The sequence below is a fragment of the Pseudomonas koreensis genome (assembly GCF_025447595.1).
Classification (GTDB): domain Bacteria; phylum Pseudomonadota; class Gammaproteobacteria; order Pseudomonadales; family Pseudomonadaceae; genus Aquipseudomonas; species Aquipseudomonas koreensis_H.
Genome location: NZ_JAOEJU010000021.1, coordinates 54,860 through 108,054 on the forward strand (window position 1 = coordinate 54,860; position 53,195 = coordinate 108,054).

Below are 53,195 nucleotides of genomic sequence, written 5' to 3' on the forward strand. Positions count from 1 at the left end.
GAACTGGCCCGGTTGTTCGAGTCGGATCAACTGGAAGAACAATCGGGCAAGTCCTGAGGTTTGCAGAGTTCCAAATGTGGGAGCGAGCTTGCTCCGGGCGGCGATCCGACGATTGCGGAATGTCAGTCGAATTTTCTGTTCCTGATACTCCGCTATCGCGAGCAAGCTCGCTCCCACAGGGAACTGTGGTCAGGCCATCTCTAGTTCGAGTTTCGTCTCAACGGGCGCCACTGCAAACCGGTCCGCCAGAAACGGCGTGATGTCCAGCGGCAGTGGTTCATCGTTGACCAGTTTGTCCAGCAACACCCCGGTAATCGCCGACGTCAGCACGCCGGTGCGGAAATGCCCGCAGGCGTTGAGATACCCCTCCACCCCGGCCATCGGCCCGAGAATCGGCAACTCATCCGGCGAGCCCGGCCGCAGCCCGGCCCAGGTGCGTTTGAGGTTGATGTCCGCCAGTTCCGGCAGGCAGCGCACCGCGCCCTGCACCAGCCCGGCGATTTCCGGCCAGGTGGTGGTGACGTCGAAGCCCTTGTCCTCGGTGGTGCTGCCGATCAGGATTTCGCCGTTGTCCTTCTGCGCCATGTAGCAATCGCTGGTGGTCAGGCAACCGTTGAGGATTTTCGGCAGGCGCTCGGTGAGCAGGATCTGGCCTTTCACCGGTTTCACCGGAATCCGGATGCCAGTGGCCCACTCGCTCAAATCCGCCGCCCAGGCGCCAGCGGCGTTGATCAGGGTCTTGCAGTGAAACACCCCGGCTTCGGTCGTTTGCACGCCGGTCACCCGCGAGCCGTGATGCAGCACGCCGGTGATGTTGGTGTTGACGTACATGTCCACGCCATTTTGCCGGGCGCCTTCGGCGTAGGCGTCTGCGAGGCGAAACGGGCTGACCTGATGATCGCAGAGAAACTCCAGCGCCCCGCGCGCTTCATGGCTGACGCTCGGCTCGGACTCGCGCAATGCCGCCTGATCGAGCCAGCGCACCTGATCGGCCAGGTGCGGAATGCAGCCGACGATGTGCTCGGCGTACAGCCGGTCTTCATCGTCATAAATCACGAACTTGAGCCCGGTCTTTTCGAACTTGAAATCCATCCCGTGATTGTCGCGCAGCTCGCGGTGCAGCGCCGGGTACAGCGCGTTGGACTGCAAGGCAAAATCGAAGAACGATGGCGGCAGGATGTGCGGCGTGCTGGAGTCCACCGCCACCGCCGCGCCCTGGGTTTCGCGCTTGCGATTGGCCGACATCATGCGGAAGAAAATCACCCCGCAGCCCAGCCCCACCGACTCACCAATCGCCCACAAGCCACCGGCCGAGGCGCGGGTCGCGTTGCCCGGGCGCTTGGCGTCGATCAGCGCAACCTTGAGGCCTTTGCGCTTGGACAATTGATAGGCGATGGACGCGCCGATCACACCGCCGCCGGCGATGACCACGTCATAGAACTTACTCATGGGAAACGGCCTCCGTGCCGAGGGACTGGAACGCGGAAAAAGGAATCGGATCAATCGGGAAACGCGGCCGCAGCCAGCCGACATCCTTGCGCCCGGTAGCCTGTCGCAAACGGTCGCTGCAATAGCCGACGCACATCCGCCCCTGGCAGTCGCCCATGCTCACGCGGGTGCGCATTTTAAGGCTGGCGATGTCTTGCACGCCCTGCTCCAGCGCGCGATCGATGTCGGCGCGGGTCGCGTGTTCGCAGCGGCAGATCACCGTGTCGGCGGACGGCAATGCGGTCTGCCCGACACCGCGTTCGGTGTAGCGATCCACCGCCGCGCGGAAACGCACGATGGCTTTGAGTTTGCCCAGGTAGCGATCACGACGAACTCGCGCCAATTCCTCTTCGAGCACACCGCGTTGCAGCAGGATCGAGGTCGCCGCGATCTTGCCGGCCAGCATCGCCGCTTCGCCGCCACGAATCCCGCCCATGTCACCGGCCAGATGCACGTGCGGTTCGCTGCTTTGCTGCCAGACGTTGGCGTTGGCGCGCAGGTAGCCGTCGTCGCTGAAGCCGTGATCCAGGCCCATTTGCTGACTCAGTTGCGTGCGCGGAATGAAGCCGTAACCGACTGCCAGCGTCTTCGCCTCGAAGCGTTCAACGCGGCTCATGTCCGGCTCCCACGTCGCCGAGTACGGCGCCACGCTGACGCTTTTCAGTTCGCCTTCGCCGTGCGCCTCGACCACGCCCCAGCCGTAGTTCATCGGGATGCCGTGCAATTTCAGATTGGCGAGCATGCTCAAGCCATCGAGAAACAGCTGCGGCTTGTTCAGCAGCGCCAGACTTTCCTTGGCGATTTTGCCGAACGCGCAGGCCTCGTAGACCCCGGCCACGCTCACGCCCGACGCGTGCAGCTGGGTTGCCACCAGCGGCAACAGCGGCCCGGTGCCAGCAATCACCACCGGCCCCTGCGGTTTGACCACGCCGCTTTTGATCTGCAATTGCAGACCGCCGAGCATGATCACGCCGGGCAAGGTCCAGCCGGGAAACGGCACGCTGCGTTCGTGGCAACCGGCGGCCAGCAGGAGCTGCGGGTACTCGATTTCGTGCAGACGCTCGTCGCCGTCCAGCACCACCAGCGAGCGCGTGCCTTCGGCGCCGACCACGCGGTGGTTGAGGCGCACGTCGATCAGCCCGGACTGCTCCTGAAAATCACCGTGCAGTTTGCCCAGCGCCTCGGAATAGCGCGGCCCCAAGTAATCCAGCTGCACACCGTCGCGCAGCGGCCCGCGGTAGACCACGCCGCCAAGGCGCGAAGCTTCTTCAAGCAAGGTGCAACGCACCCCGTGCAGGGCCAGTTCGATGGCCGCGGCCATTCCCGCCGGGCCACCGCCGACGATCACCGGATGCAGGCTCATACCACCTCCTGCCCATGAATACGGTTGGCCTGGGTTTCGATCAGCATGCCCTCGCGCACCACGGTCTGGCAGGCGCGGCGTTTGTGCCGGCCGTTGATTTTCACCAGGCAGCACTGGCACACGCCCATGCCGCAATAGGCACCGCTGACCTGGTTGTGGTCGTTGCGCGCGACCTGGCGCACCCCGAGGGATTGAATGACGCTGAGCACGGTTTCGCCGATGGCGGCGGTGACCGGCTGGCCGTTGATGTGGACAGTCATATCCGCCTGCGCCAAAGGCTGGATATCGAAGGTTCTTTCTAGGCAGTGCATTGCAATGATCATCCGTGAAAAGTTCAGGTGAGGTTGAAACAGCTCCTTGCTGCACTACACCTCGCCGGCTCGTGGGGTTTATCGCTCTCTATCGGGCCGGCAGGTTGGTTCCGCTCGCGCAGCAAAGTGCGCGCAAGCAATGTAGTCGATCCAGCGGCAAGGGCCTGGAAATTTCACGGTAGGGGATATTGCGCCGACGAATATTGATCCAGGCCATGGAAATGACTGTACGGTTCTGCACCTTCGACGCTGCGCAAACAGCAAAAAGCCGCTTCAACCCGAAGGTGGAAGCGGCCAAGGCATGAGCCTCAAGGAATCAGTGCACGAACAGGGCGATCAGGATGATGATCGGGATTGGAACGCCGAGGAAAAACAGCAGTAGTGAGCGCATGGTGGTTCTCCTTGATTAACGGACTGGCGGCAGCGTGGTCGTGGTGTAGGTTTCGACTTCGACGTACTCGACCGCATCCCGGCGGCGACCGCCGAAGGTGGCCGAGAGACTGGCGAAGAACGCACCGGCCAGCAGCGCGATGAACATCCACAGCGAGGTCCAGGCAGCGACTTTGGCGGCGGTGTCGGCGGTTTGTTGCGCTTTCACTTTGGCGTCGGCGATTGCCTTTTGTGTACGGGCGTAGATTTCATCGACCCGACGTTCGGCGTCGGCCTGGGTCAGGTTGGTACGCTGGGCGACCAGTTGGGCGAGGTAGGTACGGTCTTCTGCGCTGAGCTGACCGTTGGCCAGGCTTTGGGCGAAGATTCGGGTCACGGTGCCACGGGCGGCGTCATCGCTGACGGCAGCAGGACGATCGTCGCGGAACAGGCTGTCGACGAAGTAGCCGTACTGATCACTGTCAGTGTTGGCCGCTGCGGTGCCGGCTGCTTGTGTCATGGCACTGGCCGCACCACCGGCAACACTCGCACCGGCCTGCACACCACCGCTGACAATGCTGCTGACCGAGCCGACCACCAGCGTCGCGGTGACCAGTGTCGCCACACACCAAGCGAGGAAGCCATGGGCTGTGTCGCGGAAGTACACCTCATCACCGTGCATGTTGGCCCATTTCACCCGCAGGCGACCGGCGATGTAGCCACCCAGTCCCGATGCGATGATTTGTGTGGCGGCCAGCCAGATGATCGTTGAAATGCCCAGGCTCTTGGCGCTGACGCCCTCCCCGGCCCACGGTGAAACAGCGGAGAAGCCCAGACCGAAACCGAGCAGGACCAGAATCAACGACAGCGCCGCAGCTGCTGCGGCCCCAGCGAAGATCGCGCCCCAGGACACCCCTGAGACGTTGCTCGACTCGCCTTCGAAGGCAGGATAAAACCCATCTGAGGATCTATTCATTGTTGTTCTGCTCCCGGCATGAAAAATGGTGTTACAACTCGTCATCAGAGGAATTGCAGTGACCGTGCCAGTCGCCAACATTAAATAAATCGTTTGGATTCAATCAGTTAAAAAGTCTGAACTTCCCAGATCCATGCAAATTGCAACAACAGGTCGATAACAGCGGGTTTTATGCATTGGCACAAAAGCCCGGTCATTTGCGTTTGTAGCTTTTCTTGCCACTCGGAGTCAGGCAATACACGCCGCCGCGCGGCCCGGTGCAGAACGAACCGGTGCCACAATCACAGCCGTCATTGCTTTGCAGAAATTGTTGCGGTCGCGCCTGTTCGCGGCTGCCGAACATGGCGGCACAGCTCTTCTTCGAGCCGCTGATGGAGCCGTCATTGCACAGGAACAGATCGCCGTCGCAGCGAGCGATGCCGCCCTTCTTCCCGGAACACGGGGTGTTGGCGGCCAGTGCCGAAGCGCTCAGCAGCGCCAGCAATATCCCGGCCATCGGCATCCAGCCACCACGAATCAATCGGCTCACGGCATCACTCCTTGAAAAACGTGGCCAGATGATATCAACGTTTCACAAAATAATTCGGCGACTGCGACCAATGACGGCTAAAACATGAAAGTTAATTTAAAGCGTCACCGCAAAATCTTGGCAAAATGCTGCCATTCCGTTTCAACCGATCAGCAGGCCCACCATGACTCGCATCCTGACCATCGAAGACGACGCCGTGACTGCCCGTGAAATCGTCGCCGAACTGAGCAGCCACGGCCTCGACGTGGATTGGGTCGACAACGGCCGCGAAGGCCTGAACCGCGCCGTCAGCGGCAATTACGACCTGATCACACTCGACCGCATGTTGCCGGAGCTTGATGGCCTGGCCATCGTCACCACCCTGCGCACCATGGGCGTGGCGACGCCGATCCTGATGATCAGCGCCCTCTCCGACGTCGACGAGCGCGTGCGCGGCTTGCGCGCCGGCGGCGATGACTACCTGACCAAACCGTTCGCCACCGACGAAATGGCCGCCCGGGTCGAAGTGTTGCTGCGTCGGCAGAACAGCAACGGCGCCCAGCCGACCACGTTGCAGGTGGCGGATCTGCAACTCGACCTGATCAGCCATGAAGCCCGTCGCGCCGAGCAGGTGCTGACGCTGTTGCCGACCGAATACAAGTTACTGGAATTTCTGATGCGCAACAGCGGCCAGATCCTGTCGCGGATGATGATTTTCGAAGAGGTCTGGGGCTATCACTTCGACCCCGGCACCAACCTGATCGACGTGCACATCGGCCGCCTGCGCAAGAAGATCGACCCGCCGGGCAATGTCCCGCTGATCCGCACGGTGCGAGGCTCGGGTTATGTCATTGCCGAACCCGTCTGACGGTTGGCGTTCTTCCAGCAGTCGACTGCTGGCGCTGTACAGTTCGTTGTTCGTGGCCTGGAGTGCGATCCTCATGGGGGTCATGTACTTCGAGGTGTCCGGCTATCTCGATAATCTGGCCAAGCACTCGCTGATGCAACGTCAGCATCTGTTTTCGCACTTTCGCGGCGATCAGCTGGAAGACGCGCTCGCCGCCAGCATGACCTTCGACATTCGCGGCATTGACGCCTACGGCCTGTTCGACGCCCAGCACCGTTACCTCGGCGGCGCGTTGCAGAAAATCCCCGAAGGCCTGCCGCTGGACGGCAAGATCCACATGCTCAGCGAATGCGCCGACTCCGACGACCCGACCTTGCCCAACGACAGCTGCGACGCGGTAGCCACCCCGACCCGCGACGGCCGCTGGCTGGTGTTGTTGCGCGACAACGGCTCGTTGTTCGCGGTGACCAAGATCATTCTGCATGCCTTGCTCTGGGGCGTTTCGCTGACGATTGTGCCGGGAATCATCGGCTGGCATTTGCTGCGTCGTCGGCCGCTGCGGCGGATCCGGGCGATCCAGGCCAGCGCCCAGTCGATTGTCGCCGGCGACCTGACTCACCGTTTGCCGCTGTCCAATCGCCGCGATGAGCTGGACATGCTCGCCGCCATCGTCAACGCCATGCTTGATCGCATCGAGCGCTTGATGAACGAAGTCAAAGGCGTGTGCGACAACATCGCCCATGACCTGCGCACACCGCTGACCCGTTTGCGCGCGCAGCTGTATCGCATGCAGCAACAGGCCGGCGAAGGCTCGCCGGAAGCGGCGCAACTGGATCTGGTGCTGGCCGAGGCCGATACGTTGATGGCGCGGTTTCGCGGGTTGCTGAGGATTTCCGAGCTGGAAGATCGTCAGCGGCGCTCGGGGTTTGTCGAGCTCGATCCGGTGTTGCTGCTGCAGGAACTGCACGAGTTTTATCTGCCGCTGGCCGAGGAAGATGAACTGCGCTTCGAGCTGAAACTGCCGGAAACCCTGCCACTGCTCAATGGTGACCGGGCGCTGTTGTTTGAAGCGCTGGCAAACCTGTTGAGCAATTCGATCAAGTTCACACCCGCCGGGGGGATAGTGATTTTGCGTGGCGTGAATGATGCGGGACACACCCGGATTGAAGTACACGATTCCGGTCCCGGCATTCCGGAGTCCGAACGGGAAGCGGTGTTCCAGCGTTTCTACCGCGCCGAGGGCGGGCAACCGCAGAATGGCTTTGGTCTGGGACTGTCGATCGTCGCGGCGATCGTCAACCTGCATGGGTTCAGTCTTGAGGTGGGGCGCAGCGATCTGGGCGGGGCGAAGCTGGTGCTGGATTGTCGGCAGAGCCTGATTTCACAGTCCTGACCTTCATGTGTTCCCCATGTGGGGGCCAGCCTGCTGGCGATGACGGTGTGTCAGTCAAAAAATAGTTGAATGATGGACCGTCATCGCTAGCAGGCTAGCTCCCACAAGGGGGACTTGCAGAGACTCAGGCGGGGTAGTTGGCGCGCAGCGCTTCGAGGCCGCCCTGATAGATGCCGCTGAACAACGCCACCACTTCCTCATCGCTCACACCCTTGGCCGTGAAGCGTCCCGACCACGTCACCTTCGCGCCCTGCCCCTGGGCTTCCACACGAATTGTCGCCAGATAATCGGTGGCCGGAAACGGTGCCTCCACGATCGAATAGCTGTAGGTTTTGCCCGCGTTATCGAACGTTTCCAGACGCTCGACCACCACTGCGCCGTCAGCGGTTTGCAACGTGCGCACGCGCCCGCCTTCGCTCAGCTCGCTGTTGGGAATGAACGGCAGCCAGTCCGGCAAGGTGTTGAAGCCGCCAATCAATTGCCAGACCTGATCGGCCGAAGCCGGGATGTCGATCGTTGCTGATGCTGTTGCCATAAATAAAAAGTCTCTCTCAATGAATTCAGATAGCCAGGCTGTCGACCACGCCGCCGTCGACCCGCAAGGCGGCACCGGTGGTGGCCGAGGACAGCGGTGAAGCGATGTAGGTGACCAGGTGCGCGACCTCTTCGACATCCGCCACGCGCTGGATGATCGAGCTCGGACGGGCCCGGCGCACAAACGCGTCAGCCTCGTCCCGCAGGCTGCGGCCAGATTCGGCGGCGGCATCCTTGAGCATTTCCTCGACACCGTCGGTGAAGGTCGGCCCCGGCAGGATCGCGTTGACCGTAACCCCTGTGCCCGCCAGGCGTTTGGCCAGGCCATGGGACACCGCGAGGTTGGCGCTTTTGGTCACGCCGTAGTTGATCATGTCGGCCGGGGTCGCCACGCCGGATTCCGAAGACAGGAAGATCACCCGGCCCCAGCCCTGCTCGACCATCGCCGGTACGTAGTGCCGCGACAGGCGCACGCCGGAGATCACGTTGATTTCATAAAAGCGCGTCCACTCATCGTCCGGCGCATCGAAGAAATCCACGGCGTTGTAGATGCCGAGGTTGTTCACCAGGATGTCGGCCTTCGGCTCGGCGGCGAACAGTTTCTGCGCGCCTTCGGCCGTGCCCAGATCCGCCGTCAGTCCGCGCAGTTGCGCGCCCGGCACCTTCTCGCGAATGCTCGCCAGCGCCTGTTCGACCTTGGCCGCGTCGCGACCGATTACCACCACCGTGGCGCCCGCCTCGGCCAGCGACTGGCTGATGCCCAAACCGATGCCCGCCGTGCTGCCGCTGACAATCGCCAGTTTTCCGCTCAGATCGATCTTCATGCTTTCACCTCGTCAATGGGTAATGGTGCACGTTCGGACACCAGTTTCGCTTCACGCATGGCCTGCCAGAAACCGGCCGGAATGACCGCCGACAGCGCCGCTACATCTTCAGCGATGCGCCCCGGTTTGCTCGCGCCGGGAATCACTGCCGCCACGGCCGGATTGGCCAGCGAGAATTGTAGTGCAGCCGCTTTGACATCGACGCCGTGGGCAGCGGCGATGCGTTTGATCTGCTCGACCTTGGCAATGATTTCAGGGCTGGCCTTCTGGTATTCGAAGTGCGCGCCGCCGGCCAGGATCCCCGAGCTGTAGGGGCCGCCGACCACGATTTCAACGTTCTGCGCCAGTGCCGAATCCATCAAACGCTGCAGTGCGCGGTCGTGATCGAGCAAGGTGTAGCGGCCGGCCAACAGGAAGCCGTCAGGCTGCGCCTCGGTCAGGTCCAGCGTCAACTCGCACGGTTCGACCTTGTTCACGCCCAGGCCCCAGCCCTTGATCACGCCTTCTTCACGCAGGCGGGTCAGGACTTTGAAGGCACCGGTGCGGGCCTGATTGAAATACTCGAGCCATTGGTCGCCGTAGAAATCCTGAGCGATGTCGTGCACCCAGACGATGTCGAGGCGATCGGTTTTCAGACGATTGAGGCTGTCTTCGATCGAGCGCAATGTGGCGTCGGCGCTGTAGTCGTTGACGATCTTGTTCGCGCGGCCGTGTTCGAACACCCCGCTTTTCTCGCCCAGATCCCGGGCAGCGGCGTCTTCGACTTCATCGAGAATCACCCGGCCAACCTTGGTGCTGAGCACATAGTCATCGCGCTTGTAGCGGGACAGTGCTTCGCCGAGGCGGATTTCCGAAAGGCCCGAGCCGTAGAACGGCGCGGTGTCGAAGTAGCGCACGCCGGCATCCCACGCCGCATGCACGGTGGCCTGGGCTTCTTCTTCAGGAATGGCGCGGAACATGTTGCCCAGAGGGGCGGTGCCGAAGCCCAGCTGGCCGGGCAGTTTGTCTTTCAAGCTCATGATGCTGTCCTCGTGAGTCGTGGTCGGTCTTGACCTTGAGCACATCCTAGATTTCGCCAGAAAGACCGTCCAAGACATAATGTGCAGAACTTGAGTCGCAAAAGGTCTTACAGGGTATGAGGCTGCAGAGCCATCAACACGGTTCTGGCATCGTTCAACCGCTCGCGGCCGTCCACATCGAGTTGACCTTTCACGCGTGTGAATGACATAAATCCCGGAAATCCTGCCACGCCGGTTTTTCAGGACATTTGCCGTTTATTCTCCGCCGCCCGCCTGGCACTTCAGGCAATCAAACAGGCCATGCTCATGAAAGAATCCTCCAGCCCCGACGTCCAGCCTCGCCCGCGCAGCGTGGTCTTTCTGGCCTACCCCGACATGGGACTGCTTGACTTGACCGGTGCGCAAACGGTGTTCTGGGCCGCGACCAAAGCCATGAGCGAGCGCGGCTTGCCCGGATACGAACGCTACACCGCGAGCCTCGCAGGCGGACTGATCCCGACCGCCGAAGGGCTGTCCGTGGACACAGTTCCCGTTAGCGATTTCGCAGCCATCGACATCGATACGCTGATCGTTCCCGGTTCTCCGAACATCGTGCAGGTGATGGCCGGTTCCGGGCCGATGATTGCCTGGCTGAAACAGGCTTCGGCCGGTGCCCGGCGTACCGCCTCAGTGTGCAGCGGTACGTTTTTGCTGGCTCAGGCCGATCTGCTTGATGGCCGCCGTGCCGCGACTCACTGGGCAATGTGCGACATGCTCAAGAGCGGCTTCCCTTTGATCGAAGTCGACGGCGATGCAATTTTTGTCCAGCACGACGGAGTATGGACCTGCGCCGGCGTCACCGCCGGTATCGACCTCGCACTGGCACTGGTGGAAGCCGATTGCGGACGCGAAGTGGCCCTGCAAGTCGCCCGGGAACTGGTGGTGTACCTCAAGCGTGCCGGCGGCCAGGCCCAGTACAGCCAACTGCTGCAGGCCCAGACCGAGGACAGCGCGGCGTTCGATGAACTGCACCTGTGGATCGCGGAAAATCTGGCCGGCGAACCACTGACCGTGGAAGTCCTGGCCCGCGAAGCGCGGATGAGCCCGCGCAATTTCGCCCGGGTCTACAAACTCAAGACCGGCCGGACGCCAGCCAAAGCCGTGGAATTGTTGCGGGTGGAGACGGCGCGGCGCCTGCTCGAAGATTCCGAACGCAATATCGACCAGATCGCCCTCGCCTGCGGTTTCGGCGTCGAGGACCGGATGCGTTACACCTTCCAGCGCAACCTGGGGATTTCACCACGGGAGTACCGCCAGCGTTTTTCCCGCTGACCGGATTCAAGCACCCAGCCGGGCCCAGCCGGCCACCAGTTGCGCGCTGATACTGACTCCGCCGCAGACGATGATTGCCACGTCGTGGGCTTCGGCCAGTGCCGGATGATCGAGATAAGCGACCGCCAGTGATACACCGCAGGCCGGTTCGACCAGTTGTCGCAGATCATTGGCGAAACGCACCACCCCCATGATCGCGTCATCATCGGACAACACCAGGCACTCATGATCGAATTCGCTGAGGTGCTGCACCGGCCAGCCCGCCACCTGAGCGGCGCCCAGCGACATGGCCACCGTGTCGATCCGGCTCAGGCGCACCGGATGGCCAGCCTGCATGGCGGCCGCGAAAGATGACGCCCCTTGAGTCTCGCAGGTGATCACCCGGCAATCGCGACGGTCATGACGCAGCAGCCCGGTGAGAATTCCCGCCAACAATCCACCGCCGCCGACCGACGTGACCACAGTATCGACTTGCGGGCAGTCCTCGAGAATCTCATCGACCATCGAGCTATGCCCTTCCCACAAGACCAGGTGGTCGAAAGCCGGCACGTATTCAGTGTCCGCTGCACTGGCCAGCTCCCGCGCCCGCTGGTTGGCCTCGTCCCAGACTTTGCCATGGACGATAACCTCCGCGCCGGTGCGGCGAATACGCGCGCGGGTCGCTTCCGGCGTGGTGTTTGGCACCACGATGCAGGCTTGCAGACCCAGTCTGACCGCGGCCACCGCCGTGGCCAACCCGGCATTGCCGCCGGATGGACACACAACCTTGCGTTTGCCCTGCGCTGCCGCCTCACTGCACAAAAGGCCCATGCCGCGCAGCTTGAACGAGCCACTCGGTTGCAGGTTTTCCAGCTTCAGCCAGATGCGCCGGGACGCGGTCGACAGGGTCGGATGGAGTAACAGCGGCGTGCGGATGTGCAGCATGGCGGACTCCCGAAGCGGCGGACCGGATGATCGGAACGTCTCTGCCTGAAGTTTAGTCCACACCCCTGCCGGCGGTTAAACGCCGGGGATCGTGCCGCGATCTACACTGAACGGAACAGCCGTGAGGTGCCTATGAAAATGTCCGCGCAAATGACCGTGGTCGCCGTGCTCGCGACCCTCGCCTATCTGGGTCTGGCGATGTGGGGCATCGGTGGCGTAGCGGTGTTCTTTTCTCACGGCGCGTTGGTCGTGGTGGCCCTGGCCACGCTTGCCATGGTGGTGGCGTCATTGTTCACGGAAGTGAACCTGAGTACCGGCGAACGCGAGGACCGGGCCAATCGCTGGGTGATTCCGGCGTTTGCCGTAATCGGACTGGTCAGTGCTTTTCTGCCGGCCTACTGCGACCGCATCGGTTTCTGGACCATCGGCCGCGAAGGCACCCGTTGGCTGGGCGCGTTGCTGTTTATCGTGGGTGGCGGATTACGTTTGTGGCCGGTATTCGTGCTGGGCCATCGGTTCAGCGGGCTGGTGGCGATTCAACCGGGACATCGGCTTGTGACCGAAGGCATTTACCGGCATCTGCGCAACCCCAGTTATCTGGGGCTGGTGATCAATGCGATCGGCTGGGCGCTGGCGTTCCGCTCGGTCGTCGGCCTGTTGCTGGCGGCGCTGACGCTGATCCCGCTGATCGCCCGCATCCATTCCGAAGAGGCCTTGCTGCGCACGCAGTTCGGCGCCGAATACGACGCCTATTGCGCCCGCAGCTGGCGCTTGGTGCCCGGCGTTTATTAATACATACCTTGTGGGAGCGAGCTTGCTCGCGATAGCGGTGTGTCAGCCAGCGCGTGTATGACGGACAGATTGCAATCGCGAGCAAGCTCGCTCCCACAGGGTCGGTGCTGTTATTTGGAGGGGTTGAGGTGCAACTGGCCGTCGCTGTCGATGCTCAGCGCAATGTCGCGGTAACTGGCGATGGTCGCGTGCGCGGTTTCAAGCGGATGCTGGTGAGTCGTGGTGATGATCATCAACGGTGCGCCGGCGGCTTCAGCGGCCTGAATACCGACGGTGGCGTCTTCGAAGATCAGGCAGTCCGCCGGTTCCAGGCCCAGACGCTTGGCCGCCAGTCGATAACCGGCCGGATCAGGTTTGCCGGCGCTCACGTCTTCGGCAGTGATCATTACCGCAGGCTCAGGAATCCCCGCCGCGGCCATCCGGCGCAACGCCAGGTCCCGTGGCGCCGAGGTCACCATGGCCCAGCGATCCGCCGGCAATGACTTGAGAAACGCCGCCGCACCGGGGATCTCGACGATGCCTTCGACGTCTTCGATTTCTGCCTCGGTGATGAACGCCGCTTGGGCCTCGGCGTCCACGCCCGGCAGGTTCAAACGCGTGATGGTGTCGATGGCGCGCACGCCGTGGATGGTCGGCAGGAACGTTTCGACGTTCACCCCGTGGCGTAAGGCCCAGGCGGACCAGATCCGCTCGGCGGCGGCGATGGAGTTGAGGACGGTGCCGTCCATGTCGAACAGGAACGCGCCGAACGCGCGGTTGAAAACAGCATCGTGAGCAGACAAAAGATCACTTCCTCGCAAGGGGCCGGGCAACGATGCCCGGCAATGTAGCACTTGCGGGATGCTTCAGTGCAGACGCGGCGCCCTGGATTTGAACGCGCTGTCCACACAATCGAGCAACTGGCCGATGGCCCAGGGCTTCTTGATGAACGCCACCGGATGCTTCACGCCCGAGGTTTCCGGTGTTTCATAACCGGACATGACCATCACCGGTTTGTCCGGCCAGCGCTCGCCGACCAGATTGGCCAGATCCGCGCCGTTAAGCGTGCCGGGCATTGTGATGTCGGTGAGCAGCAGCGCGACTTCCGGCGCGTGCGCTTCCAGATATTGCGAAGCCGCATCGGCGCTGGTCTGCGGCTCGACCTTGAAACCTTCCTCCTGAAGAATTTCGCACAGAAATTCCAGAATCAACGGATCGTCCTCGACCACCAGAATCAACCCGCCAGGAAGGTGCGCGCTCGACGTCGAAATTGGACACATGAACTGGCACTCCCTGAATTGCATGAACGATTTAGCGGCTTGATCCCGCTGCTTATCTGGTATGAGCAGCGCCTTGTACAGAAATTCATTTTTGATACAGGTCTTTTCGATAACAGCCGGTTAACGGGCAGTCGCCGACGGGTAATTGCGGTTAAAATGCGCGCCCTTTTGCTGGCCGATCCTGATTGATGAACCCTCAAGCCCTCGCCGTTCTCCATGCCCACCTGCTCACCGCGCTGACTTCGGCACCGGCCGAAACCCGGCGCCTGTTCCATGGGCGCGGGCGTTGCTGGCCGGGGCTGGAGCAAGTCACCGTGGACTGGCTGCAAGGCGTGGTGCTGGTGTCGCTGTTCAAGGAGCCCGAGGCTTCGCAGCTGGAAGACCTCAAGCGGCTGTTGCTGGAGATCACCGGTTCAGAGCCATGGCAGCAATCCGGCGCCCATACCCTGTTGATCCAGCACCGCTACTTGCCGCAGAGCACCGCCGAATGGTTGCTGGGGCAAGAAATCGACGAAATGACCATCGTCGAAGGCGAGCTGAAATATCGGGTGGATCTGGGCCGCAAGCAGAACGCCGGGCTGTTCCTCGACATGCGCTACGGGCGTAACTGGGTGCGCGAACACGCGGCGGGCAAACGGGTGCTGAACCTGTTCGCCTACACCTGCGGATTCTCGGTGGCGGCCATCGAGGGCGGCGCCAGCCATGTGGTCAACCTCGACATGTCCCGCGCCGCGCTGAGCCGGGGCCGCGACAATCACCGGCTGAACGGGCATGACCTGAGCAAGGTGAGTTTCCTCGGCCATGACCTGTTCAAATCCTGGGGCAAGGTGATCAACAGCGGTCCGTACGATCTGGTGATCATCGACCCGCCGTCGTTCCAGAAAGGCAGTTTTCTGCTGACCAAGGATTACCAGCGTGTGCTGCGTCGTCTGCCGGAATTGCTCACGGCGCAGGGCACGGTGCTGGCCTGCATGAACGATCCTTCGTTCGGTTCCGACTTCCTGATCGACGGCGTGACCCAGGAAGCGCCGAGCCTGCGTTTCGAGCAACGGCTTGAAAACCCGCCGGAGTTTCCGGATATCGACCCGGAAAGCGGTCTGAAGGCGCTGCTGTTCAAGCAGATCGGCTGACCACGATCAGCGCGGCCGCAGCACCAGCGCAAACAACTCGCCATGCCCGGTGACATTGAGCTTGTGATAGAGATTGCGCCGGTGCACCTTCGCGGTCTCCGGCGAAATGCTCATGTGCTGGGCGATGGCCTTGCTGGAAAAGCCCTGGAGAATCAGGCGCGCCGTGTCGATCTCGCGCGCAGTCAGCCGGGCGTCGAAACGGTCGAGTAGCGCCGCAATATCACCGACCGGCGCCTCGACTGCTGCGCCTTGCGGCGGCATCAACTGCACATGCCGGCGCATCGCTGACAGCACCCAGTCCCGAACGCAGAGCAGGCGCCCCTGCTCCTGCAAACTGAATGCCGTCGAACGGCCCATCGACAAGCCCAGCACGCCGTCGTCGAGGTTGACCAGAAATTGCAGCTCATCCGCGCCGACCACCGAACGGAAGTAGCTCTGGTAATACTCGCTGTGCAGAAACTGGTCCGGCGCAACGGACGCGAGGCTGTGCAGACCGTCGGCGATCCCGGCGACCGCAGCCTGATAGAACGGATCAAGCAGGTACATGCCGGCACAGTAACCAGCCAGTTCTTCCTGCTCGTCGGCGCGGCCCTGGCTGTCGAAGTCGATCAGCAATTGCGGCGCCCGCCCCGTCTGCATCACCGCCACCAGCGCATTGTCCAGCGGCACCAGCAACCGCAGCGTATCGACCAGCGCGCGCCAGAAACCGTCCTGTCCGACCGTGGCGAAAACCCGCGACAGGCTCTGATGCACCGGCAATTCCTGCAGCAACGCGTCCACGCTCTACCCCTTTTGAGTAACCCATGATGGGAATGGGTACGGCACGGCCCGCCCGATAGGCTGACCACTCCTGTTCATCACCGGCCTGCCACAGGCCAGGAGTGCCGCATCATGCGTTGTCATCGTGGGTATATCAACCTGGGCCTGGCGGGCTTTGTGTCTGTCGCACTGACCGCGCAAGCGGCCGAAACACCGAGCGTGCATGTCTATAACTGGTACGACTACATCGGCCCGAACACCCTGCATGATTTCAAGCGTGACAGCGGTATCGAACCGGTCTACGACACCTTCGACAGCGCCGAAGTGCTGGAAGGCAAACTGATGACCAGCCGCAGCGGCTACGACGTGGTCGTGGCGAGCAACTTCAGCCTGCCGACCCTGATCAAGGCCGGCGCCCTCGCCCCGCTGCCCCGCGATCAACTGCCGGGCTGGAAGAACCTCGACAACGACCTTCTGAACAAATTGGCCAGCAACGACCCCGGCAACCAATACGCCGTGCCGTATCTGTGGGGCACCAACGGCATCGGCTACAACGTCGACAAGGTGCGCGCGGTGCTGGGCGACAAGGCACCGGTGGACTCCTGGGATCTGGTGTTCAAGGAAGAGAACCTCGCCAAACTCGGCGAATGCGGTGTGGCGATGCTCGATTCGCCGTCGGAAATGCTCCCGGTCGCGCTGCACTATCTCGGCCTGCCGCCCAACAGCACTAGGACCGAGGATTATCAGAAAGCCGAAGCGCTGCTGCTGAAACTGCGCCCGCACATCGCCTACTTCAATTCCTCGAAATTCATCAGCGATCTGTCCAACGGCAACATTTGCGTGGCGGTCGGTTGGTCCGGCGCGATGCTCGAAGCCAAGACCAACGCCGAGCAGGCCGACAACGGCGTGAAGATTCAGTACAGCCTGCCCAAGGAAGGTGCGCCGGTGTGGTTCGACACGCTGGTATTGCTCAAGGACGCGCCGCATCCGGCTCAAGGCCTGGCGTTCATCGACTACCTGCTGCGGCCCGAGGTGATTGCGCCGGTCAGCGATCACCTCTCCTACCCCAACGGCAATCGCGCCGCCACGGTGCTGGTTGCCCAGGCCACCCGCGACAACCCGGCGGTGTATCCGTCCGCCACGGCGATGGCCACGTTGTACACCTTGGAGCCCCTGCCCAAGGCCACCGAGCGGGTGCGCACGCGGATGTGGAGCAAGGTCAAGAACGGTCAATAACAGCCCTTCGAATCACTGCCTTCAACAGAGAGAACATTAATGAAACCACGTGCCCGCGATCTCCATATCCGCATCGGCCAATTGCAGCCCGGCCCGCTCAACGCCATCACCGACGTACCCGGCGTGCGGGTCGGCCACAGCAACGTGCGCGGCCGCAGCGTCACCGGTCGAGACATCTGCAGTGGCGTCACCCTGATCGAGCCACGCGCCGGTTCGACCAACGCACAACCGTGTTTCGCCGGCGTTCACGTACTCAACGGCAACGGTGACGCCACAGGACTGGAGTGGATTCGCGAGGCAGGCCTGCTGACCAGCCCGATCGCCTTCACCAACACTCACAGCCTCGGCGTGGTGCGCGACGCCTTGATCGAACTGGATCGCGCGCAGCAACCGGATGACGGCCGTCTCTACTGGAACATGCCGGTAGTGCTGGAAACCTTCGATGGATTGCTCAACGACATCAACGGCTTTCATGTGAAACCCAAACATGTGGCCGAAGCGATGAGCAATGCCGTTGACGGCCCGGTGCAGGAAGGTGCGGTGGGCGGTGGCAGTGGCATGATCTGCCACGAATTCAAGGGCGGGATCGGCACCGCATCGCGCCGTTTGAGCAAGGCTCAGGGCGGCTGGACAGTGGGCGCCATCGTCCAGGCCAACCACGGGATTCGCAGCGAGTTGCGGGTCGACGGCTACCCGGTCGGGCGTTACATGGAACAGGTGGATTCGCCGTTCCTGCGCGCCTCTTTACCGCATCCGGGCATGGGTTCGATCGTGGTGTGCCTGGCCACCGATGTACCGCTGTTGCCGCATCAATGCACGCGACTGGCGCAACGGGCGAGCCTCGGTCTGGCGCGTACCGGCGGCGGCAATGAAGATCACAGCGGCGACATCTTCATCGCCTTCGCCACCGGCAACGGTCATATCCCGCCTGCCGCTTACGAAGGCAAAGGCGCATCGACCTGCGATGGCTTGCGGATGGTCAACAACGATCACATCAGCGAGCTGTTTCTGGCGGCGACGGAGGCGGTGGAAGAAGCGATCATCAACGCCCTGCTGGCGAGCGACAGCACCGAAGGCAACGGGCATTCGGTGCCGGGACTGGACGCTGACACCCTGCTCGCCGCTCTCGAAAAATCCGGCTGGCCGGGTGCACGCTGACACCATAGCCCCGTTGTGGGAGCGAGCCTGCTCGCGATGGCGGTGTGTCATTCAACACATGTCTTGACTGGCAGATCGCAATCGCGAGCAGGCTCGCTCCCACAGGGGGTCAGCGGAACAACCCAAGTCCGAGTTCGCGCGCCGCCTGCAACTGCCTCGCAGGATCGCTCGACTCGGACTCCAGCAACAACGCCGAGCCCGCCACCGTTGCCCCGCAGTAATCGAAAATCCCGTGATCGATCTGCGTCTTCATCGCCGCGCCGTAGCCGTGGCGTTCGTAGGTGCGCGTATCGGCCCCGCCCAGTGCAGCCAGGTGCACGCGCAATCGTCCGAGCTTCTTCAGCGTCTTATCACCGTCGAAATCGTACGCCCAGCCATTGCTGAACACCCGGTCGATCCAGCCTTTGAGCAGCGCCGGCATCGACCACCAGAACACCGGATAGACCAGCACCAGCGCATCGGCGCGGTCGATGCGTGCCTGCTCGGCCAGCACGTCCGCCGGTGGCGCGGATTCGCGGTGATGCACCGCCCAGTCCGCCACACCAAAGCGCGGATTGAATTCTTCGGCGTGCAGGTCGGCGATTTCGAAGGTGTTGGATGGATCGTTCTCCGACAAGCCTTTGGCAATCTGTTGCGCCAACGCGTGGGTCAGCGAACGTGGATCATCGTGATCTACAACAATCAATGCGTGCATGGGAAATCTCCGGTTGGTGATTGCTGACCAAGGGCTTATCCTTTCGATAAGCTACGCTTGGTAAGTTACCTTCAGTAAGTTACGCTTGGTATATAAGCAATGTCAACCACTGAAATCCCAGATCCCGCACAACCCCGTCGACGCCTGTCGCGGGAAGACCGCCAGCGCCAGTTGCTCGACATGGCCTGGCAACTGATTCGCGAAGAAGGCACAGATGCCCTGACCCTCGGCTATCTGGCGGAAAAGGCCGGTGTGACCAAACCGGTGGTCTATGACCACTTCACCACCCGCGCCGGTCTGCTCGCGGCGCTGTACCAGGATTTCGATAAGCGCCAGACGGCACTGATGGACGCGGCGCTGGCCAATGCCGAAGCGTCCTTGAGCGGCACCGCGACGGTGATTGCCACGGCGTATGTCGATTGCGTGCTGACCCAGGGCAACGAGATTCCGGGGGTCATTGCTGCCCTGGCGAGCACCCCGGAACTGGAGAGAATCAAGCGCGAATACGAGGCGATCTTTCTGGAGAAGTGCCGCAGCGTGCTGTCACCTTTCGCGGACGGCGCAGAGATCGGTCAGGCAGGATTACGCGCCATGCTCGGCGCCGCCGAAGCGCTGTCGCAAGCGGCAGCCACTGACGAAATCAGCGCCGAACAGGCCCGTGACGAACTGTTCGCGACCATCACCGCGATGGTCCAAAGAGCCGCTGCCAGCGCCTCAAAGGCAAGTGACTGACGGTACTTGAGAGCGCAGCCGCACCTTCCTACGATGGAACTGCGCAGCCGCTTGGTTCGCCAAACCGCTGCGCAGGTGCGGGTGCCCTGAACCCCAATCAAGCCCGCTCCTGGCTTCATGCGCATCTTGAGCCTCACGGGCTCTACTTCCTCCCCATCAAAGAGTCTTGAGGCTCTTTTTTTGTCTCTGAAAATCAGCGTTCGGGTTCGCGGCGGATCGAGCGCCATGTGGCTTGCGCCAGCAATTCACGATAAGCCTTCGGACTGCCCTGCACTCGCCCGGACAACCACGCGCGGCAATAGCTGTCGGCCTGTCCGACGATCAGCGACGGCAACAGTTCGGCCGGGCATTCATTGAGTTCAGCCGCACGCCCGGACTCGGCCAGCCAAGTACGCAAACCCAGATTGCGGGTCTTGTTGCGCTCGGCCAGTTCATCCTTGTGCGGGCCCCGGGTCACGGCATAACGCGCGTGATACTGGAACCGCGCCCATTCCGGCTGATTCTCGACCCAATCCACGTAGCTGTAGACCAGCGCCTGCACGCCCTCTTCGGTGGTCGTCGCGCCAGCCAGATAGGCGTCGCGCAGGCGTGCCTGATCCTCCAGCGCGGTGAAAAACAGCGCGGCCACCAGTCCTTCCTTGTTGCCGAAATGGTGGTAGATCGCCCCGACGCTGGTGTCGCACTCGGCACGGATCATTTCGATGGTAGTGGCCTCAATGCCCTGCTCGTTGAACAAGCGCAGGGCCTTGCGAAAGATGTCGCGCTTGAGTTCGGCGCGGCGGCCGGGGTAGCTGCGTTCGAGAAGATCTGCGGTGTCCATGGGCCTTGAAAATCCGGGTAAAGGGCACATTCGTGCCGGTGATCGAAACGCGCACAGGTTGACAGATTTCCCGCGGACAGAATACCGTTCCGCTACAGAACAATATTCTGTAACGGAACATAATTCTGCAAATCCCCTAACCGCGAGGCGTCACCCATGAGTCAGTTTCTCAGCATGTTCAACAGCGTCGGTTCCCAGGCATTCAGTCAGATGGCGTGCCAGGTCGCGCCGTACTTCAGCACTATCAATCCGCTGGTCACCGAGTTGCGGGCAGGTTCCGCGCAGGTGCAGGTGCCGTTTCGCCGCGAGATCACCAACCACCTCGGCACCGTCCATGCCATAGCCCTGTGCAACGCTGCCGAACTGGCGGCCGGGATGATGACCGATGTGTCGATTCCCGCCGGCGCACGCTGGATTCCCAAAGGCATGACCGTCGAATACCTGGCCAAGGCCAAGACCGACGTGACCGCCGTGGCCAATGGCGAAGCACTGGACTGGCAGACCGAAGGCGACAAGATCGTGCCGGTGGATGTCCACGACGCCGAAGGCAAGAAAGTGTTCACGGCGCGTATCACCATGAACGTGAAACTGTCCTGAATCACTGGCACAAAAAAGCCCTTGCTGCGCTGGTCGCAACAAGGGCTCTTGTCGTTTCAAACAGAAGGGATCAGTGAACGGTCAGGCGCTGGCGGACAAATTCCTCGGTGCGGCGAGTGACCTGATCCAGATGCCGGTCGCGTTGTTTCTCGGCATCGAGCATCGCCCGCTTGCCGTGTCTTTGCAGCAGATAGGTATGGATCTGCTGCACTTCCAGGGATCGGTAGATCGGTGTCGTGTCGATAAAACCGCGCAGACCGTTGCTGCGGTAATGGCGGGTGCTCATCAGCACCTGCGTTTCGAGTTGACCCAGCACTTCAAAGCCCAGTGCCTCGAAATACGGCACCTTGCCGACGCTGCAGGTCAGCTCGGCATGGGGGTAACGCGCCACCATCTCCGCGATCAACGAACGGGCCACGCCCTGACGCCGATGCCCCTCGCGCACCGCCAGATAGGCCACGTTGCACGCCTCCCAATCGCCCTGCACCGGCAGGTACAACAGGAAGCCGATCACCTGCTCCGGATCATCGTCGTCGGTGGCCACCAGCAATTCCACCTCGGTGCCCTTCTCGCCGTTCAACGCCTCCAGATACAGATGCACCTCATAGCCGACCGCGTACTGATAGACGTTGTACAACAGGTTGCTCGGGCCCAGCCCAATGGCACTGATGTCGGTCAGGTTGTCGACCACCATCTGCAGGATCTGGCTGTTGACGCCTTCGGGGCATGGGGATTTGTAGTGGGTGATGCGGGGCATGGCGAGCGGACTCCGGCGGAAAACGCCGCCATCATACCGCGCCAGCGCGTCGGTGGCCGAACACCGTCACTGCTGGGGCGCGACCACTTTGAACTTGATGTCGATATCCTTCGACACCACGGTATCGGCCCACTCCCCCGCGCCGAGGCCGAACTCGTCGCGCCTGAGCACCAGTTCGCCGTCGAAGATGCCGATGCTACTGTCGGGTTTGAGTTGCACCGGCACTTGCACCTCGCGGGTGATGCCTTTGAGGGTGAGGTGGCCGTCGACCAGATAACGGTTGTCGCCGGCCGGGCTGAAGCGGGTGGATTCGAACACCGCCACCGGGAATTTTTCCGTGTCGAACCACGCCGGTTTCACCAGCTCGGTGTTGGCGTCTTCGCTGCCGGCGTCGATGCTGGTCAGGTCGATGTGCAGCGTGGTGCGGGCACTGGCGAGGTTGTCGGTGTCGAAATCCAGCGTCGCGTCGAACTTGCCGAACGTGCCGTACATCCGCGAGCCCATCTGGTTGTAGGTGAAACTGATCTGGCTGGCGGTGGTGTTGACCCGCGTGTACTCCACCGCGTGTGCAGCAGGCGTGACGATCAGGCAACACGCGGCAGCCAACAACAATCGAATCGACATGAAATGCTCCGGCGCCCGATGGGTCTCGAATGACTTAAGCAAACATCCGTCACTTGTGCCAGCCCCGCCAATGTCTAGCCGGATCGGCTCGTCACACCAACCGCTCGATCTTCTGATGCTTCCAGACCCGTGTGTAATACAGCGCCTGCAACACCAGCATGCCCAGATACGCAATCGGAAACGCCATCCACACACCCTGCAAACCGAACTGCCCGTCCAGCCAGTACGCCGCCGGCAACTGCACGCCGAGCACGCAGATGATCGCCACGCCCACCGGCACCAGCACCGTGCCGCTGGCACGCATGATCCCGCCGATGATCGCCTGGAAACCGAAGATCAACAGACTCCACAGCATGATGTGCAACAGGTGCTCGGCCATCGCCCGGGTCGAGTCTTCGGTCAGGAACAACCCCAGCAGCCAGTGCGACAACAGGTAACCCAGCAGGATCAAACCACCGGTCAGGCACACGTTGATCCACAACCCGGTGCGCAGGATCGGGCCCATCCGCTCCAGCCGTCCGGCACCAATGGCCTGAGCCCCCAAGATCGACGCGGTGATCGCAATCGACAGCGCCGGAAACTGCACGTAGTTGACGATCTGCGTCACCGCGCCATACGCCGCCGTCGCCTGGGAGCCGTGCTGGTTGACCAGCGCCAGAATCACCAGCTCCGACAGCGACAGCACGATCATCTGCACCCCCGTCGGCAGACCGATGCGCAACACCTTGCCGAGAATCGCGCCGTCCAGTCGCAGCGCCGCGAAGAACTCGCGATCCGGCGCCAGCGGATGGCCCTTGCGGATCAGGCTCCATGACAGCCACGCCATCGCCGCCAGCGTACCCGCCAGGCCGGCGAACGCCGCGCTCTGAATCCCCAGTTGCGGCAAGCCGAACCACCCGCGAATGAACGCCGGAGTCAGCGCCAGCCCGACCACGGTCGACAGCAGCAGCGCCAGCATCGGCGACAACGTGTCGCTCACCCCACGCAACAACTGGGTGAACAGCACGTACACCAGCACAACCGGCAAGGTCCACATCATCACCCGGGCATAGGCCACCGCATCATCCAGCACGTCCGCCGGGGTCCCCAAACCCTGCAAGGCCTGACGCGCAAACACACTGCCCAGCACCGCCGCCACCAGTCCGATCAGCACGCCCAGCAACAACGTCGCCCCGGCAATCGCCTTGACCATATGCGACTCACGCGCCCCCCACGCCTGGCCGATCAACACCCCTGCCCCGGCGCCCAGCCCGATGACCAGCGCGATGAAGAAAAAGATGATCGGAAACATGCCGGACACCGCCGCCAGCGCCTGCGTACCGAGCATCTGACCGATATAGATGCTGTTGACCGTGCCCGACATCGATTGCAGGAAGTTCGACAGCACCATCGGGGCGAGGAACAGCAGGTAGGTTTTCCAGAGGGGCGAATGAGCGGGGGTTTGCATTGAGGGTCCGTCTCGGGTGGGAGCTGATGACAGAGTCTAAGGTATGCAATGCACTTCAGGTCGTACCCGTTTGCATTAAAACTTCGTAATCTGCACCTCGATCAATGTTCGTACCCTCCCCATCACGACAGGAAGTGAATCCGTCCCATGCGCCGTTCCCCGATTCTGCTGAGTTGCACCTTGTTGACTGTTCTGGCGACGACTGTTCACGCCGGCCCCACGCCCTCGCCCGAGGTGGTGCAAGGATTGGTGAACACCCTGAACGAACGCCTGAACATCGGTGACCTCGTCGCCCTGACCAAATGGGACAGCGGCAAGCCGATCCAGGACAGTCCTCGTGAAGCACAGGTCATCGACAACGCCCGCAAGCTGGCCACCGAACGCAAGCTCGACCCGGAAGACGTCGCGCAATTGATCGCTGCACAGATGGAGGCCAACAAACTGGTGCAATACGGTTTGCTCGCACAGTGGCAAGCGGCCGGTGCCGCGCCGGACACGCCGCGCCCGGATCTGGGCAAGCAGATTCGCCCGCGTCTGGACGAGTTGCAAACCCGCCTGCTTCAGCAGTACGCCGACTTCACACCCTACCGCCACGACCCGAACTGCCCGGTATGGCTGGCCAAGGCGCGCAGCGGTCTGACCCGCGATGCGCTGCATGATCTGGCCCTGACCCGTGCCACCGGAGAGCTGTGCATTCGGCCGCTGGCACCCTAGAACGAGGGTCTTGGCATTCATTGCCGGCATCGATAGTCACCATCACGTCAATGAAGTTCTCATAAAAAATCCGCGGCGTAACATCGGCTCCATACCCAACAAACAACACCCCTGGAGCACACGATCATGAAACGCCAAATCCTTCTCGGCATCGCTTTCTCGGTTCTTGCAGTCAACGCTTTTGCAGCCAAACCCGCCCACACCATGATCGCCGAAGGCGGTTCGGACCGGTTGATTGAAAGTCGTGTGGCTGAGGGTGGTTCGGATCGTCTGATCGAACGTCGTGTGGCCGAAGGTGGCGCTGATCGCTTGATCGAACGTCGTGTGGCCGAAGGTGGCGCTGATCGCTTGATCGAACGTCGCGTTGCCGAAGGTGGCGCTGATCGTCTGATCGAACGTCGCGTTGCCGAAGGTGGCTCGGATCGTCTGATCGAGCGCCGTGTTGCCGAAGGTGGCTCTGATCGTCTGATCGAACGCCGCGTTGCCGAAGGTGGCGCTGATCGCCTGATCGAACGCCGCGTTGCCGAAGGTGGCGCTGATCGCCTGATCGAACGTCGCGTTGCCTAACTAAGCAGCACATATAGAAAAGCCCGGCCTGATCAGCCGGGCTTTTCTTTGCGCGCGTTTTTTGCAATTGCTGGGTAAGCTCCCAGCCCGACGCTGCAAATTTCAGGTTTCCCATGGACATTGAACGACTACTGAAGAAAAAACAGCTGAACGTGCAGGAGCAAAACGCAGTCGTTGCGCATCATTTGATGCTCTTCGCCAGTGAATGGCGCAAACAGGGTGTACCTGTCGCACTGGCCCGATACGGAGAATCCCAAGGCATCGATTGGTCGTCGTCCATCGTGCTGGAACTGGAAATCGACTTTCCCGGCATGCCTCGCCTGTTCGGACGTTTGCTGAATCAAAATGAATGCTTCATCGCGTTTGAAATCGATACGGACGCCTCCCATGAACACATTGAATCCGTAGATCGCTGGGAGGACATCTCGTCGATGCAAAATACGTCGACATCAAATCCGGGCACAGGTAAAGGCTTTGCCTTGATCGCATTGAACGTGAGGCGTCAGCTTGTTTGATCGCTCTTTGCGCACCGCTCACTCTTCGGCGTCTTGAAGCCGTCACTGGTTGAGTATCTACGCCTCATCAAATGGAGCACTCATTGAACATGGGCCCAAAAACCGAAACGCTGATCGAGGTGCTGAATGAGCTTGTCAGCGTTCTGGAAAGCGACGGAGAAGCGCACTGGAGCGCGTGGATGCGAAAAGCCCGCGCACGATTGCTGGACTCCGATTATTCCGGAATCACGTGGCTGCTCTCGGCCTATGGCGGGATGGGGTCCTTCAATGATGTCGTGCTCGGACAAAGCAACATCAACGGTGCTTTTGCCTGGAAGCGCGGCTATGGCGAACTGAATGCAAAGTTTGCCGAACTCCGCGAGCAAGCCTACGAGCTGGCCAATGAAATCAAGCACATGCAGCGATAGCCGCATTCATTGCCGGCATCGATAGTCACCATCACGTCAATGAAGTTCTCATAAAAAATCTGCGGCGTAACATCGGCTCCATACCAAACACATAACACCCCTGGAGCACACGATCATGAAACGCCAAATCCTTCTCGGCATCGCTTTCTCGGTTCTTGCGGTCAACGCCTTTGCAGCCAAACCCGCCCACACCATGATCGCCGAAGGCGGTTCGGATCGGTTGATTGAAAGTCGTGTGGCTGAGGGTGGTTCGGATCGTCTGATCGAACGTCGCGTTGCCGAAGGTGGCGCTGATCGCCTGATCGAACGTCGTGTTGCTGAAGGTGGTTCCGACCGTCTGATCGAGCGCCGTGTTGCCGAAGGTGGCGCTGATCGTCTGATCGAACGTCGTGTTGCTGAAGGTGGTTCCGACCGTCTGATCGAACGCCGCGTCGCATGAATCAAGCGTTCTACCGCTGTACAAATAAAAAGCCCGGCCTGATCAGCCGGGCTTTTTCACGTTCAGCCGGCGCTTATTGCGCGGTCTTCAGTTTGACCACATCACCGGAGATTTTGGTGGTGTAACCGGTCAGGACCCATGCCCAGAACCAGTTTTCCTGAACCTGGGTGTTGATCATGGCGTCGCCGCCCTTGGCTTTGATCGCGGCAGTCTGGGCGCGGACGAAGCGGTTGTTCTGCTGGATCGGGATCACGCCGAACAGCAGCAGGCCGGTGGCGGTCGCTTCGCTGTGACCAATCACGGTGTATTGGCTGCTGTCGTATTGTCTGGTGTTCATCGGGGTGCCGGTGCAACCTGCCAGAACCACACCGAACAGTGCGGCGGCGACTACTTTGCTGAGGTATTTCACTGCAAGACTCCATGGGTAAACGCCCGGGATCCATCTCTCGGGCGGCGCACACTTTACTGGAGGCAATGGCACATTGGTATCAATCTGGGAATGTTTCATGAAGTGGCTGGCTGGCAGCCTGTTCGTGATGTCGCATACCATGGCGCCACTTCAATAAAAACAGACATCACCCATGTTCAAAGCCAGTCTGCGTAGCCACCTGACCCTCTGGTTTGCCGGTTTGTCCCTGCTGACGCTGTTGAGCGTCGGTTTCTATGTCGGCCACATCGCCACCGAACAAATGAAACAGGCCAGCGGCAATGCCCTGCTGAGCACTGCGCGGTCGGCGGCGGCATTGCTGGGTGAGCAATTGCGCGAGCGACAACTGGAGGTCTATCTGCTCAGTCGCGCGCCACATCTGGAGCGTGGTGATCTGGATAACCCGGCGATCCTCAAATCGATGCAGCTGCGCACCCAGGCCCGCACCGAATATGCGTGGATGGGCATCACCGACGCCAACGGTCAGGTACATCAGGCCGTCAACGGTTTGCTGGTGGGCCAGTCGGTGCAGCAGCGTCCGTGGTTCCAGGCTGGTTTACGCGGCGAATACACCGGCGACCCTCACGAAGCCGTGCTGCTGGCCAAAATGTTGCCGGCGCTGGCGAATGGCGAGCCGCTGCGTTTCATTGATTTCGCGGCACCGATTCACAATGCCGACGGCCAGGTGATCGGCGTACTCGGCGCCCATGCGCACTGGAGTTGGGTGACGCGCATCGTCGAATCGGCGGCGCTTTCGCACAAAGGCGTCGCGCCGGACATCGAAGCATTGATCATCGATCACGACGGCAAGGTGCTGTATCCGGAAGCGCTGGTCGGCCAGCAACTGGCGGCGAACGATCCCGACTCACCGGGCTGGACCGTCGGCAACGGTTACCTGACCAGCGTGGTGACGGTGCCGACGCCCCTGAGCACTGCACTGTCATGGTCGATTGCGGTACGCCAGCCGCTGGACACCGCGCTGCAACCGGCGCGCCTGCTGCTCTATAAATTGTTGTTGCTGGGGGTGACGGCGGCGGTGGTGTTTGCGCTGGTCGCCTATTATCTGGCGCTGTATCTGAGTCGCCCGATCGAGCAACTGGCACGCTCGGCCCAGCAGGTGCAAAACAATCAACCGGAGACCCGTTTTCAATTGCAGCACCCGGTGCGGGAAATCGCCCAGCTCGGCCAGTCCATCGACACGATGACCCAATCGCTGCTGGCCAAGGAACGCGAGCTGCAGGAAACCAACGCTTCACTGGAAGCCACGGTCGCACAACGTACCGCGGCCCTCACCCAGGCCAATGCCGAACTACTGAGTCTGGCGACTCATGATGGTTTGACCGGTGCCTACAATCGTCGGCGGTTTGACGAAAAGCTCACCGAGTACAGCCTGTTGTTTCGCCGTACCGGACGGCCGTTTGCGCTGCTGCTGATCGACGTCGATCATTTCAAACGCATCAACGATACCCATGGCCACGCGGCAGGAGACGACGTACTGCGACAACTGGCGCAACTCATACAAGTCAGCACCCGAGCCACCGATTTCGCTGCGCGCTATGGTGGTGAAGAGTTTGCCGTGCTGCTGCCGGAAATTGCCAAACCGGAGACCCCGGAAGTGGTCGCCGAAAAGATCCGGGCTGCGATTGCCGAGGCAATCTTTCCAGTGGTCGGTTCCATTACTGTAAGCATTGGTGTCGGCCAGGCCGATCCGGCGGACAACACCCCGACGGCGTTGGTCAAACGTGCCGACCAGCAGTTGTACAAGGCGAAGGCGGCAGGCCGCAATCAAGTGGCCTGCCAGGCTTCGCTCATCGAGGTGAGCGAAAATGGCTGATGCGCACTCAATCACTCCATGGCTTCAGCCCTGCCCGGCTACCCCTGCGATTCAGGGGGCGCCGATAGAAGAAGTGACAGCGCGATTGAGACTGGCGCTGAAGTAAACCGCTTTATTGCTTCATATCCTTGATCAGTTCAGCCACCAACAGATCAGACACATGGGTAAACGCCTTGCGCAGGACTTCGGGATCTTTCGCGTATTGCTCCGGTAGATAGGCAAGGTTGTTGGCATCATTGAACACCGTGATCGTTTCAAAGTTTCGCCAGACCGCCGAACCCTTGCGCTTGATCTGGCCAGTGGCACCAATCACCGGATACAGCACCGTGCTGAAGTTCTTGAGGCACAGCCCCCACTGCCCGACCATGATTTCGATCTCGGCATCGGCCTGCTCGCCCTCCCCGACTATTGTGAACAGCCGCTCCTGCTGAACGCGATCAACAAAACTCTGGCGGACCAGTTTGGCCAGGTCGATGTCATTGGCCTTCATGTTGTTGAGGATTGCCCGGGAAATATCCCCCGTCAGCACATCACCATTCTTTGTCCCTTCTACGGATCCCGCGCCTGCCAATGCATTGACTTGTGTCGTCGATGCACCGGCCGCCATCCCCGCGGCCGCCCCGGCACCGGCACCGAGTCCCGCGCTCCAGGCTTGAGTCATGCTGGTGTATTTGAAGTTATCGACGGCGACAAATACTGGAAGCACCTTCAGTGTCTTGATCTGCTGACGATCTTCGACACTGAAGTTCTTGGTGACGCATCCGCAAAGCAGCAAGAGTGCGCCAATAACAATGAGCAATTTTTTCATGGTAGGGGGAAGTTCGAGGGATTGGATGTCAGACTTATCGCCCGCACTCGCCAATCCTTGAATCTGGCATGTATCACTGCCATCGAAAAGTTGAGTCGGGTGCAAGGCACACGACCCGCCCTTCCTCAAGTATTGGTCTTCTACTTCGTCCACAACCGCGTCGTCAAACGAGCAATCGCCGCCGGCAACTCTTCCACGGTAAACAGTTTTTCCATCACACCTTTTGTTGGGTAAATCGCCAGATCCTGCTTTACCGCCGGGTTTCTTGTGGGATGTGCGAATTTTCAGATTTCTGTTCTGGCCCTGACCGCCTCCACGCGCATGCGCATGCGCATGCGCATGCGCAGCATGGCACCGATATCGAAGAAAGGTCGCGGCGGCAGCCAGCCGGGTTCGGCCCGTTGCATCACCGATTGCAGCAATGGCGAATCGACGCCGGATGCCATTTCCGCCAGCAGTGACGGACATGACGCTGGCAGCGGAATCCATCGAGCGTGGCGTTCTGGTGGTGCCGTTCGGGCAACCGCTGAAAACCAAGGGGATTTATTCGTTGTGTCTGCAGCCATCGGCGGCTGCGCATCCGGCTTGCGCGGTGGTAATGGAGTGGTTTGCCGGGCAGGCTGAGGGAGAAAACGGGCCTGTGTAACGGGCGATGGGGGGTGCCTTGCAGGAGATCGACCTCACGGCTATACCTGACGATAATCCGCTCTAGTCCCTTGTAGTCCGTAGTCGAGCGATTCCCCACGCGTTACGCAAATGAGGTCAACCACTCATGGCTACGGAAAAAGAACTGCTTGAAGTGCAACTGATTGAGGCACAAAGAGACAAGACACTTGCAGAAATCAAAGTGCTTCAAAGGACGACGCCCATCACCGAAGCGATCAAGGTCTTCGGGTCGATGATTTTAGGGATAGGAGGCGTACTGGCCGCGTTTGCCGGCTTCCAATTCGCGGAAGTCAAAGCGGAAAAGGCCAGAAATGAAATGGCCAACATTGAGGATTCTCGAAAAAAACTGAATACCGAAGTGTCGTCACTGGAAGATAAAAAGAAAGAACTCGAACTGCAGAATCAGACACTGACGCAAAAGAACCGGATATTGGTCGACAGTATTGCCAAAGCCGGAAATGAAGTGGAAAAAGCCAACGATATGCTCAGTGCGCCCGCTCTCGCCTCCAACCCCCAACTGGACGATGTCAGGCAGAGCCTGAATGCTACGGGAATCGAATTACGGACGACTACCGTCGTCAAGAACGCGGAAAAAACGACTGACCTGGATTCGCTTATTCAAGGATTGTTCTCACCTCAGGCCGGCGAACGCGGCAAGGCCTACGAAAAAATCATTTCTCAGTATTCCAACAGTGAGAGCCTGATACCTGCTCTGCTCGATTACGCAAACGCAAACAAGCAGAACGAAAACGGCATTTACAACACCTTGGTCGTATTCAGCCGTCTCGACAAGAAGCTGTTGCAAGACAAGTCCAGCGCGTTGCGGACATTTGCCGAATCTGTGCGAAGTACCGGCCCCAGAACATCCGAACGCGTCGACATATTGTTGTCCAGAATACCCAATGCTTAACGATCATGGGCGCCAGTAACGACGCCCGTTTTTTTCGCGTTAAAACAATCTTTGCTTACTCGGACTGAAACGTCTGCAAATACGCCAACAAATTATCGATCTTCTCTTCATCACTCAGCCCCCAGAAGATCATCCGCGTCCCCGGCACCACGCCCTTCGGGTCCTTCAGATACGCCGTCAGCGTTTCACGATCCCAGGTCAGGCCAGAGTTTTTCATCGCGTCGGAATACACGTAATTCGCCGACGTCCCCGCCGGGCGACCGATGATGCCGTTGAGTTCCGGGCCGAAGCCCGGGCGGGCGGATTCGCCGACCTGGTGGCAGCCGCCGCACAGGCGCGGGAAGATTTTTGCGCCGGCCTCGGCGTCACCGGCAGCCAGTGCTGGCGTGCCGAACAGGCCTGCGTTGAGGATCAGGGCGAGCGTTAATGCAGCGTTTTTCATCAGGGATTTCCAGATCGGCGGCGGCGCCAAGGGTAATCGCGCGCGGCAAGTTGCGCTACAGGTAGGCGCCCACAACCTGCCGGACTTTGAGCAAGGCTTGACGCAGGACAAGCATGTCCACCGATCCCAATGCCAGGCGAATCGCGTGCGGCACATGGGTGGACACGGTGAAGGGTTCTGCGGTGGTGACGGAAACCTGTTCGTGCATCAACTCGACCACGATATGGTCGGCCCGGACATCTTCCGGCAGCGGCAGCCAAAGGAAATACGAAGAGGGATGGCCGACAGTCGGCAGGCCTTCGAGGATCTGCGCAGCTAATGCTTGCCGGGCCTGGGCGTCGCTACGCTTTTGGGCTTCGAGCAAGGTAACGGTGCCGTCGTCGAGCCAGCCGCAGGCGATGGCGGTCATCACGCCTGGCGTGTTCCAGGTGGTCGCGCGAATGATCCGCTCCAGCGCCGCCACCTGCTCGACCGGCGCGGCGATGAAGCCTACGCGCAGGCCGGTGGCGATGTTTTTCGACAGACCCGAAACGTAGACCGTGCGCTCCGGTGCCAGAACCGCCACCGGGGGTGGCGGGTTATCGACCAGAAAGGCGTAGGCCGCGTCTTCGATGATCGTCAGATCATGCCGGCGGGCAATCGCGATCAAATCCTCACGCTGCTCCAAAGGCATCACCCAGCCCAGTGGATTGTGCAGGGTCGGCATGCTGTAAACCGCACGCACCGGGCGCTGGCGGCAGAGTTTGTCGAGGGCCGCCAGATCAGGGCCCTGTTCATTGACGGGAATCGCCACCACTTGAAGGTGCAGCGCCTCGGCCAGCACTTTGAATCCCGAATAGGTCAACGCATCAGCAGCGATCACATCGCCGGGTTTGAGCAAGGCCATCAGCGTCACCGCCAGCCCTTGCTGGGCACCGTTGACGATCAGCACCTGTTCGGCCTCGAAACTCAAACCCCGGGTTTGCAGGTGCCGCGCGACCGAGGCCCGCTCATGCTGACGACCGGCATGGGGCTGATAGCGCAGCAGCGCTTCGAGGTCGCCGGACAAGGCCAGTTGCCGCAACGCGGTGCGCAGCAACTCAGCCTGCCCCGGCAATGACGGATAGTTGAAGTTGAGGTCGATCATGCCGACCGCGACGTCCTTCTGGTCGATGCCCTGCCCCGGCAACAACGACGTTTCCCGCACAAACGTGCCGCGCCCGGCTTCGCCGCTGACCAGCCCCATGGCCTCAAGCTCGGCGTACACCCGCGAGGCTGTGACCAGCGCCAGCCCTTCGCTGGCCGCCAATTGCCGGTGAGTCGGTAAGCGAGTGCCGGGCAACAGGCGACCGGCGCGAATGTCAGCGGCATAGGTGTCGACGAGGGTCTTGTAACGAGAGCGCGGCATGTCGGCTTGTATCCATGACAATTCTTTGATTGTGCTGATTCTCAACCCTAGGATTGTTTCAACGCAACCCACCTCTGAGCGCAACGCGTATGGAACGAACCACCCAACTCGGCACCCCGGCGCTGGAAAAAACCAGCGGCTGGATCAATGGCTTTATCGGCGTTGTGATCTTCAGCGGCTCGCTCCCCGCCACGCGGCTGGCGGTGCTGGAGTTCGACCCGGTGTTTCTCACCGTCATCCGCGCGACCATCGCCGGCGCCCTGGCGTTGTGCCTGTTGTGGCTGTTTCGCGAACGACGGCCGGCGCGGGATCAACGGTTGTCATTGCTGATCGTCGCGCTGGGCGTGGTTGTGGGTTTTCCGTTGTTGACAGCCCTGGCGCTGCAATACGTGACGTCAGCCCATTCCATTGTGTTTGTAGGATTGCTGCCGCTGGCTACGGCGATTTTCGGCGTGCTGCGCGGCGGTGAACGGCCGCGTCCGGTGTTCTGGATTTTTTCGGTGTTGGGCAGTTCGCTGGTGGTCGGTTTTGCGATCTCACAAGGCCTGACCGCTTCGCCCACTGGCGATCTGCTGATGCTGGCGGCGATTCTCGCCTGCGGCCTCGGTTACGCCGAAGGCGCAAAACTGTCGCGCACCCTCGGCGGCTGGCAGGTGATCTGCTGGGCGCTGGTGCTGTCGTTGCCGGCGATGGCCGTACTGAGTGTGTGGCTGGCGCCCGCCTCGTTCAGCGGCATCAGCCTGTCCGCGTGGGTTTGTCTGGCGTATGTTTCGCTGTTCAGCATGCTGATCGGTTTTGTGTTCTGGTATCGCGGGCTGGCTCAGGGCGGGATTGCGGCGGTCGGACAGTTGCAATTGCTGCAGCCGTTTTTTGGCCTCGCACTGGCCGCGACCTTGCTGCACGAGCATGTCAGCGTGGGCATGCTGGTGGTCACGCTGGGTGTGATCCTGTGCGTGGCCGGGGCGAAGAAATTCGCCAAATAGTCTTCAGCTCGCGCCGGATTTCCATTCTCGAGGGCTTAGCCCGGTCTTGCGCCGAAACGCCCGGGCCAGCGCCGAGGGACTTTCATAGCCGACCTCTTCGGCGATCAGGGCAATCGGTCGTCCCTCGCGCAGGCGTTTCTGCGCGAGGCTGATTCGCCAGTTCACCAGATAATCCACCGGCGTTTGCCCCACTACGCGTCGGAAGTGTTCGGCGAAACCGGCGCGGGACAGGTTGGCGGCGCTCGCCAGTTCGGCGACGCTCCAGGCCTTGGCCGGCTGGTCGTGCATCAGGTTCAAGGCTCGGGAAATCTTCGGGTCGGCCAGCCCCGCCATCATGCCCGGTTGCTGGTTGCGACTGCTGATGAGATGGCGCAGCAGCAGAATCACCAGCAACTCGAACAACCGGTCCATCACCGCTTCACGCCCGCAGTGTCCGTCGAAAGCTTCCTTGAACAGCCACTCCAGGGTGTTCGCCATTTCGGGAAGGTCGACGAGTTTCAGCACCAGATAATCCGGCAGCGCTGCTGCCAAAGCATTGCCCGCGCCGCCGTCGAACGTCAGTGAGGCGCACACCAGTTGCGTGTTCATGGCCTCATCGGCGAACAGTCGGTGGGCAAATGGCCGGGGGAAGAAAATCAGCGTCGGCTCACTGAGCGTGAGTTCGGGTTCATTCCCCGGTTTGAGCAGCACTTGCCCAGCCTGCAGCAGATGCACATGGCCACATACCTGATCGCCACCGTAAGCGCTGATCCCGCAGAAAGTGCCGCTGTGGAAAGTGCCGGCATTGACGCCGAAGTGGCTGAGCAAAGTGGACAGGCGATCCATGAATGCCTCCTCCGGTGAAAGGCTTGGACGATCTGTCGCATATCCTCGACGATTTGCACCCAAAGCACCAGCCGCGCTCCGTAGCATTCACTCCATCCCCGGCGCACTTCGCACCGGACTTTCGGAGAATCACCATGAGCCGCATCGCCCCTCTCAGCCTCGAAACCGCTACCGACACCACTCGCCCAGTGCTTGAAGGCGTGCAGAAAAAAATCGGCTTCCTGCCCAACCTGTTCAAGACCCTGGCCGTCGCACCTGTCGCGCTGGATGCCTACGTACAAATCTCGGCAACCCTGGGCAAAACGTCCCTGAGCGCCAAGGAAAAAGAGGCGGTGTACCTCGCCACCTCGCAAGTCAACGGTTGCGACTATTGCCTGGCGGCGCACACCGTGTTCGCCAGCAAGGCCGGGCTGGCAGCAGAAGAAATCATCGAAGCGCGTCACGGTCGACTGAATGCTTTCGCCACCCTCGCCCATCAACTGACCGAAACCCGTGGTCATCTGAGCGATGAACAGATTGCCGCCGCCCGCGCTGCCGGCATCGACGACAAGAAGATCATCGAGGTGATCGCCATCGTCGCCGCGCAGACCCTGACCAACTACCTCAACAACACCGCGCTTACCGACATCGATTTCCCCGCAATCGAAAATCCAGCGTAATGCAAAAAACAGTGGGAGCGAGCTTGCTCGCGATGGCGGTGGATCAGTCAGCATCTTTGTCGATTGATACTCCGCTATCGCGAGCAAGCTCGCTCCCACATTGAATTTTGTACTGCGTCGGACGCGTCAGTCGTGATCGACCCCGGCGCGTTTCAGCAATTTCTTGCAGCGCTCGGACAGGTGAAACACCTGCAAATGTTTGCCCGCCTTCGCGTAGCGTTCACGCAGGGTTTTCAGCGCGGCGATGGCCGAGTAATCGACAAAGCTCAGGTGCCGGCAATCCAGCGTCACCCGTTGCGGGTCACTGGCCGGGTCGAATTGATTGAGGAACGGCGTAGTCGAGGCAAAAAACAGCGTGCCGTGCAGGCGATAGAGTTTGCTGCCGTCCGCTTCCAGATGCTCATCGGCGTACAACTCGCGCGCTTGCTGCCAGGCAAAATTCAGCGCGGCAATGATGATCCCGCACAGCACTGCCGTGGCCAGATCGGTAAACACGGTGATGGTGGTTACCGCGATGATCACCAGCACATCGTTGAGCGGCACCTTGTTCAGCACCCGCAGCGAAGCCCAGGCAAACGTCTGCTGCGACACCACGAACATCACCCCCACCAGCGCCGCCAGCGGAATCCGCTCGATCAGCGGAGACAGAAACAGAATGAACAGCAGAATCAACACACCCGCTACCACGCCGGACAACCGTCCGCGTCCGCCGGAACTGAGGTTGATCACGGTCTGGCCAATCATCGCGCAACCGCCCATGCCGCCGAACGCACCGGAAACCACGTTTGCCGCGCCCAGCGCCACGCACTCGCGATCCGGGTAGCCACGGGTTTCGGTGATTTCGTCGGTCAGGTTGAGGGTCAGCAGGGTTTCCAGCAGGCCGACCAGCGCCATCAGAATCGCGTAGGGCGCGATGATGCGCAGGGTCTCCAGCGTCCACGGAATGTCCGGCAGCGCGAACGTCGGCAGGCCACCGGCGATGTGCGCCATGTCGCCGAGGGTACGGGTCGGCAGCCCGAGCAGGTAAACCAGCAAACCTACGCCGAGAATCGCCACCAGCGCCGGCGGCACCGCGCGAGTCAGGCGCGGCAGGATGTAGACGATGGCCATGGTCAGCAGCACCAGCCCGGTCATCAGGTACAACGGTGTGCCGCTGAGCCACTGCTCACCGCTCTTGAAATGCTCAAGCTGCGCCAGCGCAATGATGATCGCCAGACCGTTGACGAACCCGAGCATCACCGGGTGCGGCACCATGCGTACCAGTTTGCCCAGCCGCAACAGCCCGAACGCCATCATGATCAAGCCACCGAGCAACACCGTCGCCAACAGATATTGCACGCCGTGCTGCACCACCAGCGCGACGATCACCACCGCCATCGAACCGGCTGCTCCGGACACCATGCCCGGTCGGCCACCGAACAGCGCGGTCAGCGTGCAAATGATAAAGGCGCCGTACAGGCCCATCAGCGGATTGAGGTGAGCCACCAGCGCAAACGCAATGCATTCGGGCAACAGGGCAAACGAGGTGGTGAGTCCGGCCAGGACATCGGCGCGCAGACGAATCGGTTTCATGGCTTACCTGACAGAGCGGCCGACGGGTGCGGCCGCATGCATTTGCGCAAAAGAGCGCCGCGGAAAAAGAGGGTTGCGGATGTTACGCAAATGCATCGGCGTGGGCCAGCAATCGCTGACAGGAACGGGTTGGCGCTCTATGCTTGCGCGCTTCATCGAGCAACGGATTTGAACATGTCACCGCTATCCACTCGCGAAGTCTGCCAGCGCTTGCGCGATGCGGCGTTGGAGGTTTGCGCGCTACAGCGTATTGCGCAGGAATCCGGGCCCGGCCAGATCCCGGTCGATATCGAAGGCTGGCAGCTGTTGCTCGACTTTGACGGTCAGCGTCTGCATCACTGCCTGCAATGTCGATGCCCGGAAGATCGTGTGTGGCGACTCGACACGACTCAGCGTTTCGGCACCGACCCGGTCAGCCTGCTCAGCACTTGGGAGCTGGCGCAGATCGAGCGGTTGCTGGCTCAGGTCGGCTGACCGGATCAGCCCTGGCGCAAGTCCAGCAGGTAGGTGTAATAGCCGGTGTCGCGTGCCCAACCGAGTGATTCGTACAAAGCCTGGGCGGTGAAATTGTCGGTGGCGGTTTCCAGCACCAGTCCCTTGGCGCCCGTTTTAACGGCGAAGTCGCGGGCGGTGTTCATCAATAGTCGCCCCACTCCACGGCCCCGGGCGGGCGGCGTGGTGAACAGGTCGCTGAGCAGCCAGGTGCGATGGGCGTCTATCGAAGAGAACGTCGGGTATAGCTGGACGAATCCGAGCGCCTCATCGCTTTCATCCTCAACCAGAAAAATCGCCGATTCATTGCCGGCCATGCGTTCGACGATGAAGGCCCGCGATTGCTCGAGATTTGACGGCTGGCCATAAAAACCGCGATAGGCGTCGAACAGCTTCGCCACCGCGTCGAGGTGAATCGTCGTGGCGCGCAGTGCCTGAAGGGTCATTGTCACTTTCCTGAGGTTACCGAAATTGAAACCAGCATAGCGCTGAGGAGTGAGTTCGCTGGCTTATTCGCTATATAGTTTTGTATATTGCGAACCCGAAATGGCCAGACCCTCCATGCCGTCCATGAGCAGCATCCGCGAACGCAACCAGCAACTGATCCTGGCCGCCGCCAGTGAAGAATTCGCCGCCAACGGCTTCGACGCGACCCAGACCCGCGACATCGCCGCCCGCGCCGGTGTGCCCAAGGCCAACCTGTATTACTACTTCCAGAGCAAGGAAAACCTCTACGGCAAAGTGCTGCTCGGCTTCGTCGAACCGCTGCTGGAAGCCTCGGCGGTGCTGCGCGAGAGTGATGATCCGCTGATCGGCCTGCGCGCCTACGTCGCCGCCCGTATCCGTATCGCCCGCGAGCATCCGGCGATCGCCAAGGTTTTCAGCAGTGAGTTGCTGCTCGGTGGCCGCCAGTTGCCCGACGAATGCCGCGACCTGTTGCACGGTGAGGCCCGGCGTAATGTCGAGTGCCTGCGCAGCTGGATAGAGCGCGGTTTGCTGGCCCCGGTAGATCCCGAGCATTTGATGTTGTTCATCTGGTCGGCGACGCGCACCTACACCAACATTGGCTGGCAGATGGGGCGCATCACCGGACGGGAAGTGCCGCAGGATGAGGATTATGCGGTGGCGGCAGAGACGATTACGCGGTTGGTGTTGAGCGGTGCGGTGTCCGAGCCGGTGAGTGATGTTCGCAGGTTGATGTTTGCGACTTGAACGGGAGAGTCAGGGCATCAGGTCCAGAGGTAGTGTCGCCTCTCCCGCCAAGCGTTCACGCCACGCCAACAGCACATCAGGCACCCGTTTTTTCCATTCGGGAACGTTGGTGTAATACCGCGCCCTGACTTTGCGTTGCTCATCGAAAACCAATAGCACCAGCCAAACTCTGCCTCCCGGCGCACTCATCAGAATCGCCGCATTGCTGGAAGCCAGCCCTCGTAGCCAGAACTCATTGACCTCACCCTCCGGCACATCACTAGAGGTCTCGCCGGCTGCCATTGATCCGCTATTTTGCAGCAGCGTCTGATAGTCATTTTTGAGCAACGTGCGTAATGCCTGATCTTCTTGCTGCGTACGTACAACGCCAAGGCTCAGCAAGTCGTATTCAATCGCGATCGGTTGGTCAGATGCCACATACCTCCCATCGTAATAAACGCCCATCCCGCCACCACAAGCCCCCTCACCTCCATCAGAATTAACATCCAGCAAACCGTTGAGCGCGCTGAACTTCAGGGTGCAGTTGCCTTCAGCGAAATGCGCTACGGCACCGTCGATTGTGGCCACACCGTCCATGTCGCCAGAGTTGCCACCATTTGACGCAGAAACATCAAAGGCAATATGAGTGGCGTCCACACGCTTGGTTGTGACTTCTGCCGCCGATGAAACGCCCCACGGGATCATCCGCCAGGTGGCATCCCAGCTGAAAGGCTTGGTCACGTATTCAAGCGCTTTCAGACGCATCAAATACTCACGGCGCAGGCAGGAGCTATTGGCAGCGCATTGATTGCGTTGTTTCAACCACGAACGTTGATCTGCCTTGAGCGCTTTCGGATCAGCGACCTGTACCACCGCTGTCCGCCAAAGCGCCCCAAGTTTCTCATCGAGACTCGAGGTATACGGATCCGCACAAATCGCTTTTTCAACCGGGCTGGAAGCGCCAGCGCAGTCGAAACTGGCAGCGTGGGAGTTGGCAGCAAATACGAGGGACATCAGCAGCAAGGCGTGACGAATATTGAAAGCGAGCATCGACAGATTCCATTCCTGAGGCGGCGGCAGTATGCCTTTAGCCGACTGGGACGTCACTCAAGGAGCAGCAGATGGCCAATACCGAAATTCACGTCTCCGATATTTCGGACCACTCGCTGTTTATGCGCGCTGCCAATGAGCTTCAGCAAGGGCTGGGTGGAAAGTGGTTAACCAAGGCCTGCGGTCTGGATCAGTATTACTGGGATCTACAAGTGGATGGGCAGGTGATCACCCTGCACCTGGAACATTACCTGGGGATCATGTTGCTGGTGGAGGATGCGGATCCTCAGTGGGTGGCGTCGGAGCGGTTTCAGGCCGTAGTGCGGCGGTTGCAAATAGCGTGATTCACACACGTCAGTGTGGGAGCGAGCTTGCTCGCGATGAGGGCTGCACATTCAACATCATCGGTGACCGAACGAATGCCATCGCGAGCAAGCTCGCTCCCACAAAGACTGCAATAACCATCAGAACGTAATCTGGGTCGCCGGCTTCACATCGATCCGCGCCACGGAACCGGTCAGGTGCGCCCAGTCCTTGTTGTGCTCGGCGATGATGTCTTCGGCGCTCATGTTGCCGTTGTCGACGGTGGAGTGCGCATCGGCCGCCAGCTCCACGTCGTAGCCCAGTTGATGGGCTTGGCGCACGGTGGCGTTGACGCAGTAATCGGTTTGCAGGCCGCAGATCACCAGGCGGTCGAAGTCTTCCCGGGGGATCAGTTTCTGCAGGTTGGTCTGGTAGAACGAGTCGTTGGCGGTCTTGTCGATACGCAGATCGCCTGGCGCAGTGACCAGGCCGTCGGCTAATTGCCAACCCTCGGCACCGTGAGCGAACGGACTGTCCTTTTCGTTGTGCTGGATCAGCACCACCGGAATGCCCGACTTGCGAGCGCGGGCGCTGAGGCCGTTGATGGTATCGATCACCCGTTTGATGTCGTAGCACTCGTATTCGCCTGTGCACAGGGCGCGCTGGACATCGATGATCAGCAATGCGGTGGTCATGGTGAGCCTTCCTTGATCGGTCCTTGAGACAGGGGCGGACGTGTGCCCGCCCCCTTTTTACCCCGCTCAGTAACCCAATGACAACCCGGTGTTGCGCCGTGGATCGTTGGCGCCGTAGAAGCGGTTCTTGCCGACCGGTTTGCCACCCAGCGACGGTGCACCGACCAGAATCGCCGCGATGTGGTTGGCGTCCTGCGGGCCCGCGAACTTGTGGCCCCAGCTCTCGAGAATCTTCTTCGTGTCGGGGCTGGCGGCGAAGTCTTCGAGGTTGGTTTCTTCCGGCATCCACTGTTGGTGGAAACGCGGCGCGTCGACCGCTTCCTGCAGGCCCATGCCATAGTCGATGACGTTGAGCATGGTCAGCAACGTCGCGGTAATGATGCGGCTGCCGCCCGGCGTGCCGACCACCATCACCACCTTGCCGTCCTTGGTCACGATAGTCGGGCTCATCGAGGATAACGGTGCCTTGCCGGGAGCGATGGCGTTGGCTTCGCCTTGCACCAGGCCGTACATGTTCGGCACGCCGACCTTGGAGGTGAAGTCGTCCATTTCATCGTTGAGAATCACCCCGGTCTTGCTCGCCATCACGCCTGCGCCGAACCAATCGTTGAGGGTGTAGGTGACCGAGACTGCGTTGCCCCACTTGTCGACGATCGAATAGTGCGTGGTGTTGCTGCCTTCATGGGGGGCGACGCCGGGTTTGAGTTCCGCCGAAACACCGGCCTTCTGCGGCTGGATCGCATCACGTAGCTTGGTCGCGTAGTTCTTGTCGAGCAGGTGCTCGATCGGGTTCTTCACAAAATCCGGGTCGCCCAGATAGCTGTTGCGATCCACATAAGCGTGGCGCATCGCTTCGATCTGGTAGTGCATGCCCTGGGCCGAATGGAAGCCCAGATCCTTCATCGGATAGCCTTCGAGGATGTTCATGATCTGGCAGATCACCACCCCGCCGGAGCTCGGTGGCGGTGCCGATACGACGTGGTAACCGCGATAGTCGCACTCCACCGGGGCCAGTTCGCGGGTCTTGTACTTGTCGAGGTCGGCCTGGGTGATGATGCCCTTGTTGGCCTGACTGGAGGTGACGATGGCGTCGGCCACCCAGCCTTTATAGAAGCCGTCGGCGCCTTTTTCGGAAATGGTGCGCAGGGTTTTGCCCAGGTCCTTCTGCACCAGCTTCTGCCCGACCTGCATCGGCTCGCCATTGCTCAGGAAGATCGCGCCGGAATCCTTGATGTCCTTCTTGAACACGTCAGTGGCGTATTCCAGCAGCTCGACGTCACCCTGCTCCAGCGCAAAACCTTCTTCGGCCAGTTTGATGGCCGGGGCAATCATGTCCTTGCGCGGTTTGGTGCCGTACTTGCTCAGCGCCAGCTCCATACCGGACACGGTACCCGGAACGCCGACCGCGAGGTGGCCACGGGTACTCAGGTCCGGGATGACGTTGCCGTCCTTGTCGAGGTACATGTTGGCCGTCGCGGCCAGCGGGGCTTTTTCGCGGAAGTCGAGGAAGGTCTTGCGTCCGTCCGCCAGTTGAATGGTCATGAAACCACCACCACCGAGGTTGCCCGCCGCCGGGTAAACCACCGCCAGTGCATAGCCCACGGCGACAGCCGCATCCACCGCGTTGCCGCCACTTTTCAACACGTCGACACCCACGTGAGTGGCCAGGTGCTGGGCGGTGACCACCATGCCGTTTTCGGCAGCTACCGGGGCAACCGAGGCAGCGTGAGCCATGAGGCAGCTGAGCGCCAATGAGGTCGCCATCAGCGATTTGGCAAAAGGTTCGTACTTCATGAGTCGGTCTCTTCTTTTTATAAGGTAGGAAAGCGCTTCAAGAGCATCAGCCAGTATGGTCGCGATTACGGTTTGCGCCTCCCCGATCCGGCAGTATGCTAGGCGCAGTTTTCGCCCCCGTACCGGAGTTTTCCCCATGGCCTACACGTTCATCACCCTGCCCTCGCCCGTCGGCGAGTTGAAGCTGGTCGCGAACGGCTCACGTCTGGCCGCCATCCTCTGGGAAAACGACAAACCGAACCGGGTGCGGCTGGGACCGATGAGCGAAGCACCGGACAATCCGGTGTTGATGAAAACTGCGCGACAGCTGGAAGAATATTTTGCAGGAACGCGAAACGCGTTCGATCTGGAGATGGACTTTGACGGCACCGAGTTCCAGAAAAAGGTCTGGGCCGCGCTGCTGACCATTCCGTTTGGCGAGACCCGCACCTACAGCCAGATCGCCGAACAGATCGGCCACCCGAGCGCGGTGCGCGCCGTCGGCGCGGCGAACGGGCGCAATCCGATTTCAATCATTGCGCCGTGCCATCGAGTCATCGGCGCCTCAGGCAAACTGACCGGTTTTGCCGGAGGGCTGGAAGCCAAGGAGCGCTTGCTGACTCTGGAGGGTGGCCAGTGGTCGGACATCGGTAAAACCGGTGACTTGTTTTAAACGCCGAACAGGTTATTCATCGCCGCGTATTGCAGCAGCATGATGGTCTTGGCATCGCAGATCTCGCCTCGATGGAACGCCGCCAGCGCGTCGTCGAAACGCCACTCCAGCACTTCAAGTTCTTCGGTTTCCTCTTCCAGACCGCCCCCCTCACTGACCTTTGACGAGGCATCGTACTCGGCGATGAAAAAGTGCAACTTCTCGGTCACCGAGCCGGGACTCATGTAGGCCTCGAACACCTTCTTCACGTCATGCACGCGGTAGCCGGTTTCTTCCTCGGCCTCGTCGCGGATGCGTTGCTCCGGCGCCGCGCCTTCAAGCAGTCCGGCCGCCACTTCAATCAGTAAACCGTCGTGACCGTTGACGAACACCGGCAGGCGGAACTGTCGGGTCAGCACCACGGTGCGTTGCTCACGGTTGAACAGCAGAATCGCCGCGCCATTGCCACGGTCGTAGACCTCGCGCGTCTGACGCTGCCAGTCACCGTTGTTGCGGTGATAGTCGAAGGTGATTTTCTTCAGCAGATACCAGTCGTGGGACAACACCTGGGTATCGACGATGTTGACCCGCTCGGCTGTGTTGGACATGACGCCTGATCCTTTTTTGTCATCGGAAGATGGCCATGGTAGGTGAAATGATGCGAACCGCCGACGAAAAAAAGCCCGGCAGCGCTACCGGGCTTTTCCTTCATTGACTACTGATGTGCCACGTTCACCGTTGCGGCATCAGTGCCCTGCGCCGTAGACGGCGCCCCGTGAATCAGTGGTCCATAACGCCGACTGAATTCCCAGTTGTACGGCACGCGATCCTTGCTGGTGCCGTTGTCCCAGTTCACCGACCAGGTCATCAGGCCCTTGATCGGATGCCCTTTGACCGCCAGGCGTTTCATCGCGTTGCCGACCACGGTCTTGTCGATCACGTAACCGGTGGCGGCGGCATCGACGTTGGACGGCAGGCCGATGACGAACTTGTTCGCCGGGATCTTCGTGAAACCGCGAGTACCGGTCACCAGGCTCTCGGTCAGGTAATAGAGGAAATCCTCTTTCATCGCGTCATTGTTCTGGGCGATCCACGCCCCGTTGCCGTTATTGGCTTCCGGCACCCAGACCCCGTCGCCGCCCTGGTTGTAGAACTGCGGAGCGATGAAGTCGTAGTAGCCCTCCAGCGCCTGCAGGTAACCGACGTATTTGCCGGAGGTGGTCAGGTACGGAAACTCCGGCGCCATGCTGATGATGAAATGCTTGCCTTGGCCGGCGTAGTGATCCTTGACCAGTTTAAGCGCGGCCGGCAGGACGGTCTTGTTGGCAGCGAAATCAATCGCGCTCTGTTCAAGATCGATGTCCAGACCATCGAAGCCGTAGGTTTCCACCAGACGGATGATTTCATTGGCCAGCGGTTGCTCTTGGCCGGCGCGCAACTCGATGTGCGCATCGGCACCGCCCAGGGAGATCAGCACAGCCCGCCCCTGACTGTTGAGCACGCCGACCTGACGACGGAGCTCGGCATCGGAAACGTTGAACGGCTTGAAGGTCGGTATCCCGCTGCCCTTCATGAAGGCCACCGCGACCACGTTGTATTCCTTCGGCACGTTTTCCAGGGCGATGTTGGCGAACTGACCGCGCTGGTAACCGTCGCTCGGGCCGGCCGGCCAGTTGTGCCAGAAGCCCATGAGGATCTTCTTGCCGGCAAGGCTCGGCATCAGCGACGCCGCGTCGCTGGCCTGGTTTTTCAATAGGGTGAAGTCGATGTTTGACATGTTCTAATCCTTCAGAACGTGTGGGTTTGACGTTGCGGGCTTATTTGAAGTCCACATCGAAGGCCTGATAGAAGGCATTGCCGGTGTTGGCGACGATCCACATCAGGACGATGACGTGATGACCCTGCTTGTTGCCCGGAAGTTTCACGGCGTGGTTGACCTTGGCTTTCAATTCCGCCGAATGACTGTAGTACGGCACTTGCGGATAGAAATCCTCGGCGAACGGTTGCGCTTCCAGTTGCGCTCGGGTGATGCGTTGTTTCGGGTCCCAGCCATCCTTGGTAATCAGCCAGCGATAACCGCGGGTGGTGTGCGGCGCGGTGTACTCCCATTTGACCTCAAGGGTCTGGCCGGGAGTGACATTGAGCAGCGGCCAGGTGAATGGACGCCCGAGTTTCTTGCTCATTTCTTCTGCGGTGAAGTTCACACAGTCACGTGCGTCGTTCTTGCCGCCACTGAGAATATAGCCGTCAGCCGGCGGTACGACGCTCGGATTGTCGCTTTCGAACGGCGCAGGGAACGGGCCGGCCGCGAGCGCCGGGAAGTTCTTGCCGCCTTCCATTTCATTGACCTGCCAGCCGCCGAGCAATCCTTGCTCGATGGCCACCGCGCCGCGGCTTGCAGGGGAAATGACGCGACCGTGTCGCAGTTGGGTTTGAGCTTGTGGTTGGTTCATGTTTTTCACTCCGTTGATTTAAGAACTCTCCTTTCCGAGGAGAGGCCTTCAAGCTAACGGAGGGGGATTTTTTGTCCACCGGCGGTTTTGTCGCAGTCGGCCTCGGCGAAACTCGAAAAATGCCGAAAACACTGTATATAAAAACAGTGCATTACGACGACGCTCACCCGACGCATGGCAAAAAGACTACACCGCGTCATTACAAAAACCTGCATTCACCGGTTCAGGGAAGCTGCGCCTTGAACTCTTTTTCATACTGCCCGGCGAGCTGTTCCTTTTGCTTGTCGTCGAGCAGCTTGCCAGCCATCTGGAAGAACTTCTGCTCTTCTTCCTGCAGGTGGTGATGGACCTTCTCCGAGAGCTTTTTCGCCGTGGCCAGCCAGGCCGGGCTGGACATCTCGGTCTCGTCGAGCTCTTCCATCATTTCGTCCATTTCATGGTGTTCGGCGATGGCATGGCGACTGAGGTCGATACCGTTGTCGAACTCCATCAGCGGGATATAGAAGTGGCGTTCTTCAGCCGTTTCGTGGGCCTGAAGCTCAGCCTTCAGTTGCTTGTAGGCCTCCACCCTTTCCGGGGTGTCACCGCTGGTCTTGATCAACGATTTCGCGTAGGTCCGCTGACGATCGTGGCTTTCACGCAGGGCTTCGAAAATGTTCATGGAATCTCCCAGGCAAACGCGTTCCGGATGGACGCCCTAAAGGGCTAGACCCCGGAGCGCGAGCGACGGTTCCAAGCGATTGCTTCAATCGGCTGCGGCGCGATAGGCTGCCGATTCATTACTACAAGGAAGACAATATGACGTTGCGGATCGAGCTGTCACAGGACCCTACCGAAGAACAGCGCGCAGCCATCCTGGCGCCCCTGCGTGCCCATAACATCGCCAAAGCCGGGCCTTCGCTGTACGAACCGGTCGCGTTGCTGGTGCGCGACGATAACGACGCGATCCTCGGTGGCCTTTATGGGCACACGTTCTATCGGTGGCTGTTTATCGAGCTGCTGGCGGTGCCGGAAGAAGGCCGGGGACAGGGCATCGGCTCGAAGCTGATGAACATGGTCGAGGAGTTCGCCCGGGAAAAAGACTGCGTGGGGATCTGGCTCGATACCTTTGATTTTCAGGCGCCCGGGTTCTACAAAAAACTGGGATATACCGAGTGTGGCGAGATTGTGGATTATCCGCTGGGGCACAAGCGGCATTTCTTCCAGAAGCGTTTGATTGATTGAATTCAGCGACCCTCGCCCGCAGGCTGGCGAGAGTCGCAAATTTCAACGCATTCAGCCGCCCGTTACAGACAGGTCGCCAGCGCTGCCAAACGGCGCTTGGCCACAAAATCATCTTTCTGCGCGTAGTAATTCAGCACGGTGCCGGACGCATCCGTGGTCAAGTCGACAAACGACTCCGCCGAGCGCGTGTAGACCGTCGAACCGCCCTTCTTGCCCGGTTGCAGATACGCCGCCGCGTCCACGCCGAACACCGCTTCGTCCTGCCAGGCGAATTGCACGCACTGGGCCACGACTTTTTCGGGTTTGTCCGAATTCAGGGTCTTGTAAGGGGTTTGCGTGCGGGCGTCTTCCATCGCCGAACCCGCGCAACCGGCCAGCAGAGTTGCCGCCAGCGCCACCATCAGCATTCGCATTGCATTCGCTCATTCGGAAAAAAGCGGACTGTATCACCGCAACGCCCAAAATCGTTCTGCTTTACTGCATTTAGAGCGCGACACATGTCGGCCGCTGCGGCACATTAACGGTCATCAGCCTTACAAGGAAAGCCCATGGCGCCTACTGACCAGCGACACGAACAGGCCCTGAAACTGTTTCTCGATGCGCGTCCGGAACTGCGCGAAGCCCTTGACCACCTCAACCCGCTGCTCGCCCAGGCCAAGGGCGAAACCCAAGCGCAGTATCGCGAAGAACGCCTGCACGAAGCCTTCGAGGCCGAGGCCGAAAGCCAAGGGTTGTTTGCCTGGGAACTGACGTTGCAGCTCACCGCCGCGACGCCCGAGGAATATCAGGCGCAACGCCTGGAAGTGCATCGCGAAGTCGCGGAAATGGCCGGGATGGACTGGCTGGAATATTGCGATCTGTATGGCATAGAACCGTAAACCCCGCTCAAGGACGCTGCCTCGATGCTCCCTTCCACCTCGACCCACCGCGCCAGCCCCGGACATCTTCATATACAGAAATGGCGCGGCCGTGTTGGCCTGGCGCTGGTTGCCAGCCTGTCAGTACTGGCCGGCATGACCGACGCCATCGGTTTCATGGCCAGCGGCGATTTCGTTTCCTTCATGAGCGGCAATACCACGCGGCTGGCGGTGGCGATCAGCGACGGTGACAGCGGACTGACATTCAGGCTGATCCTGCTCGTCGCAACGTTCATTGTCGGCAATGCCCTCGGGGTTGTGGTCAGCCGACTGGGTGGGCGGCGGGCGCTGCCGCTGTTGTTGTCCATCGCCGCTCTGCTCTGTTTGGCAGCCTGGCCCTTTGATACTCAACTACCGGCTCTGCTGGCGGCGATCATTGCGATGGGCATGCTCAACGCAGCGGTGGAAGAAGTGAACGGTCTGCCGGTCGGGCTGACGTACGTCACCGGCGCCCTGTCCCGTTTCGGCCGAGGATTGGGGCGCTGGGTGCTCGGCGAACGGCGAAGCGGCTGGCGGGTGCAACTGGTGCCGTGGAGCGGGATGTTGGTCGGGGCCATTCTGGGGGCAGTGCTGGAACATCATCTGGGACTCAAGGCGATGTTGGTCAGCGGACTGTTTGCCGCCGTTCTGGGGCTGCTGACCCTGAAGATCCCACGACGCTGGCAGTTGGGCTACATGCCGCGCTGACAGCTACCTGTTTGCATCGAAACGGACATGGGAAACATCCACTTCGCCGCCCCGCCGAGAAAGCTTTATCATGGCCGCAGTTTTGCTGATCGAGTCCGTCATGAAGTTCGCCATTGCGCTGTTTTCCGCCGCCCATGCGCCCTCCTCGCGCCGCGCCCTGCTGTTCGCCCAGGCTGCGCTGGCCGGCGGGCATGAGATTGTCCGGCTGTTTTTCTATCAGGACGGAGTTCACAACGCGTCCGACGCCGTGGTCACGCCGCAGGACGAGCTGGACCTGCCCAAGCAATGGCGCAATTTCATCACCGAACAAAACCTCGACGGCGTGGTGTGCATCGCCGCGGCCCTGCGCCGTGGCGTGTTGAATGCCGAGGAAGCCGGACGTTATCAGCGTGATGCAGTGGCCGTCAGCGCCCCGTGGGAATTGTCCGGCCTCGGCCAGTTGCATGACGCGGTGCAGGACGCCGACCGCCTGATCTGTTTCGGAGGCGCATGACATGGCCAAGTCCCTTCTGATTATCAGCCGTCAATCGCCGTGGTCTGGCCCCGCCGCCCGTGAAGCGCTGGACATCGTGTTGGCCGGCGGTGCCTTCGATCTGCCGATCGGCCTGCTGTTTCTCGACGACGGCGTGTTGCAACTGGCCGCCGGGCAGAACGCCAAGGCCCTGCAACAGAAAGACCTGAGCGCCAACCTGCAAGCGCTGCCGATGTTCGGCGTCGAAGAGCTGTTCTACTGCGCCGACAGCGCCAATGTTCGCGGCCTCGGCGATCGTTCGCTGGACGAGGCGCAGCCCTTGGCCGCCGAGCAAATCACCGCCCTCATTGACCGTTACGACCAGGTGATCACCCTCTGATGTCGACTTTGCATGTGTTGTCCCACTCCCCGTTTGGCGACGAACGCCTGACCAGTTGCCTGCGCCTGCTTGGTTCTGCCGATGCGCTGTTGCTGTCTGGCGATGCCGCTTATGCGCTGCAACCTGGCACCGCGCCGTTCATTGCGCTGGAATCCCGTAAGGTGAAATTGTTCGTGCTGGCCGAAGACGCGCAAGCCCGTGCCGTACAGGTTCCGGACTGGGCCGAAGCCATCGATTACCCGGCCTTCGTCGAGCTGTCGATCTACCACGACAAGGTCAACGCCTGGCTATGAATGCACTGACCGTCGGCGCCCGCGCCATCGAACTGGACAAGGACGGCTTCCTGGTCGACCTCAACGACTGGTCGGCCGAAGTCGCCAGCGCCCTCGCCGCTGCCGAAGACATCGAGCTGAGCCCGGAGCACTGGGAAATCCTCGAACTGCTGCGCAGCTTCTACGCCGAATTCCAGTTGTCCCCGGCCACCCGGCCGCTGATCAAGTACACCGCGCTCAAACTCGGCGCGGAGAAAGGCAACAGCCTGCACCTGAACCGACTGTTCAAAGGCACCCCTGCCAAACTCGCCGCGAAACTGGCGGGCCTGCCCAAACCGACGAATTGCCTATGACCGACTACCCAGCGCTGACCCTCGAAACGCCCGCCGAGCATCCGTTCGCCCAGTTCGTGCGCATCCTCGGCAAGGGCAAGCGCGGCGCCCGTGACCTGACCCGCGAGGAAGCCCGGGAAGCCATGGGCATGGTGCTCGACGAAGCGGTCGAAGAAACCCAGCTCGGCGCCTTCCTGATGCTGCTGCGGCACAAGGAAGAAAGCGCCGAGGAAATGGCCGGTTTCACCGAAGCCCTGCGCGAACGCTTGCAGGCGCCAGAGCTGAAGGTCGATCTGGACTGGCCGACTTACGCAGGCAAGAAACGCCATTTGCCCTGGTATCTGCTGGCCGCCAAGTGCCTGGCGCAGAACGGCGTGCGCATCTTCATGCACGGTGGCGGCGCCCACACTGCCGGGCGTTTGTACTCTGAACAGTTGCTTGGTGAGTTGAACATTCCGCTGTGCCGCAACTGGCAACAGGTCGGCGCGGCACTGGACAACGGTGGCCTGGCGTTCATGCCGCTGCTGGACTGGGCGCCGCAGCTGCAACGGATGATCGACCTGCGCAACACCCTCGGCCTGCGCTCGCCGATCCACTCGCTGGCGCGGATTCTCAATCCGTTGGGCGCACGTTGCGGCCTGCAGAGTATTTTCCACCCCGGCTATCAAGCGGTGCACCGAGATGCCAGCGGCCTGCTCGGCGACACGGCAATCGTGATCAAGGGCGACGGCGGCGAAATCGAGATCAATCCGGATGCCGACAGCCACCTGTACGGCACCACCGGCGGCGAGAGCTGGGACGAGGAATGGCCGCAGCAGTCGGCGCAGCGTCATGTCAAACCGGCGTCGCTGGATATCGAGCATTTGAAGGCCGTCTGGCGCGGCGATGTGGTCGACAGTTATCCGCAAATGGCGCTGATTTCAACAATGGCGCTGGCACTGCGCGGCCTCGGCCAAAGCCGTGAACAGGCTTTCGAAAGCGCCGAGCAATACTGGGCCGCGCGGGATAAATCGATTTAACCGATCATTAACGCCCGATCTTTGCGCTTTTTGTTCGAACTCATCGGAATAGACTCGACTCCAACGATTATTGATTTCTGGAGTCTTGATCATGGGTTTACTCGTCGACGGCCGCTGGCAGGACAAGTGGTACGAAAGCAGCAAGGACGGCGCGTTCCAGCGCGAACAGGCGCAGCGCCGCAACTGGGTCACTCGCAACGGCGAGCCGGGCCCGAGCGGTGAAGGCGGTTTTGCCGCCGAAGCCGGGCGCTATCACCTTTATGTTTCCCTGGCCTGCCCGTGGGCCCATCGCACGCTGATTCTGCGCAAGCTCAAGGGCCTGGAAAGCCTGATTGACGTTTCCGTCGTCAGCTGGCTGATGCTGGAAAACGGCTGGACCTTCGATCAGAACCTCGGTTCGACCGGTGACAAACTCGACCATTTCGATTTCATGCACCAGCGCTACACCGCTGACACCGCCGACTACACTGGCCGCGTCACCGTGCCGGTGCTGTGGGACAAGAAGCTCAAGCGCATCGTCAGCAACGAATCGGCGGAGATCATCCGCATGTTCAACAGCGCCTTCGATGATCTGACCGGCAACGATCTGGACTTCTATCCGGCGCCATTGCGCAGCGAGATCGATGCGCTGAACGAACGGATCTACCCTGCCGTGAACAACGGCGTGTATCGCGCGGGTTTCGCCACTTCGCAGCAGGCCTATGAAGAGGCATTCGACGACGTGTTTGCCGAATTGGATCATCTGGAGCAGGTGCTGGGCGCGAACCGTTATCTGACGGGCGAATACCTGACCGAGGCGGACGTGCGGTTGTTCACCACGCTGATTCGCTTCGATGCGGTGTATCACGGGCACTTCAAATGCAATCTGCGGCGGATCAGCGATTATCCGAATCTGTCGAACTGGTTGCGGGAGATGTACCAGTGGCCGGGCGTTGCCGAGACCGTGGATTTCCAGCACATCAAGAATCACTACTACGGCAGCCACAAGACCATCAACCCGACCGGGGTTGTGCCAAAGGGGCCGAAGCAGGATTTCAATATTGCCCATGACCGGAACCGGTTGGGCGGGAAAGGGGTTTGGCGCCGGGGCTGAGTTGTTCAGCGTTTTTGAAGGCCTCTTCGCGAGCAGGCTCGCTCCCACATTGGATCTGTGTCGTGCACAAATCCCCTGTGGGAGCGAGCCTGCTCGCGAATGGGGTTACTCGATTTTCAGACCTGCGCCTGAGCACCCTCGAACCACGCCAGTTTCTCGCGCAGTTGCACCACTTCGCCGACGATCACCAGTGTCGGCGCATGCACTTCATGCTCCGCCACCAGACGCGGCAGGTCGGCCAGCGTGCCGGTGAAGACCCGCTGATTGACCGTGGTGCCCTGCTGAATCAGCGCCGCCGGGGTTTCGGCTGCACGACCATGCTTGATCAACTGCTCGCAGATGATCGGCAACCCCACCAGGCCCATGTAGAACACCAGCGTCTGCGCCGGCGCGACAAGGTCGGCCCATGGCAGATCGGTCGAACCGTCCTTCAAGTGCCCGGTGACGAAACGCACCGACTGCGCATAATCGCGATGAGTCAGCGGAATCCCGGCATACGCCGCGCAACCGCTGGCCGCCGTGATGCCCGGCACCACCTGGAACGGGATGCCATGGGCTGCCAGTTCCTCGATCTCTTCGCCGCCACGGCCGAAGATGAACGGATCACCGCCCTTCAACCGCACCACACGCTTGCCCGCCTTGGCCAGATCCACCAGTTGCTGGTTGATCTGATCCTGCGGCACGGCGTGATCGGCGCGACGCTTGCCGACGTAGACACGCTCGGCATCGCGACGGCACAGCTCAAGAATCGCCGGAGCCACCAAGCGGTCGTACAACACCACATCGGCTTGCTGCATCAGGCGCAAGGCGCGGAAGGTCAGCAGATCCGGATCGCCCGGTCCTGCGCCCACCAGATACACCTCACCGGTGGTAACGCTCGCTTCGCCGTCGATTTTCGCCTGCAACAGACGCTCGGCCTCAGCGCCCTGCCCAGCCAGCTGACGATCGGCAATCGGCCCCTGGAACACGTCTTCCCAAAAACCGCGACGCTGCTGCACATCGGGAAACAGGCCTTTGACCTGATCGCGAAACCGCGCGGCCAGACCGGCCAGATGGCCGTAGGTCGAAGGAATCCAGGTTTCGATCTTGGCGCGGATCAGCCGGGCCAGCACCGGCGCATCGCCGCCACTGGAGACCGCGATGATCAGCGGTGAACGATCAACG

General features: G+C 60.8%; 64 protein-coding genes and 3 pseudogenes (2 of these 67 running past the window's edge). 33 read left to right on the forward strand and 34 right to left on the reverse strand.

All coding sequences use genetic code 11. The features are described 5' to 3' along the window. Nucleotides 1-57 carry the end of a monovalent cation:proton antiporter-2 (CPA2) family protein gene (locus N8H71_RS22170; RefSeq protein ID WP_007952948.1) on the forward strand. The gene continues 1,752 nt to the left of window position 1, outside the view, so 57 of the gene's 1,809 nt are visible here — the last part of the coding sequence; its start codon lies off the left edge, out of view; the stop codon is at nt 55-57. Nucleotides 58-189: 132 nt separating this feature from the next. Here N8H71_RS22170 and hcnC read toward each other — a convergent pair whose 3' ends face one another. The 5 genes from hcnC to N8H71_RS22195 form a co-directional block, all read right to left on the reverse strand. Next, the gene (hcnC, locus tag N8H71_RS22175; RefSeq protein ID WP_262195682.1) at nt 190-1,449 is read right to left on the reverse strand and encodes a cyanide-forming glycine dehydrogenase subunit HcnC; all 1,260 of its coding nucleotides are present in this window, start codon (nt 1,447-1,449) and stop codon (nt 190-192) included. Then, nucleotides 1,442-2,851 carry a cyanide-forming glycine dehydrogenase subunit HcnB gene (hcnB, locus tag N8H71_RS22180; RefSeq protein ID WP_262195683.1) on the reverse strand — a complete coding sequence of 470 codons (1,410 nt, stop codon included), beginning with the start codon at nt 2,849-2,851 and terminating at the stop codon, nt 1,442-1,444. Before hcnB ends, hcnC begins: the two co-directional genes overlap by 8 nt. Beyond that, on the reverse strand, nt 2,848-3,162 hold the full coding sequence (gene hcnA / locus N8H71_RS22185; RefSeq protein WP_262195684.1) for a cyanide-forming glycine dehydrogenase subunit HcnA: 315 nt from the start codon (nt 3,160-3,162) through the stop codon (nt 2,848-2,850). Before hcnA ends, hcnB begins: the two co-directional genes overlap by 4 nt. A 406-nt stretch (nt 3,163-3,568) precedes the next feature. Continuing rightward, a complete protein-coding gene (locus tag N8H71_RS22190) occupies nt 3,569-4,507 on the reverse strand; it encodes a hypothetical protein (protein ID WP_262195685.1) in 939 nt (312 codons plus the stop codon). A 193-nt stretch (nt 4,508-4,700) separates the two neighbouring features. Then, a complete protein-coding gene (locus N8H71_RS22195; protein WP_431768320.1) occupies nt 4,701-5,009 on the reverse strand; it encodes a hypothetical protein in 309 nt (102 codons plus the stop codon). Nucleotides 5,010-5,199: 190 nt separating this feature from the next. Between N8H71_RS22195 and N8H71_RS22200 the strand changes: the two genes are divergently transcribed. Further along, entirely contained in the window at nt 5,200-5,883 is a 684-nt protein-coding gene (locus N8H71_RS22200; protein WP_262195687.1) for a response regulator transcription factor, read from the forward strand. Next, nucleotides 5,861-7,255 (forward strand): sensor histidine kinase, encoded by a 1,395-nt coding sequence (locus tag N8H71_RS22205; RefSeq protein ID WP_262195688.1) that lies wholly within the window; start codon nt 5,861-5,863, stop codon nt 7,253-7,255. Before N8H71_RS22200 ends, N8H71_RS22205 begins: the two co-directional genes overlap by 23 nt. A 124-nt stretch (nt 7,256-7,379) precedes the next feature. On the opposite strand, the gene N8H71_RS22210 is transcribed toward N8H71_RS22205, so the two are convergent. The 3 genes from N8H71_RS22210 to N8H71_RS22220 are packed head-to-tail and all read right to left on the reverse strand — an operon-like array spanning nt 7,380 to nt 9,632. Next, nucleotides 7,380-7,790, reverse strand: a complete 411-nt coding sequence (locus N8H71_RS22210; protein ID WP_262195689.1) for an SRPBCC family protein — start codon at nt 7,788-7,790, stop codon at nt 7,380-7,382. Between the two features lie 25 nt (nt 7,791-7,815). Next, nucleotides 7,816-8,613: an SDR family NAD(P)-dependent oxidoreductase gene (locus N8H71_RS22215; protein WP_262195690.1), complete on the reverse strand. Its 798-nt coding sequence runs from the start codon at nt 8,611-8,613 to the stop codon at nt 7,816-7,818. Then, entirely contained in the window at nt 8,610-9,632 is a 1,023-nt protein-coding gene (locus N8H71_RS22220) for an aldo/keto reductase (RefSeq protein ID WP_262195691.1), read from the reverse strand. Before N8H71_RS22220 ends, N8H71_RS22215 begins: the two co-directional genes overlap by 4 nt. Before the next feature lie 306 nt (nt 9,633-9,938). Between N8H71_RS22220 and N8H71_RS22225 the strand changes: the two genes are divergently transcribed. After that, a complete protein-coding gene (locus N8H71_RS22225; protein ID WP_262195692.1) occupies nt 9,939-10,943 on the forward strand; it encodes a GlxA family transcriptional regulator in 1,005 nt (334 codons plus the stop codon). Between the two features lie 6 nt (nt 10,944-10,949). Here N8H71_RS22225 and N8H71_RS22230 read toward each other — a convergent pair whose 3' ends face one another. After that, nucleotides 10,950-11,867 carry a pyridoxal-phosphate dependent enzyme gene (locus N8H71_RS22230; protein ID WP_262195693.1) on the reverse strand — a complete coding sequence of 306 codons (918 nt, stop codon included), beginning with the start codon at nt 11,865-11,867 and terminating at the stop codon, nt 10,950-10,952. Nucleotides 11,868-11,999: 132 nt separating this feature from the next. On the opposite strand from N8H71_RS22230, the gene N8H71_RS22235 reads away from it, so the two are divergent. Further along, entirely contained in the window at nt 12,000-12,659 is a 660-nt protein-coding gene (locus N8H71_RS22235) for a methyltransferase family protein (protein WP_085654273.1), read from the forward strand. Between the two features lie 110 nt (nt 12,660-12,769). On the opposite strand, the gene N8H71_RS22240 is transcribed toward N8H71_RS22235, so the two are convergent. Next, complete coding sequence (locus N8H71_RS22240) at nt 12,770-13,441, reverse strand: HAD family hydrolase (protein WP_262195694.1); 672 nt, start codon at nt 13,439-13,441, stop codon at nt 12,770-12,772. A 63-nt stretch (nt 13,442-13,504) separates the two neighbouring features. After that, complete coding sequence (locus N8H71_RS22245; RefSeq protein WP_262195695.1) at nt 13,505-13,918, reverse strand: response regulator; 414 nt, start codon at nt 13,916-13,918, stop codon at nt 13,505-13,507. 188 nt (nt 13,919-14,106) lie between these two features. Between N8H71_RS22245 and N8H71_RS22250 the strand changes: the two genes are divergently transcribed. Further along, nucleotides 14,107-15,048: a class I SAM-dependent methyltransferase gene (locus N8H71_RS22250; protein WP_262195696.1), complete on the forward strand. Its 942-nt coding sequence runs from the start codon at nt 14,107-14,109 to the stop codon at nt 15,046-15,048. Between the two features lie 6 nt (nt 15,049-15,054). Here the strand turns inward: N8H71_RS22250 and N8H71_RS22255 are convergent, their stop codons facing one another. Continuing rightward, entirely contained in the window at nt 15,055-15,828 is a 774-nt protein-coding gene (locus N8H71_RS22255) for a helix-turn-helix transcriptional regulator (protein ID WP_262195697.1), read from the reverse strand. Between the two features lie 111 nt (nt 15,829-15,939). Between N8H71_RS22255 and N8H71_RS22260 the strand changes: the two genes are divergently transcribed. Beyond that, on the forward strand, nt 15,940-17,043 hold the full coding sequence (locus N8H71_RS22260; protein WP_262195698.1) for an extracellular solute-binding protein: 1,104 nt from the start codon (nt 15,940-15,942) through the stop codon (nt 17,041-17,043). Nucleotides 17,044-17,082: 39 nt separating this feature from the next. Then, entirely contained in the window at nt 17,083-18,201 is a 1,119-nt protein-coding gene (locus tag N8H71_RS22265; RefSeq protein ID WP_262195699.1) for a P1 family peptidase, read from the forward strand. A gap of 109 nt (nt 18,202-18,310) precedes the next feature. On the opposite strand, the gene N8H71_RS22270 is transcribed toward N8H71_RS22265, so the two are convergent. Next, nucleotides 18,311-18,895: an NAD(P)H-dependent oxidoreductase gene (locus N8H71_RS22270; protein WP_262195700.1), complete on the reverse strand. Its 585-nt coding sequence runs from the start codon at nt 18,893-18,895 to the stop codon at nt 18,311-18,313. A 99-nt stretch (nt 18,896-18,994) separates the two neighbouring features. On the opposite strand from N8H71_RS22270, the gene N8H71_RS22275 reads away from it, so the two are divergent. Beyond that, nucleotides 18,995-19,627, forward strand: a complete 633-nt coding sequence (locus tag N8H71_RS22275) for a TetR/AcrR family transcriptional regulator (protein WP_262195701.1) — start codon at nt 18,995-18,997, stop codon at nt 19,625-19,627. Between the two features lie 193 nt (nt 19,628-19,820). Here N8H71_RS22275 and N8H71_RS22280 read toward each other — a convergent pair whose 3' ends face one another. Then, entirely contained in the window at nt 19,821-20,447 is a 627-nt protein-coding gene (locus tag N8H71_RS22280) for a TetR/AcrR family transcriptional regulator (RefSeq protein WP_262195702.1), read from the reverse strand. A 156-nt stretch (nt 20,448-20,603) separates the two neighbouring features. Between N8H71_RS22280 and N8H71_RS22285 the strand changes: the two genes are divergently transcribed. Continuing rightward, a complete protein-coding gene (locus N8H71_RS22285) occupies nt 20,604-21,044 on the forward strand; it encodes a hotdog fold domain-containing protein (RefSeq protein WP_085602607.1) in 441 nt (146 codons plus the stop codon). Nucleotides 21,045-21,114: 70 nt separating this feature from the next. Here N8H71_RS22285 and N8H71_RS22290 read toward each other — a convergent pair whose 3' ends face one another. The 3 genes from N8H71_RS22290 to N8H71_RS22300 form a co-directional block, all read right to left on the reverse strand. After that, nucleotides 21,115-21,801: a GNAT family N-acetyltransferase gene (locus N8H71_RS22290; RefSeq protein WP_262195703.1), complete on the reverse strand. Its 687-nt coding sequence runs from the start codon at nt 21,799-21,801 to the stop codon at nt 21,115-21,117. Nucleotides 21,802-21,867: 66 nt separating this feature from the next. Beyond that, nucleotides 21,868-22,425, reverse strand: a complete 558-nt coding sequence (locus N8H71_RS22295) for a YceI family protein (protein ID WP_262195704.1) — start codon at nt 22,423-22,425, stop codon at nt 21,868-21,870. Between the two features lie 91 nt (nt 22,426-22,516). Then, a complete protein-coding gene (locus N8H71_RS22300) occupies nt 22,517-23,872 on the reverse strand; it encodes an MATE family efflux transporter (protein ID WP_262195705.1) in 1,356 nt (451 codons plus the stop codon). Nucleotides 23,873-24,019: 147 nt separating this feature from the next. Here N8H71_RS22300 and N8H71_RS22305 point away from each other — a divergent pair, with 147 nt between their 5' ends. The 5 genes from N8H71_RS22305 to N8H71_RS22325 all read left to right on the forward strand — a co-directional run bounded on the left by N8H71_RS22305 (nt 24,020) and on the right by N8H71_RS22325 (nt 26,514). After that, nucleotides 24,020-24,586, forward strand: coding sequence for a chorismate mutase (locus N8H71_RS22305; RefSeq protein ID WP_262195706.1), 567 nt, complete (start codon nt 24,020-24,022; stop codon nt 24,584-24,586). A gap of 126 nt (nt 24,587-24,712) precedes the next feature. Further along, nucleotides 24,713-25,153, forward strand: a complete 441-nt coding sequence (locus N8H71_RS22310; RefSeq protein WP_262195707.1) for a phage infection protein — start codon at nt 24,713-24,715, stop codon at nt 25,151-25,153. Between the two features lie 113 nt (nt 25,154-25,266). Next, entirely contained in the window at nt 25,267-25,668 is a 402-nt protein-coding gene (locus tag N8H71_RS22315; protein WP_262195708.1) for a hypothetical protein, read from the forward strand. An 89-nt stretch (nt 25,669-25,757) separates the two neighbouring features. Next, complete coding sequence (locus N8H71_RS22320) at nt 25,758-26,075, forward strand: DUF6966 domain-containing protein (protein WP_262195709.1); 318 nt, start codon at nt 25,758-25,760, stop codon at nt 26,073-26,075. A gap of 115 nt (nt 26,076-26,190) precedes the next feature. After that, nucleotides 26,191-26,514 carry a hypothetical protein gene (locus tag N8H71_RS22325; protein ID WP_262195710.1) on the forward strand — a complete coding sequence of 108 codons (324 nt, stop codon included), beginning with the start codon at nt 26,191-26,193 and terminating at the stop codon, nt 26,512-26,514. 73 nt (nt 26,515-26,587) lie between these two features. Here N8H71_RS22325 and N8H71_RS22330 read toward each other — a convergent pair whose 3' ends face one another. Beyond that, nucleotides 26,588-26,923, reverse strand: coding sequence for a hypothetical protein (locus N8H71_RS22330; RefSeq protein ID WP_262195711.1), 336 nt, complete (start codon nt 26,921-26,923; stop codon nt 26,588-26,590). A 172-nt stretch (nt 26,924-27,095) separates the two neighbouring features. Here N8H71_RS22330 and N8H71_RS22335 point away from each other — a divergent pair, with 172 nt between their 5' ends. Next, nucleotides 27,096-28,775, forward strand: a complete 1,680-nt coding sequence (locus N8H71_RS22335; RefSeq protein WP_262195712.1) for a sensor domain-containing diguanylate cyclase — start codon at nt 27,096-27,098, stop codon at nt 28,773-28,775. Between the two features lie 112 nt (nt 28,776-28,887). On the opposite strand, the gene N8H71_RS22340 is transcribed toward N8H71_RS22335, so the two are convergent. Continuing rightward, nucleotides 28,888-29,583 (reverse strand): hypothetical protein, encoded by a 696-nt coding sequence (locus tag N8H71_RS22340; protein ID WP_262195713.1) that lies wholly within the window; start codon nt 29,581-29,583, stop codon nt 28,888-28,890. Between the two features lie 140 nt (nt 29,584-29,723). Beyond that, nucleotides 29,724-29,843, reverse strand: a pseudogene (locus tag N8H71_RS22345) (spermidine/putrescine ABC transporter substrate-binding protein PotF); the annotation flags it as partial. 194 nt (nt 29,844-30,037) lie between these two features. On the opposite strand from N8H71_RS22345, the pseudogene N8H71_RS22350 reads away from it, so the two are divergent. Further along, a pseudogene (locus tag N8H71_RS22350) lies at nt 30,038-30,229 on the forward strand (LysR family transcriptional regulator); the annotation flags it as partial. Between the two features lie 126 nt (nt 30,230-30,355). Then, the gene (locus N8H71_RS22355; RefSeq protein ID WP_262195714.1) at nt 30,356-31,159 is read left to right on the forward strand and encodes a hypothetical protein; all 804 of its coding nucleotides are present in this window, start codon (nt 30,356-30,358) and stop codon (nt 31,157-31,159) included. A 55-nt stretch (nt 31,160-31,214) separates the two neighbouring features. On the opposite strand, the gene N8H71_RS22360 is transcribed toward N8H71_RS22355, so the two are convergent. After that, on the reverse strand, nt 31,215-31,601 hold the full coding sequence (locus N8H71_RS22360; protein ID WP_262195715.1) for a cytochrome c family protein: 387 nt from the start codon (nt 31,599-31,601) through the stop codon (nt 31,215-31,217). A 55-nt stretch (nt 31,602-31,656) separates the two neighbouring features. Further along, entirely contained in the window at nt 31,657-32,988 is a 1,332-nt protein-coding gene (locus tag N8H71_RS22365; RefSeq protein WP_262195716.1) for a PLP-dependent aminotransferase family protein, read from the reverse strand. Between the two features lie 89 nt (nt 32,989-33,077). Between N8H71_RS22365 and N8H71_RS22370 the strand changes: the two genes are divergently transcribed. Then, nucleotides 33,078-33,971: a DMT family transporter gene (locus N8H71_RS22370; protein ID WP_262195717.1), complete on the forward strand. Its 894-nt coding sequence runs from the start codon at nt 33,078-33,080 to the stop codon at nt 33,969-33,971. A gap of 3 nt (nt 33,972-33,974) precedes the next feature. On the opposite strand, the gene N8H71_RS22375 is transcribed toward N8H71_RS22370, so the two are convergent. Then, entirely contained in the window at nt 33,975-34,796 is an 822-nt protein-coding gene (locus N8H71_RS22375; protein ID WP_262195718.1) for a cupin domain-containing protein, read from the reverse strand. 134 nt (nt 34,797-34,930) lie between these two features. Between N8H71_RS22375 and N8H71_RS22380 the strand changes: the two genes are divergently transcribed. Continuing rightward, complete coding sequence (locus N8H71_RS22380) at nt 34,931-35,455, forward strand: carboxymuconolactone decarboxylase family protein (protein ID WP_262195719.1); 525 nt, start codon at nt 34,931-34,933, stop codon at nt 35,453-35,455. 126 nt (nt 35,456-35,581) lie between these two features. Here N8H71_RS22380 and N8H71_RS22385 read toward each other — a convergent pair whose 3' ends face one another. Then, nucleotides 35,582-37,027, reverse strand: coding sequence for a SulP family inorganic anion transporter (locus N8H71_RS22385; protein ID WP_262195720.1), 1,446 nt, complete (start codon nt 37,025-37,027; stop codon nt 35,582-35,584). Between the two features lie 174 nt (nt 37,028-37,201). Between N8H71_RS22385 and N8H71_RS22390 the strand changes: the two genes are divergently transcribed. Next, nucleotides 37,202-37,501, forward strand: a complete 300-nt coding sequence (locus tag N8H71_RS22390; RefSeq protein WP_262195721.1) for a DUF7693 family protein — start codon at nt 37,202-37,204, stop codon at nt 37,499-37,501. Between the two features lie 5 nt (nt 37,502-37,506). On the opposite strand, the gene N8H71_RS22395 is transcribed toward N8H71_RS22390, so the two are convergent. After that, nucleotides 37,507-37,965, reverse strand: coding sequence for a GNAT family N-acetyltransferase (locus tag N8H71_RS22395; protein WP_262195722.1), 459 nt, complete (start codon nt 37,963-37,965; stop codon nt 37,507-37,509). A gap of 124 nt (nt 37,966-38,089) precedes the next feature. On the opposite strand from N8H71_RS22395, the gene N8H71_RS22400 reads away from it, so the two are divergent. Beyond that, the gene (locus N8H71_RS22400) at nt 38,090-38,731 is read left to right on the forward strand and encodes a TetR/AcrR family transcriptional regulator (RefSeq protein WP_262195742.1); all 642 of its coding nucleotides are present in this window, start codon (nt 38,090-38,092) and stop codon (nt 38,729-38,731) included. A gap of 9 nt (nt 38,732-38,740) precedes the next feature. Here the strand turns inward: N8H71_RS22400 and N8H71_RS22405 are convergent, their stop codons facing one another. After that, nucleotides 38,741-39,760 carry a lysozyme inhibitor LprI family protein gene (locus N8H71_RS22405; RefSeq protein WP_262195723.1) on the reverse strand — a complete coding sequence of 340 codons (1,020 nt, stop codon included), beginning with the start codon at nt 39,758-39,760 and terminating at the stop codon, nt 38,741-38,743. Between the two features lie 71 nt (nt 39,761-39,831). Between N8H71_RS22405 and N8H71_RS22410 the strand changes: the two genes are divergently transcribed. Further along, complete coding sequence (locus N8H71_RS22410) at nt 39,832-40,104, forward strand: DUF3630 family protein (RefSeq protein WP_262195724.1); 273 nt, start codon at nt 39,832-39,834, stop codon at nt 40,102-40,104. A 120-nt stretch (nt 40,105-40,224) separates the two neighbouring features. Here the strand turns inward: N8H71_RS22410 and N8H71_RS22415 are convergent, their stop codons facing one another. Both N8H71_RS22415 and ggt read right to left on the reverse strand, forming a co-directional pair. Further along, complete coding sequence (locus tag N8H71_RS22415; RefSeq protein WP_262195725.1) at nt 40,225-40,758, reverse strand: cysteine hydrolase family protein; 534 nt, start codon at nt 40,756-40,758, stop codon at nt 40,225-40,227. A gap of 66 nt (nt 40,759-40,824) precedes the next feature. Continuing rightward, nucleotides 40,825-42,552 (reverse strand): gamma-glutamyltransferase, encoded by a 1,728-nt coding sequence (gene ggt, locus N8H71_RS22420; RefSeq protein WP_262195726.1) that lies wholly within the window; start codon nt 42,550-42,552, stop codon nt 40,825-40,827. Nucleotides 42,553-42,688: 136 nt separating this feature from the next. Here ggt and N8H71_RS22425 point away from each other — a divergent pair, with 136 nt between their 5' ends. Beyond that, a complete protein-coding gene (locus N8H71_RS22425) occupies nt 42,689-43,204 on the forward strand; it encodes a methylated-DNA--[protein]-cysteine S-methyltransferase (protein WP_262195727.1) in 516 nt (171 codons plus the stop codon). On the opposite strand, the gene N8H71_RS22430 is transcribed toward N8H71_RS22425, so the two are convergent. The 4 genes and pseudogenes from N8H71_RS22430 to N8H71_RS22445 form a co-directional block, all read right to left on the reverse strand. After that, entirely contained in the window at nt 43,201-43,791 is a 591-nt protein-coding gene (locus N8H71_RS22430) for an NUDIX domain-containing protein (RefSeq protein ID WP_262195728.1), read from the reverse strand. The two genes, N8H71_RS22425 and N8H71_RS22430, sit on opposite strands and share 4 nt — an antisense overlap. Before the next feature lie 167 nt (nt 43,792-43,958). Beyond that, a pseudogene (locus N8H71_RS22435) lies at nt 43,959-44,960 on the reverse strand (chitinase); the annotation flags it as partial. A gap of 40 nt (nt 44,961-45,000) precedes the next feature. Beyond that, on the reverse strand, nt 45,001-45,636 hold the full coding sequence (locus tag N8H71_RS22440) for a lytic polysaccharide monooxygenase auxiliary activity family 9 protein (RefSeq protein ID WP_262195729.1): 636 nt from the start codon (nt 45,634-45,636) through the stop codon (nt 45,001-45,003). A gap of 223 nt (nt 45,637-45,859) precedes the next feature. Then, nucleotides 45,860-46,297 (reverse strand): hemerythrin domain-containing protein, encoded by a 438-nt coding sequence (locus tag N8H71_RS22445; RefSeq protein WP_192561581.1) that lies wholly within the window; start codon nt 46,295-46,297, stop codon nt 45,860-45,862. A gap of 137 nt (nt 46,298-46,434) precedes the next feature. Here N8H71_RS22445 and N8H71_RS22450 point away from each other — a divergent pair, with 137 nt between their 5' ends. Next, nucleotides 46,435-46,860 (forward strand): GNAT family N-acetyltransferase, encoded by a 426-nt coding sequence (locus tag N8H71_RS22450; protein WP_011334932.1) that lies wholly within the window; start codon nt 46,435-46,437, stop codon nt 46,858-46,860. Nucleotides 46,861-46,922: 62 nt separating this feature from the next. Here the strand turns inward: N8H71_RS22450 and N8H71_RS22455 are convergent, their stop codons facing one another. Further along, the gene (locus N8H71_RS22455; RefSeq protein ID WP_007958217.1) at nt 46,923-47,273 is read right to left on the reverse strand and encodes a hypothetical protein; all 351 of its coding nucleotides are present in this window, start codon (nt 47,271-47,273) and stop codon (nt 46,923-46,925) included. Nucleotides 47,274-47,408: 135 nt separating this feature from the next. Between N8H71_RS22455 and N8H71_RS22460 the strand changes: the two genes are divergently transcribed. From N8H71_RS22460 to N8H71_RS22495, 8 genes are all read left to right on the forward strand, one after another. Further along, nucleotides 47,409-47,738, forward strand: coding sequence for a DUF6388 family protein (locus tag N8H71_RS22460; RefSeq protein ID WP_007958215.1), 330 nt, complete (start codon nt 47,409-47,411; stop codon nt 47,736-47,738). A 24-nt stretch (nt 47,739-47,762) separates the two neighbouring features. Continuing rightward, nucleotides 47,763-48,464, forward strand: coding sequence for a YoaK family protein (locus N8H71_RS22465; protein ID WP_262195730.1), 702 nt, complete (start codon nt 47,763-47,765; stop codon nt 48,462-48,464). A 100-nt stretch (nt 48,465-48,564) separates the two neighbouring features. Continuing rightward, nucleotides 48,565-48,957 (forward strand): sulfurtransferase complex subunit TusD, encoded by a 393-nt coding sequence (tusD, locus tag N8H71_RS22470; RefSeq protein ID WP_041475586.1) that lies wholly within the window; start codon nt 48,565-48,567, stop codon nt 48,955-48,957. Between the two features lies 1 nt (nt 48,958). Then, nucleotides 48,959-49,315 (forward strand): sulfurtransferase complex subunit TusC, encoded by a 357-nt coding sequence (gene tusC / locus N8H71_RS22475; protein ID WP_262195731.1) that lies wholly within the window; start codon nt 48,959-48,961, stop codon nt 49,313-49,315. Continuing rightward, a complete protein-coding gene (gene tusB / locus N8H71_RS22480; RefSeq protein WP_262195732.1) occupies nt 49,315-49,608 on the forward strand; it encodes a sulfurtransferase complex subunit TusB in 294 nt (97 codons plus the stop codon). The genes tusC and tusB overlap by 1 nt, the downstream gene beginning before the upstream one ends. Beyond that, nucleotides 49,605-49,940, forward strand: coding sequence for a TusE/DsrC/DsvC family sulfur relay protein (locus N8H71_RS22485; RefSeq protein WP_011334938.1), 336 nt, complete (start codon nt 49,605-49,607; stop codon nt 49,938-49,940). The genes tusB and N8H71_RS22485 overlap by 4 nt, the downstream gene beginning before the upstream one ends. Beyond that, nucleotides 49,937-50,938, forward strand: a complete 1,002-nt coding sequence (locus tag N8H71_RS22490) for a glycosyl transferase family protein (protein ID WP_262195733.1) — start codon at nt 49,937-49,939, stop codon at nt 50,936-50,938. Before N8H71_RS22485 ends, N8H71_RS22490 begins: the two co-directional genes overlap by 4 nt. A gap of 91 nt (nt 50,939-51,029) precedes the next feature. Continuing rightward, nucleotides 51,030-52,031, forward strand: a complete 1,002-nt coding sequence (locus N8H71_RS22495; protein ID WP_262195734.1) for a glutathione S-transferase family protein — start codon at nt 51,030-51,032, stop codon at nt 52,029-52,031. A 116-nt stretch (nt 52,032-52,147) separates the two neighbouring features. On the opposite strand, the gene cysG is transcribed toward N8H71_RS22495, so the two are convergent. After that, nucleotides 52,148-53,195: the 3' portion of a siroheme synthase CysG gene (gene cysG, locus N8H71_RS22500; RefSeq protein WP_262195735.1), read on the reverse strand. Its footprint extends 347 nt past the window's final position; only the last 1,048 of its 1,395 coding nucleotides appear in the window; its start codon lies off the right edge, out of view; the stop codon is at nt 52,148-52,150.

Coding starts and splice junctions, on each gene's coding strand:
- ggt (WP_262195726.1), bottom strand. CDS start 42,552: ATGAAGTACGAACCTTTTGCCAAATCGCTGATGGCGACCTCATTGGCG.
- N8H71_RS22445 (WP_192561581.1), bottom strand. CDS start 46,297: ATGAACATTTTCGAAGCCCTGCGTGAAAGCCACGATCGTCAGCGGACC.
- N8H71_RS22460 (WP_007958215.1), top strand. CDS start 47,409: ATGGCGCCTACTGACCAGCGACACGAACAGGCCCTGAAACTGTTTCTC.
- N8H71_RS22365 (WP_262195716.1), bottom strand. CDS start 32,988: ATGCCGCGCTCTCGTTACAAGACCCTCGTCGACACCTATGCCGCTGAC.
- N8H71_RS22280 (WP_262195702.1), bottom strand. CDS start 20,447: ATGGACACCGCAGATCTTCTCGAACGCAGCTACCCCGGCCGCCGCGCC.
- N8H71_RS22265 (WP_262195699.1), top strand. CDS start 17,083: ATGAAACCACGTGCCCGCGATCTCCATATCCGCATCGGCCAATTGCAG.
- N8H71_RS22230 (WP_262195693.1), bottom strand. CDS start 11,867: ATGCTGCACATCCGCACGCCGCTGTTACTCCATCCGACCCTGTCGACC.
- N8H71_RS22235 (WP_085654273.1), top strand. CDS start 12,000: ATGAAAATGTCCGCGCAAATGACCGTGGTCGCCGTGCTCGCGACCCTC.
- N8H71_RS22305 (WP_262195706.1), top strand. CDS start 24,020: ATGCGCCGTTCCCCGATTCTGCTGAGTTGCACCTTGTTGACTGTTCTG.
- hcnB (WP_262195683.1), bottom strand. CDS start 2,851: ATGAGCCTGCATCCGGTGATCGTCGGCGGTGGCCCGGCGGGAATGGCC.
- N8H71_RS22495 (WP_262195734.1), top strand. CDS start 51,030: ATGGGTTTACTCGTCGACGGCCGCTGGCAGGACAAGTGGTACGAAAGC.
- N8H71_RS22440 (WP_262195729.1), bottom strand. CDS start 45,636: ATGAACCAACCACAAGCTCAAACCCAACTGCGACACGGTCGCGTCATT.
- N8H71_RS22385 (WP_262195720.1), bottom strand. CDS start 37,027: ATGAAACCGATTCGTCTGCGCGCCGATGTCCTGGCCGGACTCACCACC.
- N8H71_RS22415 (WP_262195725.1), bottom strand. CDS start 40,758: ATGACCACCGCATTGCTGATCATCGATGTCCAGCGCGCCCTGTGCACA.
- tusB (WP_262195732.1), top strand. CDS start 49,315: ATGTCGACTTTGCATGTGTTGTCCCACTCCCCGTTTGGCGACGAACGC.
- N8H71_RS22465 (WP_262195730.1), top strand. CDS start 47,763: ATGCTCCCTTCCACCTCGACCCACCGCGCCAGCCCCGGACATCTTCAT.
- N8H71_RS22210 (WP_262195689.1), bottom strand. CDS start 7,790: ATGGCAACAGCATCAGCAACGATCGACATCCCGGCTTCGGCCGATCAG.
- N8H71_RS22425 (WP_262195727.1), top strand. CDS start 42,689: ATGGCCTACACGTTCATCACCCTGCCCTCGCCCGTCGGCGAGTTGAAG.
- N8H71_RS22205 (WP_262195688.1), top strand. CDS start 5,861: ATGTCATTGCCGAACCCGTCTGACGGTTGGCGTTCTTCCAGCAGTCGA.
- N8H71_RS22260 (WP_262195698.1), top strand. CDS start 15,940: ATGCGTTGTCATCGTGGGTATATCAACCTGGGCCTGGCGGGCTTTGTG.
- tusC (WP_262195731.1), top strand. CDS start 48,959: ATGGCCAAGTCCCTTCTGATTATCAGCCGTCAATCGCCGTGGTCTGGC.
- N8H71_RS22245 (WP_262195695.1), bottom strand. CDS start 13,918: ATGTGTCCAATTTCGACGTCGAGCGCGCACCTTCCTGGCGGGTTGATT.
- N8H71_RS22310 (WP_262195707.1), top strand. CDS start 24,713: ATGAAACGCCAAATCCTTCTCGGCATCGCTTTCTCGGTTCTTGCAGTC.
- N8H71_RS22390 (WP_262195721.1), top strand. CDS start 37,202: ATGTCACCGCTATCCACTCGCGAAGTCTGCCAGCGCTTGCGCGATGCG.
- N8H71_RS22315 (WP_262195708.1), top strand. CDS start 25,267: ATGGACATTGAACGACTACTGAAGAAAAAACAGCTGAACGTGCAGGAG.
- N8H71_RS22455 (WP_007958217.1), bottom strand. CDS start 47,273: ATGCGAATGCTGATGGTGGCGCTGGCGGCAACTCTGCTGGCCGGTTGC.
- N8H71_RS22485 (WP_011334938.1), top strand. CDS start 49,605: ATGAATGCACTGACCGTCGGCGCCCGCGCCATCGAACTGGACAAGGAC.
- tusD (WP_041475586.1), top strand. CDS start 48,565: ATGAAGTTCGCCATTGCGCTGTTTTCCGCCGCCCATGCGCCCTCCTCG.
- N8H71_RS22410 (WP_262195724.1), top strand. CDS start 39,832: ATGGCCAATACCGAAATTCACGTCTCCGATATTTCGGACCACTCGCTG.
- N8H71_RS22220 (WP_262195691.1), bottom strand. CDS start 9,632: ATGAGCTTGAAAGACAAACTGCCCGGCCAGCTGGGCTTCGGCACCGCC.
- N8H71_RS22215 (WP_262195690.1), bottom strand. CDS start 8,613: ATGAAGATCGATCTGAGCGGAAAACTGGCGATTGTCAGCGGCAGCACG.
- N8H71_RS22275 (WP_262195701.1), top strand. CDS start 18,995: ATGTCAACCACTGAAATCCCAGATCCCGCACAACCCCGTCGACGCCTG.
- N8H71_RS22190 (WP_262195685.1), bottom strand. CDS start 4,507: ATGAATAGATCCTCAGATGGGTTTTATCCTGCCTTCGAAGGCGAGTCG.
- N8H71_RS22370 (WP_262195717.1), top strand. CDS start 33,078: ATGGAACGAACCACCCAACTCGGCACCCCGGCGCTGGAAAAAACCAGC.
- N8H71_RS22250 (WP_262195696.1), top strand. CDS start 14,107: ATGAACCCTCAAGCCCTCGCCGTTCTCCATGCCCACCTGCTCACCGCG.
- N8H71_RS22400 (WP_262195742.1), top strand. CDS start 38,090: ATGAGCAGCATCCGCGAACGCAACCAGCAACTGATCCTGGCCGCCGCC.
- N8H71_RS22430 (WP_262195728.1), bottom strand. CDS start 43,791: ATGTCCAACACAGCCGAGCGGGTCAACATCGTCGATACCCAGGTGTTG.
- N8H71_RS22200 (WP_262195687.1), top strand. CDS start 5,200: ATGACTCGCATCCTGACCATCGAAGACGACGCCGTGACTGCCCGTGAA.
- N8H71_RS22335 (WP_262195712.1), top strand. CDS start 27,096: ATGTTCAAAGCCAGTCTGCGTAGCCACCTGACCCTCTGGTTTGCCGGT.
- N8H71_RS22355 (WP_262195714.1), top strand. CDS start 30,356: ATGGCTACGGAAAAAGAACTGCTTGAAGTGCAACTGATTGAGGCACAA.
- N8H71_RS22270 (WP_262195700.1), bottom strand. CDS start 18,895: ATGCACGCATTGATTGTTGTAGATCACGATGATCCACGTTCGCTGACC.
- N8H71_RS22360 (WP_262195715.1), bottom strand. CDS start 31,601: ATGAAAAACGCTGCATTAACGCTCGCCCTGATCCTCAACGCAGGCCTG.
- N8H71_RS22325 (WP_262195710.1), top strand. CDS start 26,191: ATGAAACGCCAAATCCTTCTCGGCATCGCTTTCTCGGTTCTTGCGGTC.
- N8H71_RS22375 (WP_262195718.1), bottom strand. CDS start 34,796: ATGGATCGCCTGTCCACTTTGCTCAGCCACTTCGGCGTCAATGCCGGC.
- N8H71_RS22395 (WP_262195722.1), bottom strand. CDS start 37,965: ATGACCCTTCAGGCACTGCGCGCCACGACGATTCACCTCGACGCGGTG.
- hcnA (WP_262195684.1), bottom strand. CDS start 3,162: ATGCACTGCCTAGAAAGAACCTTCGATATCCAGCCTTTGGCGCAGGCG.
- N8H71_RS22290 (WP_262195703.1), bottom strand. CDS start 21,801: ATGCCCCGCATCACCCACTACAAATCCCCATGCCCCGAAGGCGTCAAC.
- N8H71_RS22320 (WP_262195709.1), top strand. CDS start 25,758: ATGGGCCCAAAAACCGAAACGCTGATCGAGGTGCTGAATGAGCTTGTC.
- N8H71_RS22295 (WP_262195704.1), bottom strand. CDS start 22,425: ATGTCGATTCGATTGTTGTTGGCTGCCGCGTGTTGCCTGATCGTCACG.
- hcnC (WP_262195682.1), bottom strand. CDS start 1,449: ATGAGTAAGTTCTATGACGTGGTCATCGCCGGCGGCGGTGTGATCGGC.
- N8H71_RS22450 (WP_011334932.1), top strand. CDS start 46,435: ATGACGTTGCGGATCGAGCTGTCACAGGACCCTACCGAAGAACAGCGC.
- N8H71_RS22405 (WP_262195723.1), bottom strand. CDS start 39,760: ATGCTCGCTTTCAATATTCGTCACGCCTTGCTGCTGATGTCCCTCGTA.
- N8H71_RS22195 (WP_431768320.1), bottom strand. CDS start 5,009: ATGCCGATGGCCGGGATATTGCTGGCGCTGCTGAGCGCTTCGGCACTG.
- N8H71_RS22285 (WP_085602607.1), top strand. CDS start 20,604: ATGAGTCAGTTTCTCAGCATGTTCAACAGCGTCGGTTCCCAGGCATTC.
- N8H71_RS22300 (WP_262195705.1), bottom strand. CDS start 23,872: ATGCAAACCCCCGCTCATTCGCCCCTCTGGAAAACCTACCTGCTGTTC.
- N8H71_RS22490 (WP_262195733.1), top strand. CDS start 49,937: ATGACCGACTACCCAGCGCTGACCCTCGAAACGCCCGCCGAGCATCCG.
- N8H71_RS22225 (WP_262195692.1), top strand. CDS start 9,939: ATGAAAGAATCCTCCAGCCCCGACGTCCAGCCTCGCCCGCGCAGCGTG.
- N8H71_RS22340 (WP_262195713.1), bottom strand. CDS start 29,583: ATGAAAAAATTGCTCATTGTTATTGGCGCACTCTTGCTGCTTTGCGGA.
- N8H71_RS22380 (WP_262195719.1), top strand. CDS start 34,931: ATGAGCCGCATCGCCCCTCTCAGCCTCGAAACCGCTACCGACACCACT.